Origin of the sequence: Labrys miyagiensis, assembly GCF_030160835.1 — a bacterium.
GTDB classification, from domain to species: Bacteria; Pseudomonadota; Alphaproteobacteria; order Rhizobiales; family Labraceae; genus Labrys; species Labrys miyagiensis.
The window spans coordinates 1-41,133 of record NZ_BSPC01000044.1; the positions used below are offsets into that span (position 1 = coordinate 1).

Here is a 41,133-nt window from a genome sequence, read left to right on the forward strand (position 1 = left end):
CCAAGCTCTCGCCCAGAAGGCACATATAAAACAAAAATTACGACTGTAATGCTAGGCTGCGGTGACAATTTAAGGGCTGGGGGATTCCCAAGCCGGAGCAAATCAGATTCAAAGCTGTCTTTTGGAGGTCAGCTTTGGAAGGCGAAGTTCTACGAGACGATCAATGGGAGCGGATCCGGCCCTTCGTTCCAGGCGGTCGCAAGGGCAAGCGTGGTCCCCGCAGCGATGGCCGCCGTTTCTTCGATGGGCTTTTGTGGCTGGCGCGATCGGGTGGGCGTTGGCGCGATCTGCCGGAGCGGTTTGGTCCGTATCAGACGGCCAAGCGGCGCTATTATCGATGGATAGCGGCAGGTGTTTTCGATCGCTTGTTTGAAGCCGTGGCGGACGATCCTGATCTGGAGTGGGTGGCCATCGACGCCACTGTTATCCGGGCGCAGGCCCAGGCCGCCGGCGCGCGGCGTAAAAGGGGGGACCTGAAGCCCAGCCTCTCGGCCGCTCGCGCGGGAGCTTTGGCACCAAACTCCATGTTGTCGTAGATGCACTGGGTCTGCCTGTGCGCTTGGAGATCGGCCCTGGCCAGCAGAACGACATGGCACCCGCCTGCGACCTCGTCCGAGACCTGCCGGCGACCCAGGTGATCGCCGACCGGGCCTATGATGCCGATCGGCTGCACGACATTATTCTCGATCAGGGCGGCGAGCCTGTCATTCCGCCCCGCCGCCACCGCAAGTACCAGTACCGCTACGACAAGATTGCCTATAAAAACCGCTGGGGCATCGAAGGCTTCTTCGCCAAACTCAAACAATGGCGGCGCATCGCAACCCGATACGACAAACTGGCCGAAAACTTCCTCGGTTTCGTCAAAATCGCCAGCATCATGCTTTGGCTCAAATGATTAAATTGTCACCACAGCCTAGACCCAAAGTGGGCCATTCAGCCATAAGGGCTCCGATCAAAACTCTTGAGCACTTCATGGTTCAATTCGCCGCCACAAGATCGGCACATGCAACAGCTTGACTCAATCCCGTCTTGTGTGAGTAAATTGAACTCAACTGCCAAGACTTAACGCAGTGCAGCAAGAGCTTGGGGGCTCGATTTCAATGAAAAAATCGATGACGTTTTCTGCAATCGCTTTGGCGTTTGTCGTTTCATCTTGCGCGGCCGTTATCGCGGAGAAAGTCGAACAAAAAGAAGCAAATATGTCCGCGGCACAGTTCGTCCGCAACCAGGCCAATACGCCAGCCAAGCTCGCCAAAGCACAGGCTCTGCCTCAGAACAGGATGTTCATCGTCACCAAGGGCAATAAGAATTATTATGTCTACGCTGACGTTGCGGGCTGCCAATGCGTCTATGTCGGCAATGAGGCTGCTTTCCAGCAATACCAGCAAATCAAGATTTCCCAGAACATCGCCCAGGAACAAGTGATGGCTGCCGAACTGAACCAGGATGCCGCCTTCGACATGGGCGTGGTCTGGGGGCCGGGGTTCTATTATTGATCTAATCTTACAGTGTCAGAAAGCGCGCGAGATACAGGAAGAGCTCGATATTCGCTAGTAAAGTTCGGTGTGGCTCTATGTTGCTATCTCCCGATACGGCTCAGTTATCCCAAATTTTTTCCCACGCAGCCGCCCCCGCGTTCCTGCTCGGGGCGGTCGCAGGCTTTACCTCGATTTTGCACGGGCGCCTGGTTTCTCTCCTTGAACGGATTCGCACCCTCAACGATATAGCTGACAGCGAAGACAAACGGCACAAGCTTAAGGCCGATTTACCACGCTTAAGGATAAGGGTGAAATTGCTGAGCGGAGCGATTTATTTGGCACTGTGCGCCGCAATTTGCACGACCCTTCTTCTCGCTGTTTCATTCATCGCGGCATTCTGTGGATTTCGGCACGAACCTGGCGCTGCGGTCATGTTTCTTCTCGCTGTTTTGCTGCTCGCAGCAAGCTTAATTCGCTTTGCTCGGGAGATACATATGGGCGTTAGCGAAGGCGATCACTTCAGATAATTGGGGGTTAAGAACAATACACACTGACAGGCGCTTTTCGTCGTAATCTGATAAAAAGAACCCCGCCGAAGCGGGGTTGATGAGAGGACGAGAGTGCCTCAGAACTTGTAGCTTATGCGAGCAAGAACTTGGTTCACGCTTGGTTGCTGGCTGAAGCCCACAATACCAAGGCTTCGGTTTGCAACGGGATATGTGTAGTTCTCCGAAGAAAACCTCGTATATCGATATTCGAGACCGCCGATCCAATGGTCGGTAAAGGCGTATTCAGCGCCCGCCCCCAAGGTCCAACCCACGCGGGTGCTGTTTCCAAAACCATATGAATATCCGGTACCGGTCACCGTTGAATCTGCCCCCGCAAATGCCACGCCGCCCGTGCCGTATAGCAGCAGTCGGTCAATGGCATAGCCCACCCGGAGACGGGCGGAGCCGAGCCAGGTTGTGTGCGCGGTGATGAAGTCGCCTGTCGCAGCCGTATAGCGTTCCTTGCCCACGATCAGGAAATCGCCGTCGACTTCCGCACCAAGGACAAATTGGTTGATCTGATAATTATAACCGGCGAAAAGCCCTCCCATGACACCATTCTTGGTGATCGTGGGAAGCACGACGACGGTTGTTGCGTTTGCCGTGGCTGCACCGGCTTTATAATCGGTGCTGGTTCCTCCCCAGCCTAACTGGGCGCCAAGATAGAACCCCGTCCATGTAAATGGCGGTATAACAGGAGCAACCGGCTCGACCGGTTGCGGAGCCAGATCAGCGGCCAAGGCAGGGGTTGCAAACGCCAGTGAAGCAAGAAAAGTATATTTCAGAATACGCATGACGTCTGTTCCCATCGATAAATAATCCAGCCGCAAAATATTGGAACTTCTTTACAAGCTGCCCACCGCCTGCTTCACTTTTCTTCCTTGAAGACAACGGCGAGGCCTTCTATGATCTTTTTGTCGCGGTTGGCCTTACAATATACAATCACCTGATGCTCGAGTTCGGCGCTTCGCTTTGCGTTGTAGAAGTGCTTTTTGCCCAGGCCGTTGTACCATCCGCTGTACCAGCGCGTCAGAGCGTCAGCGTCTTCCTGATATGTATCGGCAAGCTGGGCACAGGTTAGCGTTTGCACGTCGAGATACCCCTTGGCGTCGGCATAGTTCGCGAGAGGTGTTGCCGTCTGAGCACCAGCCGCGGTCACGCAAAAACACGCAACTGCCGCCAAGAATGTGGTCTTCATCATCTTAAATCTCCTTCCGTTGAGCAGACGTCAGCGTATTAGTGAAGTTGGGTGTCCTGAGGCAGCGCATTCGGCTGAGCATTGTTACGAAATGTAGCCCTTGCCTGGCCCGAAAAAGCAGTAACCCAAATCTTGAAGTATACCTGTCCGCAATGCGGAAATGCCTTACAACCGCGATGGGCGGCCCTTCGAGCCGCCCGCCACGAAGATGATTTCCGTTAATTGCCAGGGCCTTTTGCAGCCGCTTCGGCCTCTGCCATGTGTTTCTGCATCTCGGCTTTGACGGCGTCGAGATTGAAGCTCGCGCCCCTCTGCATCGGCGGGTAGTCAATGAAGGTCTGGAGTTCTTTGCCGACTATCTGCTGTACGAACACGAAGCGCCAGAATTGGTACTTGAACCAATCGAAATATTGCTGTGCTCCATCTTTCGTCCCGTTATTTGGCCAGCCTGTCCGTTCGAACGGATCAAGGCGCAGGTTGGTGATGTAGGGAACGTCGGGATGGGTCTTTTCGCCGAGCCAGCCGGCCGGCTGGTCGATGAAACGGAACTTGTAGTCGTCGATACGCACCGCGCCGACGGTGCTTTCGCCGAGATAGAAGATTTCATGGCGTGCGGATGGCCCCTTGCCGGTGATGGCGTCCAACTGGTTGTAACCATCCAGATGGTTCTTGTACGTCCGGTCGCCAATCGTCTTGCCCTTCAGCAATTCGTCGGTGATGTTCGGATTGCCGGCAGCCGCTGCAAAAGTCGGCAACCAGTCGAGACCCGAAAATATACCATTCTGAATCGTGTCAGAGGGTACGTGACCGGGCCAGCGAAGAAGCGCAGGCACGCGGAAGCCGCCCTCGAGGACAGTTCCCTTGGACTGGGCGAACGGCGTCTGACCACCATCGGGCCAGGTGAAGACTTCCGTGCCATTGTCTGTGGTGAAGAGGACGATGGTGTTGTCGTCGACGCCCATGTCAGTAAGTTTTTTCATCACGAGGCCAACGTCATCGTCGAGTTGGGCCATGCCGGCCTCTTCTTCGGACCACCCGTTAGTGGAGTTTCGCATCGCTTCATACTTCGGCGAGAGATGCGTGACGATGTGCATACGCGTCGGATTGAGCCAGACGAAGAACGGCTTGTTTTCCTTATGGGCCTTGTCCATGAAATTGAGAGACAGGTCGCGAATTTCGTCGTCTACCGTTTCCATCCGTTTGGGATAGAGTGGGCCTGCATCCTCGATCTTCTGCTTGCCGACCTTGCCCCAGCGGGGCATGTCCGTGGGATCATCGACGTCGGTAGCCCAGCTGTGAACCATATTGCGCGGGCCGACCTTGTCCAGCAGATCCTGGGGATAATTGGGGTGTGCAGGGTCTTCCATCGCATCGAGGTGGTAGAGATAGCCGAAGAACTCGTCGAAGCCGTGTACGGTCGGCAGGAACTCGTTCTTATCGCCGAGATGGTTTTTGCCAAACTGACCAGTCGCATAACCCATCGACTTTAAAACCGTCGCAATGGTCACCGCCTCGGCCGGTAGTCCGACAGACGCTCCGGCCTGGCCAACAGTGGTCATGCCGGTGCGGATGGGCAATTCGCCAGTGATGAAGTTGGCGCGGCCGGCCGTGCAACTGGCTTCAGCGTAGTAGTCCGTGAACAGCTCCCCCTCCTTGGCAAGCTTGTCCAGGTTGGGTGTTCTGCCGGCCATCATACCGCGACTATAGGCACCGATATTCCACATACCGATGTCGTCGCCCATTATGACAACGATGTTTGGCTGTGCGGGGGTCTGTGCCTGTGTGGGAACCAAAGCGGTCGTGGCGAGCATCAAGCCGCCAGCGAACGCGCTACTCATTCGGCATATCTTTGATCGAAAGCTCATGCTGCGCTCCATATTGCCGCTGCTCGCATCCGCGCGTGGACGCACATCTGCAAGATCGCTCTGGGGGAGAGAAAAGGCTATTGGACGAGGGGGCAGGCGAAATTGCCCTTAGGGGCAAGTGTGGCGGCGAGCGGTCCCGTCGATCGGCGGAGATATTGCCCGGCCTGCCACCTGGTCGATCGCGTCAAACAAGTGTCGTCCCGCAAACGGTTTGCTCAGATATGCTAGGCAGCCTGCTTTAATGGCCCGCAAGGGAGTCGCCTCATTGTCGAACGCGGGGCACTGTCAACTTATTCGACAAGCACACCAGTCTGAGTAATTTTCTTTCTAATCCCAGCTTCGACGCGGTCAAAAGAGCCCGAAAAAGGCAAGCCAGGTAAAGGGAAATTGCCGAACTTTTGAATAGTATGGGTTAAGTTGACAATGCCCGCTCATCCCGTCCGGAACGATCGCCATCATCCTGAAAGATGGTGAGGTGCGCGTCGTCTCCGCGGACAAATTGCGGGAGACAATCTAGGAAACCGGCGGTGACAAGGTCGAGGGCCTGACGAGGTCGTCGTCGGATTTCGAGAAGCTGCAAGCAGTTGTTGATCGTCGAAACTCAGAAGACCTCTCCGATGACACCGGGGAAGATCCAGTATGAGCGGATCGCTTCTTATGGCTCCGGGATCTCGCAGATCATCAGGCACTCTTCTGAAACGCCGTCGCTAAGCTTTGCCAAAGCGGATTGTTGCTCTTGTCTTCGAATCGCCGTAACGCTCGGGCGATGGCCTCGGTAGCGATCACAAGTCAGTCCTTAGGAAATCCTCCCATGAAGCGCATCATTCTCGCCTGCGCCATCGCGGCGATCATGAGCACACCTGCTTTCGCCAAGAGCTTCGCCATTCCGTCGGAAAACCCTGTTGCGACAGTGGTGCTGCCCGACGATTGGAACGCCGATGAAATCGATACCGGCGTCGAGGTCACCTCGAAGGACGACGAAGTGTACATGGCTTTCGAGACCGTGAAGGCTTCGAGCGCCGAGGAGGCCCTCAACGAAGGACTGGACTATCTGAAGGCCAAGGGCGTGAAGCTCGACGAAAGCTCGATGAAGCAGCAGGAGATGACCATCAACGGCATGAAGGGGCTCGCCGTTAACTTTACGGGCAAGGACAAGGACGGCGACGCGGAGATTAGCCTGATCCTACTTGGCGCCTCCAAGGACCGGCTCGTCATGCTTACCTACTGGAGCTCACCCGAAGGCGCCAAGGCTAATGACGATGCTTTGAACAAGATCGCCGACAGCATCAAGCCCGTGAACTGACCTCAGCGGCCTCTCTCGGGCGCCGGGCCTTGCGTCGTCACGGCCACGGTCGCGAGACCCCGCGGCTCGCTGGCACAGCGATTGATGAATGAGAACCTTATCGGAGGGGTGGTGTGTGAATCGGCCCCGAAGATTGACCCGGGGCACCTTGAACACAACCAGCTGAAAGAACGGCGAAATTCGATTGTTTTGTGGGGTAACGACTGGCACCGATCGTGACCCCCCTAAAATTCCAAATTTTCGTGCCTTTTCAGCCGACTATGGTGGCGCAGTTAGGGGTCAACCTTTGGCGCCGATCTACAGTCGAGTCCTGCAATTCAAATTTATAAGCGAGCCCAGCATCCCATGCTGACTCGGCGCGAGGCCATGAAGCGGAGATTTCCGGCATTTCAGGCGGCCGAGATAGAATTTGCCAACTCGACAGGCTCCATTCAAACAATTGGCCGCTCTATTGACAGCTTGGCTGCAGGCCAGCAGTGAGTGCCATAGCCGCTCAGTACCACCTCAGGTTTGAAAATCGGCCGCAAAACGTTCGAATCATCTCACTGGCCGCTCGCGCAATGTTGATATTCGGCCATGCTATCAAAGTTCATGCCGATCGAGGCTTGACCGTTGGCGTGCAGCTGAATGATCATGTTCATGAAGCTTTTTTCGTCGGGATTGCTTCGATTGGAGCACGATCCGCGGCCGGAATAGTCAGTGCCGTTGGGGACGGCCCTCTCCACGACGTAATCAACGGCGCAGGCGACCTTTGGCGCCTGAACGGTTTTCTCGTTTATCGTGATACGGGTGCTGTCCGACTGACAAGACTCGGCGTTGGGGGCCCACACACCTTGCAGTCCAGTAGGGAAACTCTCGTGGCGCACATCCGCGTGAGCCACCTGTAGCATCATAGCAGGAAGCAGTGACAACAGGATCCCCTTGTGCATCGCTTTCTCCTCCGCATTGGATACCCTATACCATTAATTGGAGGTCTGTTGCACGACTTACGGGCGCTGACCACAGCAATCCGCCGCTCCGTCCGGTCGGTGCAGCGATCCTTAGTATAGAGCGGCTCGGCATTGTCACGGAAACGTCTGGGCTGAGGTATGATTGGGAATGACATACATTTCCTACGCTCGCCATCGCTTCCCGCCCGCGGTCATTCAGCACGCCGTCTGGTCGTACCTTCGCTTCTCCTTGAGCTAGCGCGACATCGAGGACCTTCTGGCGGAGCGGGGGCTCGACATTTCCTATGAAACCGTCCGTCGCTGGGTCGCCAAGTTCGGGCCGCGATTTGCGCGGGAGTTGCGGGGTCGAAGGCCACGCTCGACCGGTCGCTGGCATCTGGACGAGATGGTCGTGACGATTGCGGGCAGGCGGTTTTGGCTCTGGCGGGCCGTTGACAGCGAGGGTGAGGTTCTGGACTTGCTGGTGCAATCAAGACGGAACACGGCCGCTGCCGTCCGGCTCATGCGCAAACTAGTCAGAAAACAAGGCTTCGCGCCGGAAGTAATCGTCACGGACCGGCTCCGATCCTATGATGCCGCCATCCGTGAGCTAGGACTTTCGGCGCGGCACGACCCAACTCGGCGCCAGAACAACCGCGCTGAGAATTCGCATCAACCGACCCGGCGACGCGAGCGTAAGACGCAGCGGTTCAAGTCGCCGGGATCAGCGCAACGTTTTCTGTCCGCTCATGCAGCCGTCCACAATACCTTCAATATCGAACGCCACCTCGTCTCACGCAGATCCCTGAAGTCATTGCGCGCCGCAGCAATGGATGAGTGGCACCGCGTCACCACTGTGCACGTATGAAATACGGGTGGCGCCACCCATTTGCGAACTTCATTGGGCAACGTGACAAAGCCGGATCGGCAGGTTCTCGACCGGCCCACGGAAGAAGACGACCATGTTACCCCCCACCAACGAGCCGCTTCAGGTGAGGCGAAATTGCGCGATCCTCTTTGAGGCCCGACCGGTAAGTTGCAGAAACGTTCGAATTTGGTTGTGTTAGGTCTGTGCCGGCGATCCAGCGTGGCGCTACATAACGAAGCCGCCTCCGGGCGGCGGGATAAGCTGGGCGTGCCAAACTGCGCTACTCTCAATTTTGACGAGACTTGTAATCCGTGTTCCTCGGCGGCGGCGCGATTCATGTTTCTAGCTTTGCCGATTGTTCTCGAGCACACCTTGTATTCGCAACAATATTGCGAAACTATGTAAAAATAAGTACGATAATAATTCACCCCGATCGGGGGATCGTGGCCGGGGGCACTGGTGCATAGCTCCGCGTTAGACTTCGACGGGATGGGTCATCGGGCAGGCAGAAGGAGGCGGTGGGTCCTGTTCTTCTTCGCCATCGTCGCTCCCACGGCGAGGCGTGGGATCGGAACGTCTGCGTTCATAAGAGGAGCGCTTGGGCTGGTACAGCTCACGCTCGTTATACCACTCGTGGCCTGTTCGGTCGGCCCAAATTTCGTTACCCCGCAGGCATCACTGCAGAATAACTGGAGAGAGGCGGGCAATCCTGCGGTCAAGACGAACCGCGAGGACCAACAGCGCTGGTGGGAGAACTTCCGCGACCCAACGCTGAATCAGCTCGTCAACGTGGCTTATGCACAGAACTTGACCCTGTTGGAAGCAGGAACACGCGTGATCGCGGCCCGCGCGCTGCTCGGCGAGGCGGTCGGCGAACTCTTTCCGCAATCCCAGCAGTTGAACGGAACGGCCACCTATCTCCAGCCGAGTCGCACAGACGCGACCTCCAATCCGAACGAGGCGATCTCCGCCAAACAATTCTGGCGCGTCAACCTTGGAGCGCAGGCCACATGGGAGATCGACCTGTGGGGCAAGTTTCGTCGGGGTGTCGAGCAAGCCGATGCCACATATCTGGCATCGATCGCGACCTATGATGACGTCCTCGTCACGCTCGTTGGCGACGTCTCGTCCAACTACATTCAGTATCGCACGCTTCAGGCGCAAATCGTCATCGCACGCGCCAATGTCGCCAAGCAAAGGCAGGCGCTGGATATCGCTCGCTCCCGCTTCAAGGGCGGCGCTACCTCGGAGCTCGACGTTTACCAAGCACAGAACGTGCTTGCCCAGACACAGTCGACCATCCCGCAGCTTACAGCTCAACTGCGGCAGACGCAGAACGCACTTGGCGTGTTGCTCGGTATGCCGCCGGCATCGATCGATGGGATGCTTGCGACGCCGAGAGGTATTCCCTCGCCGGCCCGCAACGTCGCGGTGGGTATCCCCGCCGACCTCCTGCGCCGCAGGCCGGATATTCGCGCCGCCGAGCTCAAGGCAGCCGCCCAGAGCGCGAAGGTCGGGATTGCCGCCGCCGATCTCTATCCGGCGTTCTCGCTCGGAGGCGCGCTCGGCACGCTTGTCAGCACGACCAATGGCAACAAGCTCAGCGAGCTTTTCACCTCGCCGAGCCTGACCTTTGCGTTCGGTCCCTCGTTCAGCTGGCCGATCCTCAATTACGGCCAGATCACCAATCAAGTGCGTGCCCAAGATGCCGAATTGCAGGCCTTGCTAACCGACTATAAGAATGTGGTTCTGAATGCGCAGCGAGAAGTGGAAAACGGGCTCAGCGGCTTCCTCCAGGGGCGCCAGCAGGTTGCCTATTTGAGGATTAGCGCCACCGCTGCGAGCAATGCGCTGACCGTCGCCATTGCCCAGTACCAGCTCGGCTCGAGGGATTTCACCACGGTGCTGACGGCCGAGCAGAACCTGTACCAGGCCCAGAACGCTCTTGCAGCGGCACAGGGCAACGTTTCGGTGAACCTGACGATGACCTACCGTGCCCTTGGCGGCGGCTGGCAGATCCGGCAGGGAAATGACTTCGTGGACGATGCGACGCGTGCGCAGATGCGCGCTCGCACGAATTATGGCGACATCCTTCCGCCAGCCAGCCAGCGCCAGCCTCCCACCCCCGGCTTGCCGGGACCCTCCGATGCCGGACCAACCGTCCGCTCTCCGCAATGGTGATTTCCGTGAAGAAGAGGACGCCACCACTCCCAGCTTCGACGAAGCTCCGCAAGGGCGCTCGACCCAGGCTTATGATCGGCGCGCTGGCGCTGTGCACCATGGCGCTGTCGACGAATGTCGCTCGAGCCGACAACGAATTCGAGCGTCTGTGGGGCGATGTCTGGGGACATAAGAGCAAGCCTGCGGCTCCTCCTGCCCCTGCCCCTGCCCCTGCTCCCGCTGCTGCCCCTGCCCCTACCCCCGCTCAGCCCAAGCCGGCGGGGAATTCGGCGCCGGTCGTCCCGCCGGCGACCCAGCCGCTCCCGGCCCCCAACCCGGTGCCGGCAAAAACCGCGGCGCCCGCCCCGGTCCCCGCTCCATCACCCGCCGCACCGACGGTCCCGGTCGTCCTGCCGAAGGTGCAGACGGTCAGCGACTCCATGACGCTGACCGGCAACGCCGAGGCGGTCACTCAGGTCAAGCTCGTCGCGCGCGTGCCCGGCTATCTCGAGACGATCCATTTCCAGGATGGCCAGATCGTCAAGAAAGACGATCTCTTGTTCACCGTCCAGCAGGACCAGTACCAGGATCAACTCAAGCAGGCCGAAGCGCAGCTCGAAGCGGCGAAGGTGGCGCGCGACCACGCCCATCTCGAGGTCGCGCGCTTCACCGCTCTTCTGAAAAAAAGCGCGACGTCGCAGGTCGAGGTCGATCATTGGGTCTATGAGGAAAAGACGGCACTAGCCAACATTAAGGCCGCCGAGTCGCAGGTGGCGTTGGCCAAGCTCAATCTCTCCTATACGCAGGTCCAGGCCCCCTTCGATGGCCAGATGGGCCGGCACCTGATCGACCCAGGCAACATGGTCGGCGGCGACGGTCCGCAGGCAACTCTCGCCCAGATCAGCCAGCTTGACCCGATCTACGTCGTCGTCAACATCAGCTCACAGCAGGCCCTGCAGATCAGGCAGAATCTCGACCAGCGAAGGCTGACGCTCGAGGACCTGCACAAGGTCCCGATCGAGGCGGCACTCTCGGACGAAAGCGGTTTCCCTCACCACGGGCTTTTGCAATATGTCGATCCGCAAGTCGATCCGCAGACGGGGACGCTTTACGTGCGCGGCATCCTTGGAAATCCCGACCGCACGCTGTTGCCCGGAATGTTCGTCAATGTCCGCCTGCCCATGGGGAAGGTGACAAAAAGCGCGCTTCTCATCCCTCAGCAAGCGCTCCAGGAAGACCAGGGCGGTCGATACCTGTTCACGATCGACGACGACGACACCGTTCAGAAGCGCTATGTCCAACTTGGCGAGATTTCAGGAAACATGCAGGTCGCGACGAGCGGCGTCGGCCGCAGCGACCGGATCGTCATCGGCGAGCTCTGGCGCATTACGCCGGGTATGAAGGTGACACCGAAGCTGTCCGACTCCGCCGCCGACCAGTAACCGGGAGATGCGTCGATGATCTCGAAGTTCTTCATCGAGCACCCGATCCTTGCCAACGTTCTGGCGATCGTGCTCGTCGTCATTGGCGGCATCTCCCTTTTTCGCCTTCCCATTTCCGAATATCCGAACGTCGTGCCGCCGACTGTGCAGGTGACAGCGAGTTACGCTGGCGCGAGCGCGCAGACCGTCATGAATACGGTCGCTCTGCCCATCGAGAACCAGGTCAACGGCGTCGACAAGATGCTGTACATGGAATCGACGAGCGCGCCTGACGGCACCTATAGCCTCGTCATCACCTTCGAGATCGGTACGGACCCCAATATCGATCAGGTGCTGGTGCAGAACCGAGTGCAGCTCGCGCTCGCCTCGCTTCCTCAGCCGGTTCAGTCGCAAGGCGTCAGCGTTCAGAAGAAGAACACGGCGATTCTTCAGATCGTCACGCTGAATTCGCCGACCGGCAAATACGACAGCCTTTTCATGAGTAATTACGCGACGATCAATCTCGTCGATTCGCTCGCGAGGTTGCCAGGCGTCGGCAGCGTCAAAGTTTTTGGAACCGGCACTTATTCCATGCGGATCTGGATGGATCCGCAGAAACTTCAGTCCTTCGGGCTCGAGCCGAAGGATGTCATCAGCGCAGTTCGCGAGCAAAACCAGAATATCGCAGCCGGCCAGGTCGGCATGCCACCTTCACCGAGCACGACCGAGTTCCAATATACTGTCGATGTAAAATCGCGGCTCGACCAGCCCGAAGAGTTCGGCGGCATCGTTGTGAAGGACCAGACGGCGCAGGGCGGCCGGCTAGTCTATGTGCGCGACGTCGCCCGGATCGAACTCGGCGCGCAGACCTATTCGCAGGACTTCAGGGTCGACGGCAAGCCGGCGGCGGGCATCGGCATCTACCAGACACCGGAATCGAACTCGCTCCAGGTCGGCAAGGAAGTCAAGGACGCGATGGCCGAGATGGCCAAGCGCTTTCCCGAGGGGCTGCAGTACTCGATCCCCTACGACACCACGACCTTCGTCCAGGATTCGATCGCGGAGGTCTATCGCACGCTCTACGAAGCCGGCATCCTGGTTCTGATCGTCATACTGGTCTTCCTACAGAACTTTCGTGCCACCCTCGTGCCGGCGACGACGGTGCCCGTCACCATCATCGGCGCGTTCGCCGCGATGGCGGCGCTCGGCTTCACCATCAATCTGTCAACCCTCTTCGGCATCGTCCTGGCGATCGGCATCGTCGTCGACGACGCCATCGTGATTGTCGAAGGCGTGACCAAATATATCGAACAGCGGCTGTCGGGTCATGACGCCGCAATAAAGGCGATGGACGAACTCTTCGGCCCGATTGTCGGTATTACGCTGGTGCTGATGGCCGTGTTCATCCCGGCTGCGTTCGTGCCGGGTCTCACCGGCAACATGTTCGCGCAGTTTGCCCTGGTAATTGCGGCGACGGCCTTCATCAGCGCCATCAATGCCGCGACCTTGAAGCCGACGCAGTGCTCGCAATGGCTGCGTACGCCTGTACCTCCCGAGCAACGCAATATCCTCTATCGATGGTTCAACCACATCTATGATCCGATGGAGAGGGGCTATTCCAGCTTCATCGGCAGAATGGTGAAACATAGCGGCGTCATGGTCATCGTGGCGCTCCTGGTCTCTGCGGCGGGTATCTGGGGACTGACGCGCATTCCGACCGCCTTCATTCCGATCGACGACCAGGGCTACCTGATGCTCGCGCTTCAATTGCCTGAAGGCGCTTCTCTCGGAAGGACTTCCACTACGCTGGAGCAGGCAACCCAAAAGGCTCTCGAGATCCCAGGTGTCGATCGGGTAATCTCGATTGGTGGCCTCTCCTTACTCGACAACAGCGCCGACCTTTTCAATGCAGGCACGGCCTGGATCATGCTGAAGCCCTTCGATGAGCGACTGAAGGCCAAGGATCAGGATTTGTTATCGATCTACGAACGATTGCAGAAGTCGGTTGCATCTCTCGCCGATGCCAAGCCCTTCGTTCTGCCGCCCCCGGCCATCCAGGGCATCGGCAATGCCGGCGGTTTCCAGATGCAGCTCGAGCTGCTCGGCGGCAGCAACGACTATGAGAAGCTTGGAAACCTGACCAACCAGATCATCACGAACGCGGCCGGTGACCCGGCTCTAAGCCACGTCGCCAGTACATTTACGCTCGATGCGCCCCACGTAACCGTGACGGTCGACCGAGATCGTGCACAGACCCTGAGGGTCAGCGCCGGCGATGTCTTCGCGACTCTCACGGACTATGTCGGGTCCACCTATGTCAATCAGTTCAACAAGTTCGGCCTATCGCTCCAGGTCTACGTCCAAGCCGATTCGAAATTCCGCCAGCATCCCGACGACCTCCTGAACCTTTATGTCCGCAGCCAGGACGGCAATATGGTGCCGCTCGGCTCGGTCGCCCATCTCGGCTCGGCCGTGTCGCCGGCCTTGTTGACCAACTACAACCTCTTCCCCTCCTCGACGATCGTTGGAGCGCCGGCCCGCGGCTACAGCTCCGGACAGGCACTCGCTGCCATGGAGGCGATCGCAAAGAAGGTGCTGCCGAACGATGTTTCTTTCCAGTGGACGGCGATGTCCTACCAGGAGAAGATCACCGGGAATCAGCTCTACTACGTGTTCGGCCTGTCGCTGCTGCTCGTCTATCTCGTGCTCGCCGGGCAGTACGAAAGCTGGATCCTGCCGCTGGCCGTCCTTGCGGCGGTACCGCTGGCTCTGCTGGGCCCCGTGATCGCGCTGACCAGCCTCGGGGTGGCCAACAATCTCTACACCCAGATCGGCCTGATGCTGCTGATCGCGCTCTCGGCCAAGAACGGCATTCTCATCGTCGAGGTCGCGCGCGAGCAGCGTCTGGTGCACGGCAAGTCCATTTGGGAATCGGCGGTCGAGGCGTCGCGCACTCGGTTTCGTCCAATCCTGATGACCTCGTTCGCGTTCCTTCTCGGCGTGATGCCGTTGGTCTTCGCCACCGGCGCCGGAGCGAATGCAAGACGCTCGCTCGGCATCAGCGTGTCCAGCGGCATGCTGGCCTCCACCTGCCTTGCGGTCCTATTCGTCCCATCGTTCTTCGCGGTCCTGCAGGGCTTTGAAGAGTGGCGTAGAAATAAGAAGAAGCCGAATGCAGCACCGCAAACTCCTGCCGGGGCAGTCCACCCGTCCGCGGGGGACGCGCCGCCTGCAGGAGCTTGAGAGCATTGCGCGAGGCGGGTTGGCCAGTTCCCGCTGTACCGATCAAGAAGTCGATAACGCCCGACTTCCTCATTTCTCTCGAGGACGGCAAGAAATACAAATCATTGAAGCGGCATCTGTCGAGCAGCCATGGCATGACGCCCGAGGACTACCGAGCCAAATGGGGCCTTCCGGCTGATTATCCCATGGCCGCACCAAACTATGCCAGGCAGCGTTCCGAACTCGCCAAGACGATGGGACTTGGGCAGGGCCGCAGATCGATTCCTCGACGCAAATAGCCGAGATCCGTTAGCCAGGCCCGATAGTCGGTACGGACGCACATGTCCATGCTTTGTAGGAATGGGCGAGTATGGACCGGCCATAAACTTCGTAATGCGAATTCAGCGTGTAGCTGCAATATAGAGAGGACACCCTCCCGCAAAGTTGGGATGACACCCGCTGACGGTTTGGCATCAGCGGAGTGTGGTTCGAATGGTGCTGTCGATGAGCCGAATGGAGATCGACCGGGTTCATGTGTTGCGGGATTTGCTGGCGGAGCGAATACGAACGCGCGAAGCGGTGCAGTTGATAGGCGTGACGACGCGCCAGGTTTTCGGTTGCTGCGGGCCTATCATGCTGGCGGTCCGGCGGCGCTGATCTCCAAGAAGCGTGGTAGGCCGAGCAACAGGTCCTATCCGCCGGTCGTCAGGACCGAGGCCATCGCGCTGATCAAGGCCCATTACCTCGACTTTGGGTCGACGTTGGCGGCCGAGAAGCCGGTCGAACGCCATGCTTTGCATTTTGGGGGGGAGACGATCCGGCGATGGATGATGGCGGAAGGCATCTGGAGCGATTGTTGTCAGAGGCTCAAGCCTGTGCACCAGCCCCACCGCCGGCGAGAATGCTTTGGCAAGCTGGTTTTGAGCGAGCGCTCCCAGCGGGAATCGCTTATGGATTGAGATGTCAGTCCGTCAACGCATTCGCCATGCGCTCTGTGCTATGTCATAGGTTATAAATACACGCGATGTTCGCGAAAAGAATACCCACTTTTATTTGAACGGTCCACGGGGGGAAACCAGATGATAAATCTTCGAGATGCTGCGTGGATCCTGGTGGCGTCGAGTTTAGAGATCGTTGGGATTTGTTTCGCAGGACCAGTGCGGGCCTCCGACCTGGCAGTTGCGCAACCCGAACCGGCGCCGCCGATCGTGCCACAACTGGGCTGGCAGTTCCAGGCCACTGCCTATGGTTGGGCTTCAGCCCTCAAGGGCGATGCCGGTGTCGGACGGTTGCCGACTGCCTCGCTGGATGCGAGCTTCGGCGACATATTGAAGAACCTGAAGGGCGCCTTCATGGGTTCCTTTATTGCCCGGAACGACACCTTCATTTTCGGCGTTGACTTAATTTGGACACGCATCGGCGCCGACGGCAGGTTCAAGGTCGGAGGCGACGGACCATTCGCCGCCCTGCGGTCGGGAACGTCGGTGTCGTTCCAGCAAGATCAGACGATCGCCACGGCCTTTGCCGGCTATCGCATCCCGATCGGTCCGCCGAACCTCAGTCTCTATGGGACGGTGGGCGTGCGATACCAAAATATCAATGTCGAGCTCGACCTGTCGCACACGACCGTCCTGGGTACGGGCCTGAGGAGGAGTACGAGCGACAGCACCGGATGGGCCGATCCGCTCATCGGATTTGCGGCGACCTATCACTTCAACGATAAGTGGTACCTCAATGCGCTTGGCGATTTCGGTGCCACCAGTTCCTCCAACATGACGGCCCAGGGTCTTGTGTCTGTGGGATATAACTGGACGCAGTCATTCTCAACCGCGCTCGGCTATCGGGTTCTCTATACTGACTACGAGAATGGCAATGATCGTGGCGGCAGCTTCCGATACAAGTCGACGCTCTACGGCCCGTTTGTGAGCATGAGCTATAATTTCTAAGGCCCAGTTGAGTGCCCTTCGAGCCGCGTATTCTGGCACCCTGAACAACCAGTGCTGGCAGTGACGATATTGATGGTGAGATTGAATCGCCTCTAGATCGCATGCGGAAGCCGGGCGGGCAATTAGGCGAGCGCGATAGGAATGCCTTGATGGCAATTGTTTCGTTCGGCGCCCATGGGATTGGCGTGTGCAATCGTGCAATTTAACTGCAGTGATTGAGCCTAGAGCAGAATCGCACAGACTGAAGAATATCCAGCGGCAGTGAAATAGTTTCTGCATTCGTTGGCGAGAAAGCCCGGAAGGCTTGCGGCGATTTCGTCCCACAAGTCGCGGATGGATCGCTTTGCTGCGGCTCGCAGGAGAGCCTTGAATTTGGCAAAGAGCATCTCGACAGGATTGAGATCGGGGGCATAGGGCGGCAGATACAGCAGTTCGGCTCCAACGGCCTCGATGGCCTGGCGTACGCCCGGGGCCTTGTGGCTGCCCAGATTGTCCATGATGACGATATCGCCGTGTTCGAGGGTAGGCGCGAGGATCTGCTCGACATAGGCCTTGAAGCAATCGCCGTTGACGGGACCGTCGAGGACACACGGAGCGGTCAATCCGTCGACGCGCAGAGCCACAATGAAGGTGGTGGTCTTCCAGTGGCCGTGGGGCACATGATCGATCAGGCGCTGTCCGCGCTTACACCGGCCATAGTGGCGCGCCATGGCGGTTGAAGCCCATGTCTCGTCAATGAAGACCAGGCGCGCGAAGGCCTCAGCCAGATTTGGCTGCCGCGCCACTGGCGGCGCGCCGCCGCGACATCGGGGCGCTTTTGTTCGCTGGCATGGATCGTCTTTTTTTATATGTCAGGCCCAGACGTCTGAGCATGTGCCACATCCGAGCATGGCTGATGGCAACCCCCAGTTCTGTCTTGGCCCAGGCCCGCAAGTCCACGATCCGTGCATCAGGATTGGCCTCGAGCTTGGCGCGTAAAGCGTCCTCATGGTCCGCCAGCTTCGGAGGAACGTGATTGCGCTGGGGCCGGGCACACACCTCGCCTGTCTCACGACGGCGAGCCGCCGCCTTGTAAATGTAAGACAGGCTGACTTTGAAGAGCGGCTCCATCACCCGTTGGAGGTGCATTCGACCATGTCGGCGACCAAGCCATTCGAAGAGCGTAATCATAGTGGTCGGTCTTACGGTTACAATCACTGGATGCACTTCCTAAACCCGTCACGAGAGGCATCTGCTGCAGCAGTGCAAACATTGTCTGCCGGCGCTGAAGTCACAAATCTCGGTCGGAAGGTGCTCTCAGCACACGGGCACATTCAGTCCGAGGCGTTGTCTGGCTATATGGCAGCAAGCCTGACGTAATCCGTCTTGGTGTTTGGCGCGACAACGTTGCCTAAGTCGTGCGCTGGTCCACGATGATGGCACTGAGTGCGCAGGCAGTAGAGAAGCCGGAAGATAGGACGGGCGCGGCAGTGCGAGGCTTGCCGATCCGTCCAAGCTGCGGCCGAACTGTGCCAGTGAATGAGAGCGGACTCCGCGCCTCGTTCACACCGCGAGGCGCTGATCGATGTGGCGGTTGCCGCTCTCGCCCAGGCTCGCGACGCGGATGGTGCCGGAGATCAGCAAGGTTGTGAACAGGCGGTCACCGATGTGCGACGGGCGCTCGGTCCCTGGATGCTGTTGCGCTCGCCACCCCAGCCGATGTCTCCATCCAAGGCAACGAATTATCCTTGTGCTGATGCTCACGCCCGAGCATCCTGAACAGCAAGGCGACGATCCATTCGCCTCGGTGATCGAGGGCCACATCGCACCTGCGCCCCAAAAGACAACGAGCGGGATATGAGACCAGCGTGCGCACGTTTCGGTCATTTGGTCACGCCTTTGCTGCTCGCTGCCACGCTTCTTTGCGTCGAAGGCGCACCTGTGAGGGCGCAGTCGAAATCGCCTACGGCCCCGGCCGTGACACAGCAACTGATCGATAATGTCATCGATGCAATCAGCGCCGCTGTGGTGGAGAAGCTCAAGAAAGACGGCACCATTTCGACCAAACCGGCTGAGCCCGCGGCACCTGTCGACGAGCCGGACCCGGCGGCCGACAGAGCGACGGCTTTTGTAGCGCAGGCCGAAGCCATTCTGGGTGGTTATCCGGCCTTGGGGCACAATTTGGTTCGCATCCCGGTGATCCTTGACAAGGGCGATAGTGGCGGGCGCAGTCTTGGGACCTTCCTGATGATGCTCGGCGTGGCCGCTGCGGCAGCGCTCGGGGCCGAAGCCCTGCTGCGCAGAAGCTTTGCCCGTCTGCGGTGTCGGCTCGCGGGTGAGCTGACCCGTACGACTGATTTTTGGCCGCTCCCCGTACTCGCTTGCCTCGATGCGCTAAGCTTGGCTGCTGTCTGGCTCGTCGGCTACGGATTTGTCGGCATCTGGTTCCGGGGCACCGACGAACAGGCCCGGCTCGCGGCGGCGGTCGTTTCCGGAGTCGCCTTTTGGCGGGTCTATATGTTTTCATTGCGAATTTTCCTCCAGCCCGGGCTCTCGGCCGCGCGACTGGTGAAACTCGGCGATGCCGACGCATGGGCCGTGTATTGGCGGCTCTCGGTCGTTGTCGCCTTGGCCATGGCGTTCCGGCTCGTGTTTCGTATTTTGACTGCGATCAAGGCTCCTCCCGAGGCGATCTCGGCTTGGCAGTTCTCGACGAGCTTCATCGCCCTTGGCTTGTTGCTTTGGGCGGCACTCAGTTCGCGGGAACCCATCGCGGCCTGGTTCACTTCCATGGCTGATCCGGCCAAGGCGGGACAGTTCAAGCTTGCAGTTGCTCGGAACTGGCTGGTGTTCGCGGTTCCGCTCTTCATCGTCTTGTTCCTGGCGCAAATTTACGGAGCGGTCACGCAACACTTCGTCGTTGCCGCAGTGCTGCTCCTAACGCTCAATCTCTTGATCGCTCTCCTTCTGTTCGAGACCCTGCTCCAGTTCGTTGCCACCCGGGTTTCCAGACCCGCCGAATTGTCGGCGCGTGCGAAGCCGCGAGCGCGGGACGTTTTCGTGCGCTGCACGAGGGTAGCAGTTTATCTCGTCGTCATTTTCGCAATCGCGGGAACGTGGATCGTCGACGTTCTTGAGCTCGTCGACATAAACCAGTGGAGCTCTGCCACCCACGCCGCGCTCACGGCCGGAGGGACCCTGTTTGTGGCCTATGTTTGCTGGGAGGCCATTCATTTCCTGATGGACGCTTATATCGCGCGCAATTCCCCGTTAGCACCTGGTGCGGTCGCCGACGAAGGAACACCGCCCCCAAGTGCGACCCGGCTCGCGACGATTTTGCCGCTGCTGCGAATTGCGTCGGTCACTCTGATCTTCGTGGTCGCCGCCCTGGTTGCCCTGTCCCAGTTGGGCGTCAACATTACGCCGCTGATCGCAGCCGTCTCGGTCCTTGGTCTGGCCGTGTCGTTCGGCAGCCAGACGCTGGTACGCGACATCGTTTCGGGAATCTTCTATCTGGCCGACGATGCGTTTCGCGTCGGCGAGTACATCGACTGCGTCAAGGCAAAAGGTACCGTCGAGGGGTTTACGCTACGCTCGATCAGGTTGCGCCATCAGAACGGCCAGATCTTTACGGTCCCCTTCGGCCAGCTTGGCCAGATCACCAATTTCAGCCGTGATTGGTGCACCATGAAATTCAACCTGCGCTTCGCCCGCGACACTGACGTCGAGAAGCTCCGGAAGACCGTGAAGAAGGTCGGCCTTGCGATGTTGGAGGACCCGGAATTCAAGGACGAGTTCCTGCAACCGCTGAAGTTGCAGGGCGTGGCTGACGTTGCCGACAACGCCCTCGTCATGCGCTTCAAGTTCACGGCCAGGCCGAATATTCCAACCGTGATCCAGCGCGAAGCAATGAAGCGCCTATTTCCTGCCTTCCAGGAGGCCGGTATCGAATTCGCAAGCGCCACGGTTTCAGTGCAGACGGTCAGTGGCCAGACCGAAAGCCAAACCGCAGCCGGGGCCGCGGCAAGTGCTGCAATTGCCCAACAGATCACCGCGCAGGCGCGAATTTGAGCAGTCCACCGTGCAAGGCGGTCGGCGATCGGCAATTTGGGGGTCGGAACAAGATTTGCTCGCTCGGGCACGCTGAGCGAATAGCGTAAGTATTTCAGACAGTTGGGGGATCACTCGTTCAGATCCATTTGAGTTGCGTTATGAGGTCTGTACTCCGCCTTGATGTCGAATGTCGGGTTTTTTAGGCCTTTTCGCTACCTTGCCCGCGAGCTCGGATCATCTGGTCTGTCAAACGGCTTGCAAAACTGCCCCTGGATCGGCGCCCAAAATATGCACGCCGGTTCACGGTTCAAGCGCTTCACCACAAGAGAGGGCACTTGCGAGATGAATTTATTGCCGGAAAGTGGCCAGATCGCTCAAGTATTCTCCCAGGCCACAGCCCCGGCCTTTTTGCTCGGCGCTGTGGCGGGCCCTGGCCGCCCCTTAATCCCTGCTGGTAGTGTACAGGCGGTCCTTCTCTATCCGCCGTCCTATGTGATCATCGGGCTCGCCGCGGTGCTCGCTTGGGGACTGCTCAACATCCGCACAGCAATCCTGGCAGTGGTCGCACTTGGCTTCTGCCTGGTGATGGACCTTTGGCGACAGTCGATGGAAACCATCGCTCTCGTGCTGGTGGCCGTCGTAATTTCCGTTGTGATCGCGGTCCCGCTGGGCATCCTTGCCGCCCGTCGACCGCGCCTGGAAGCTGCACTTCGGCCGATACTCGACGTCATGCAGACTGTTCCACCCTGGGTGTATCTGATCCCGGCGGTCATCATATTCAGCCTTGGCCAGGTTCCCGCGATCATCGCAACGATCATCTATGGAATCCCACCGATGCTTCGCCTGACCACGCTTGGATTCAAGCAGGTGCCCAACGACCTCCTGGAACTCGGACAGGCAATCGGCGCCCCGCCGCGGGCAATCCTCACGAAGATCGAAGTGCCCTCTTCCATGCCGACGCTCCTAGTCGGTCTCAACCAATGCATTCTGCTGTCGCTGTCCATGGTCGTGCTGGCAGGGCTCGTTGGAGCCGGCGGACTTGGTGCTGAGGTGACGCGCGGGCTCACCCGGATGGAAATGGGTCTTGGTCTGCGTGCCGGGCTGGCGATCGTCGCCGTTGCCATCCTGCTCGACCGTCTGACGCGGGCTGCACTTCAGCGAGAACGTGTACCAGCGAGCGTCGAATGAACGTGTCGGAAGGCCCGAGTTTTTCTCAACACCGCCCATAGGCAGGCCTATGACCCAGTCTATCCGGATCGGCGTCGTGGGGTGAACTCCTCTTGCGCTGTTCTTGTGCCCATAATAGAAATGATCCCTGATAGCTCGTAAAGTCCCAGGGTATATTTCTATTCTTAGGGGATCACATGCAGACGAGTGACCAATTGCGGGCAGCGCGCGCGCTCATGAGGTGGGACCAGAAAGACCTGGCACAAAGGTCGGGTGTCTCAGTCCCGACGATCAAGAGATTGGAGGCTCAATCTGGAATGCTGTCGGCAAATGTGCCGACGCTCGCCGCGATCCGGCGCGCCCTCGAAGCCGCGGGCGTGATCTTCATAGCCGAGAATGGCGAGGGGGCGGGCGTGCGTCTGAGGAAGCAGTCCGCTCAGTCAGCGTCCCCTGAAAACGATCTGGTTGTGGAGTTCGAGCAGACTTCCGGCGAATGCTTCGCCACCTGCGACGGTGTCCGAAAGTTCATGGGCGTCTTTGAAACGCGCGAGCTCGCGGAGACCGCTGCCGAGGAATATCAAAGGGAGCTCGATTGGCACAAGGCGAAGCTCGAACATCCCAAGGGGTAGGGCTGGCTTCAGTCTCGGCCGAAGGCGGCCCGCAAGTGTGCAGCCAACTTGAAGCACCACCTCGCCGGCCCTGGGCGTTTTTGGCGGAGGGTGAAGGAATCGAACACATCACCGTTGCCGGGGCACAGCTTTAAGGCTGTTTGCTCACCATGAGCGCCACCCTCCGAACTTCTCAGTAGATAACATAATAATATTGCTATCGCCAGGCAATATCTACAAAATTCAGATGTAGAAACTTCAAGTTTTAATCGCCAATTCACCCCGGTTGCGTCGCTTCTCTTGTCCACTGCCAGGTGGGTGTTTTCACTAAACTAACCGTTTCAGCGTTGATGCCTTTCAGTTATGCAAGCTAACCGTGATTTACCCGATGAGCGGCCGGGGCGATTATGCGGCAGTCGAACTGCTTAATTCCGGTTGGCGAGCGCAAGACCAAAGAAGCAGAAGTTGCGGTTCGGGATTCTTCCAATCTCGCCCAACGATCTGCGCCCCCAGGGTGTCCATTACCGAGACAATTCTTGGGATAGGAATGTCAAGCTGGTCCGCCTCGAAATCGATGCGGGCTAAAGCAAATGCGTTCAGGCAGGAGCGGATTTCCAAGTCAGCGCATTGGCATCAAAGGCATTCTTGCGACTCCTGGTGATTCGATCTGAAGGCAAGACGCGCTAGCGGCCCATCTTTGCCGAAGACTGCCATCTTCGATGACATCAGGTCTGAGTTCACGCTCACCGAAATATAATCTTTCCATTGAGCCGCCATCTCCTCAAATAATTCAGCCATCTCGGTGGTCATAGACCCGAGAGACGCTTTCTTTCGTACCGAATTCATAGGATAATTCACAACTCGTTGATGATTAAGGTAAAGTCATACTCTAAAAAATCTAAAGTAGTATCGATACATACCTACTTGTCCGGATTTATAGGCGTGCATATCGCCGAACCGACAACTGCAAGATAACGCAGCGTCGCCGCTACCTCCTTTTTAGGCAGGCAACTGCCAGAAAGTTCGAATGGTGCGGCAATCCCGGCCGGCTTATTGCAGCACTACCGGCCGTGATCGGCCAGACTGTCTGTCCCGACCGGGGCGATCTGGTTGGGCCACCGCGCAGAAAAACGAGCGGCCCTGGTAGCAGAAGTAGCGGGAGACAATAGTTGCGTTTCATACGATGGGCGGCACTGGCCGCCGATTTTGACGCCAAGCTTGCTTCAAGCGGATTGGGGCTTCGCGAATTGGCGGCGCAGCTTGAGACGTCGCATTCAAACCTCAGCCGCCTTCGCAGCGGTGGTCACTGTTCCGCCGAATTATTTGTGGTCGTGTGCTTGTGGATGAATAAGGATCCGCGCGTTTATTTGAGCTAAGCGCCCCGCCTTGGCAACTATCAAGCAGGCTCGGCTTCATCCCCCTCAAGATCTTCTTTGCTGTAATCCCCCTAACTCGGCACGAAACGACTTTCCCAGTCAGGCGGGAGAATGACGCCCGTTGGATGCCCGAGGGCTTAACCTGACTTCCCGAAACCGGGCATTGCGCCCGCAATCGCGGCCTTCGCGCCAGAGCGGGAATTAGTCCTGTACCAGGTCGTGGATATTCTCTCCGCCGAACCCGAGACTATTTCAATCTCCGGCTGCAAAGACGAAGAATCCGACAAAAACCGGCCGGGAGGTGAGCCGGAATATCAATTGGAATAATCATTGACAATGACGATATTTTGCAATGATCATTGCCGAAACAATCGTTGGGAGGACTCACGGTGCTTAGAATTGCGGTCTTGGGCTGCGGCCGGATTGGGCAAATGCATGCTTCGAATATCGCGGCACATCCACGGGCCCAACTCGCCGGCGTGTTCGATGTCGTGAGTGAGGCAGCTGCGAAGGTCGGGGCCAAAGAGGGAGCACCGGTCTTTCGAAGCGATGAGGATTTGTTCGCATCGAAAGATGTCGATGCCGTGCTTATCGCGAGCTCGACGAGCACGCATGCCGATTATATCGAGAAGGCTGTCGCCGCTGGCAAGCCGATCCTGTGCGAAAAGCCGATCGATCTCAGCCTGGAGCGAGTGGATCGCTGTGCCAAGACCATCGCCCATACGAACTTGCCGATCATGCTGGGCTTCGTCAGGCGGTTTGACCCCACCCACCGGGCCACGCGCGCCGCCATCCGGAACGGCGACATCGGCGATCTGCACCAGATCGTCATCACCTCCCGCGATCCCGGCATGGCGCCCGCGGCCTATATCGAGGTCTCGGGCGGCATCTTTCGCGACATGACGATCCATGATTTCGACATGGCCCGTTTCCTGCTGGGCGAGGAGCCGGACACGGTGAGCGCTGTCGGAAGCCGGCTGGTGAACACACCGCTTATGGAGCGCTGCAACGACTGGGACACTGTGTCGGTCATCCTCACCACGCCATCAGGGAAGCAATGCCTAATCCTGAACTCGCGGCAGGCGGCCTACGGCTACGACCAGCGCGTCGAAGTGTTCGGCAACAAGGGCATGGCCATTTCGGAGAACCGGCGAACGCATGAGTCCGTGCGTTTCACCGGTGAATTCACGTCCCGCGGGGCGCCCTACCTCAATTTCTTCATCGAGCGATATGCCGAGGCGTTCAATGCCGAAATCGGCGCGTTCGTCGATGCCGTGGAAAACGGCACGCCGCCGGAAGTGGGGTTTGAAGATGGCCGCCTGGCGCTGATGCTGGCCGAGGCGGCCGGCAGGTCCATCCGCGAGGGCCGACCCGTGAAGACCAGCGAGGTTGCATGAGCATGTACCAGAATTTCGGCCTGTTCATTGACGGCCAGTGGCGCGAGGCGTCCGACAAGGCCCGCGCTCCGGTCGTAAGTCCCGTGCACGAGCGGGCGCTGGGCGAGGTGCCCGTCGCCACGCCTTCGGATACGCAAGAGGCGCTCGAAAGCGCCGCGAAGGGGTTCGCGCTCTGGAAATCGAGGACGGCCTTCGAGCGCGCGGACGCCCTGCACCGCATCGCGGACGAGATGCTTCGCCGCAAGGACGAAGCCGTCCGGATGATCTCGAGCGAAACGGGCAAGCCGCTCGTGCAGTCCGAACGCGAATGGGGCCTGGCCACGGATCAGTTCCGCTGGTCCGCCGAAGAGGCCCGCCGCATCTATGGCCGCGTGATCGAGACCAGGGTGCCGGGAGGCCGCTTCGAAGTCCTGCATGAGCCCGTCGGCATCGCTGCCGCCTTCACGGCCTGGAACTTTCCGGCCGCGCTGGTCGCCCGCAAGGTCGCGCCTGCTCTTGCCGCCGGCTGTTCGACGATCGTCCGCCCCTCGAGCCAGACTCCGGGCACCGCCATGGTCATGGTCGATTGCATCAGGGCCGCCGGCATCCCGGCCGGTGTCGTCAGCCTCGTCGTCGGCCCGACCAGCACGACCTACACGCCCATCATGGCCTCCGCCGCGGTGCGCAAGGTGTCCCTGACGGGCTCGACCCGCGTCGGTCAGCAGATGATCAAGGACGCGGCGGAGACGGTGAAGAAAGTCTCGATGGAACTCGGCGGCAATGCACCGCTCATCATCTATGACGACGCCGACCTCGACATGGCGCTCAACCTCTCCGTGCCGACCAAATATGCCAATGCCGGCCAGGTCTGCGTGACGCCCGACCGCTTCTTCGTTCACGAGAGCATGCATGACGCCTTCGTCGAGGGCTTCGTTGCACGCGCCAGCGCCCTCAAGCTCGGGGATGGTCTCGACAGCGCAACGCAGATGGGACCTCTCATCAACAGCAAGCGCCGTGAAGAGATCGAGGCCATCGTCGCTGAAGCCGAAAAGGCCGGGGCGAAGGTGGCGACCGGCGGCCGCGCCCCCTCCTCCTTCAACGCCGGCTTCTTCTTCGAGCCGACCGTGCTCACCCGGGTCGAGGACGGCATGCGGGTCTTCGCCGAGGAGAATTTCGGGCCGATCGCGGCCATAACGCCCTTCTCGACGGATGACGAAGCCATCGCGCGGGCCAATGCCAGCGACATGGGGTTGTCCGCCTATGCCTTCACGAACAGCCCCAAGCGGGCTCGGCGCACCGTCGCCGAGCTGAAGGCGGGCATGGTCGGCATCAACAGCTTTGCGCTGGCGGCGGCGGAGGCTCCCTTCGGCGGCACCAAATATTCCGGGATGGGCAGGGAGGGTGGCACGGAGGGTATTTCCGACTACCTCGACACCAAGCTGGCCCAGATCGTGTTTTGAGGAGGCACCCGTGATCAAGAACAGACTGAAGGAGATCTGGGCGCAGGGACGGCCCACGATCAACGGCTGGCTCTCGATCGGCAACCCGTTCACCGCCGAGATCATGGCCGCGCAGGGCTATGACAGCCTCACCGTGGATGTGCAGCACGGCGCCCTCGACTATTCCATGCTGCTGCCGATGCTCCAGGCCGTGCGGGCCTCCGGTGTCGTTCCGATGGCCCGGGTGCCCTGGCTCGAACCCGGCATCATCATGAAGGCTCTCGACGCCGGCGCCTATGGCATCATCTGCCCGATGGTGAACACGGCCAGGCAGGCGGCCGAGTTCGTGAGCTATGTGCGCTATCCGCCGATCGGGCAGCGCAGCTTCGGGCCGACACGCGCCAATTTCTCCGCGGGCGCGAACTACGCCGCCGAAGCCAATGACGAGATCCTCGGCTTTGCCATGGTCGAGACGGCCGAGGCCATGACGAATCTGGACGCGATCGCCGCCACGCCCGGCCTGGATGGCATCTATGTCGGACCGGCCGACCTGACCTTCAGCCTGCACCAGGGGCGCCTCGCCCCGGCCTTCGATCGTGAGGAGCCGGAGATGATCGAGGCGCTGCAGACGATCGTGGCGGCGTGCAAGAAGTCGGGCAAGATCGCCGCCCTGCATTGTGGAACGCCCGATTATGCCAGGCGCGCCATCGAATGGGGCTTCGACATGACCACGGTGGCAGGCGATTCCAGGCTGCTCGCCGCCGCCGCCGGAGCGAGCGTCGCGCGATTTCGGGAGCTCAACGGCAAGCCGGCCACAGCGCCATCGGCGGCGAAGTCGGCCTATTGAAAGCGAACGGCCGGGGCCCGCCCTTCACTCATAGAGTTTAGGCATCGCCGCCACGGGAATCTCTTCCCGGCGCCCAGACTTCAGCGATTGCAGGCCGGCCTCGGCCACGCGGGTGGCGGCGTAGCCATCCCAGGCGCTTGCGCCGTTGGGCCGGCCCGACCGGATGCCCTCGATCCATCCCTGCGCCTGCAGGCGATAGGCATCCTGGAAGCGCGGGCGCCAATCGACGGGATAGCTCGTCCCCTGCGACAGGGCGTGGTTGACGACACCGTGCACCGGTCTTTGCAGCTCGACCGTGCCCTTCTCGCAAACGAGTTCGCCCTTCACGTCGTAGCCATAGGCGGCGTCGTTGAAGACCTCGATGGTCACGAGGGTGCCGCCGGCGCCGTCCAGCACCAGGAACACCGGCGCGCCGGGCGATTGAGTCGATAGGCCGGCCGGCCGGAACACGGAAATGGCGGTCAGGTCGCCCGAAAGCAGCCAGCGCGCGATGTCGAATTCATGCACGGCGGAATTGGCGATGGCCATGCCGCCGTCGAACCAGGGCGGCGCGGCGACGTTGCGATGAATGCAGTGGAACAGCAGCGGCTTTCCGAGCTGGCCCGCGGCCAGGTGGCTCTTCATCTCCACATAGGACGGATCGAAGCGGCGCATATAACCCACCTGCACGAAGCGGCGGCCCGCCTTCACCTCGGCGTCGATCAGTTCGAGGCATTCCCGCGAGGTTGGAGCCAGTGGCTTCTCGCACAGCACCGGCTTGCGGGCAGCCACGCAGGCGAGTGTCAGGTCCTTGTGCGTGCTATCCGGCGACGCGATCAGGACGGCATCGACCTGTGGATCATCGATGAGGTGCTTCGGATCGCCGGCCACGTCGGCGGCTCCGACCTCGTCGGCGATCTGCCGCGCGCGTTCCCCATTGGCGTCATGGATGCTGCGGATGCTCGCTCCCGCGACCTGCGAGGCGATCGTGCGGGCGTGATCGGTGCCCATGACGCCGACGCCGATAATCCCCAACCTGACAGTCATGCCTTCTCCCCCGACGCCGGCTCTGAACCGGTTCTATGCCAGCCAACACGACGTACAGACGCCGAGCCAGGCCCCCTGCCCTCCGCGCCCTCCGCCGACAAATCCCAGTCTCAGGCGGCGGGTCGGCCGGAGGTAGGACTCATGATGAAATTTACCGTCCATTTTCCATCCCATGTCCCGGCAGATGGTCGATCGACGTGAATCGCGCCCGATTCTTTCGCAACGACTATTGCTGAGATACATCTGTGTCAATTATCATTTCATTAGGCCCGCTTTCGGCCCTTGCCCTCAGGGGGTCATAGCCTCGCAAATGTCATTAGCAATTCGATTGCAATATATGTTGCAAAAATAATAAAAAAGAAATAATCATTGCAAAAGAATTTAAGTCAGTGGCGCTTTGCGGGCCAACGAGGATCGTACTATTCATGATCCTGCGGGACGCTCATGCAACATGGACGAAGTGCATCGATAGTTGCAATCTCCGGTTGATGCGCCATGAATAGACAAACAAGAAAATAATCAGGGGGAACAAGGTATGACATTGCTGCAGCTGAAGTCCGTCTCAAAAAGCTTCGGCGCGATTAAAGCATTGACGGATGTCGAGTTGACTATCGGTAGGGCTGAGATCGTTGGCCTTATGGGAGACAACGGGGCTGGCAAGTCGACCTTGGTCAAACTGATCGCCGGCAATTTCCCGCCGAGCTCGGGCGAGATCGTCCTCGATGATGAGGTCGTGCATTTTCACAAGCCGGTCGAGGCGCGGGCCAAGGGCATCGAGGTCGTCTATCAGGATCTCGCCCTCTGCAACAATCTTTCGGCGGCGGCCAATGTCTTTCTCGGCCGCGAAATCAAGAAACAGGCTGGTCCCTTCCGTTGGCTCGATCACGGCGCGATGATCAAGAAAGCCGGCGAGCTTTTCAGGGAGCTGAAGTCTGAAACGCGCCCGCGTGACCTTGTCCGGCAGATGTCGGGTGGGCAGCGTCAGGCGGTGGCAATCGCCCGCACCCGGCTCTCGAAAGCCAAGATCGTGCTGATGGACGAGCCAACCGCCGCGATCAGCGTCCGGCAGGTCGCCGAAGTCCTCGGCCTGATCCATCGCCTGCGCGATGCGGGCATCAGCGTGGTGCTGATCTCACACCGCATGCCGGACGTTTTCGAAGTGTGCGACCGCGTCATCGTCATGCGCCGTGGCCGCAAGGTCGCCGACAAGCGCATCTCCGACTCCTCCCCCGAAGAAGTGACCGGTCTGATCACCGGCGCCATTCACGCCGCCTGAGGTCGCCATGTCCACGCCTCCCGCCAACAAGCAGAACACGCCCGCCAGTGCTCCGGTGGCCAATGTCTCGATCGAATCCGTGCTCTCGGTGAAGGAGAAGACGCTTTGGCAGACGTTGGTCGCCAGCCAGGCCTTCTGGGTGACCGTCGCGCTCATTATCATCTGCATGATCATGTCGATCCGCGAACCGCGCTTCGCCACGGAAGACAATTTCTATAACATCACCCGCAACTTCGCCTTCATCGGCATCATGGCGCTCGGCGCCACCATCGTGATTATCACAGGCGGCATTGACCTTTCGGTCGGCTCGACCATGGGCCTGGTGGCGGTTGCCTGCGGGCTGGCGCTGGAAGGAGGTTACCCCTGGTATGCGGCTGTCATTGCAGGCCTTGCCGCCGGCGGCGTGGCGGGAGCCATCAATGGCGGCCTCATCGCCTATGTGGGTCTCTCGCCCTTCGTGGTGACCCTCGGCATGCTTTCGGCGGCGCGCTCGGCCGCCGTCGTGCTCTCCGGCAACAGGATGCTCTACAATTTCGGTCCGGGAGGCGCGGCCTTCAAGTGGATCGGCGCCGGTGCGGTCCTTGGCATCGCCAACCCCGTCTGGGTGCTGGCCATCCTCACTCTTACCATGTTCGTGGTGATGCGCATGACGACGTGGGGGCGGCATTTGCTTGCCATCGGCGGCAACGAGCATGCCGCCAACCTCACGGGCGTGCCGGTCAAGCGCATCAAACTGCAGGCCTACATCCTTTCCGGGATAAGCGGCGCCATCGCGGCGATCCTGAGCGTGGGCTGGGCCGGCTCGGCGATCAACTCCCTGGGCACGGGCTACGAGCTTCGCGCCATCGCCTCGACCGTGATCGGCGGCGCGAACCTGATGGGTGGCGAGGGCGGTCCCTTCGGCGCGTTCATCGGTTCGGCTCTGCTCGAAGTGATCCGCAATTCCCTTCTCATGGCCGGCGTCGACTCCAACTGGCAGGGCGTCTTCGTCGGCAGCTTCCTGGTTCTCGCGGTCCTGCTTGAACGCATCCGCGGCAAACGACGCGAATGACCGGCCGAAGCCGGCGTCGTGTGAAACGCCCAAGACGGGGCACAACACCTCTGGAGGAACGATGCTAAAATATCTGCTGACTTCGGCGGCCATCGCCGTAAGCCTTGCCGCGACCGCTGGCGGCGCCAGTGCCGGAGGCAAATATACCTTCGCCCTGGTGCCCAAGAACACCAACAACCCGTTCTTCGATCAGGCCATGGCCGGCTGCAAGAAGGCGGAGAAGGAACTCAATGGCGCCATCGAATGCCTCTATGTCGGCCCCGGCGAGCATGGCGGCGGCGACGAACAGGCCCAGATGGTGCAGGACCTGATCACCAAGGGCGTCGACGGCATCGCTGTTTCCGCTGCGAACGCTCCCGCGATCGCGGCTGCCCTGCAAGGCGCGGCTGGCGCCAAGATCCCGGTTCTGACCTGGGATTCCGATCTGCTGCCCGACGCCAAGGGCGAACGGGCCGCTTACGTCGGCACCCATAATTACGAGATCGGCGTCAACCTCGCCAAGGTCGCCATGAAGATCAAGCCGAAGGGCGGCAAGATCTGCATCCAGTCCGGCGGTGCGGCAGCAGCCAATCACAACGAACGCATGCAGGGCATCCGCGACACGCTGTCGGGCAAGCAAAGCGCCCAGGCGCCCGGCGATCGCCTGACGGGCCAGAATGGCTGGACGGAAGTCGATGGCTGCCCCCTCTATACGGATGACGACTTTCCGAAGTCGGTGCAGCAGCTCGAGGACATTCTCGGAAAGTATAACGATCTCGATGCCTTCATCCCGACGGGCGGCTTCCCCGAATTCCTGCCGGACGCCTATCGGCAGGTCGCCAGCAAGTACAAGGACAAGATCGCTTCAGGCGCGCTTGCCCTCGTGGTTGCCGATACGCTGCCTGTGCAGATCGACCTCCTGAAGGAAGGCCTGGCCTCTGGCAATGTCGGCCAGCGTCCCTTCGAAATGGGCTACAAGGCCATGTATTTCCTGAAGGACATCAAGGACGGCAAGGCTCCTCCGCAGGACCCGACCTATACCGGCCTCGATGTCTGCACGCCCGACAATGTCGCCACCTGCATCGGCGGCACGAACTGACGCAAGGGACCGCCAGAATCCCCACGGGCTTCCCCTGAGACAAACTTCGGCATGCCGCCCAGCTAACATTGCGTGGCATGCCTATGCTAAAGCAAAATGCGACCAGGTAGGAGCGGATTTCCGAGTTTGCACATTAGGATAAAAAGCATTTTGCGATTCTTGGTGATTCGATCTGAAAGTAAAACGCGCTAGAAGCACCATCGGGCGCGGCACTTGTGAGGGCCGTGGACGAATTGGAAAAGGGAATATTCATGGGCGCCGACAGTGTCCCGCAAGACTACGAGGACCTCATTCGGATCATCCACGACAAGTATGACGGGATGAGCAAGGCCTATCAGAATATTGCAGTCTATCTTACGCAGAACCCCAATGATGTGGCGGTGATGTCGCTCAACGCCATTGCCGAGACCTGCGGCATCCACGCGTCGAGCTTCGTGCGCTTCGCCCAGATGCTGGGCTACAAGGGCTTCAAGGAAGTACAGGCGGTTTTCCAGCGGCGGCTCTCGACCGCGGCTCCCGGCTTCCAGGCCCGAATCAAGGTTCTGGAAACCGAACTGAGCGACCGCGAGAATGTCGGCGGCTGGGGCTTCCTGCACGATCTGGTGCTTCGGGATATCGACGCGCTCCAGGAACTGTTGAACCAGACGTCCGGCGAGACCATCGAAAAGGCCGTGGATCTCATGGAGAAGGCGGACACCATCTACCTGGTGGGCCAGCTCCGCTCGGCGCCGATCGTCGATCTCACCCGCTACATCCTGACTATGCTGGGCAAGCGCACCGTCCTCCTCGACGCGAGCGGCGGCCTCGCCACGCACGTTGCCGGCACCATGCGACCCACCGATCTGCTCTTCGCCGTTTCGTTCCGGTTCTACGCGACCGAGGTGGTCAACATCGTGGAACAGGCTGCGGCGCGCGGCCTGCCCATCGTGGCGATCACCGATTCAACCCTTTCGCCGTTGGCAAAGAACGCCACGGTTCTCTTCGCGGTGCCCGAGCACCAATATACGTTCTCGAGATCCCTCGCGGCACCGATGTGCCTGGCGCAATCCCTGACGGTCGCGCTTGCCGCGCGCCTGCAAAAGGCTGCGGTGCCCCGCATCCCGATCGTCACGCAGCCGTAGCGTTTCCATCGATCATGATATCTGCCGCAAAAGTCTCGCTTTAATCGGGACTTTACGATGGACGAGTTGCAAACCGCGCTACTGCCAATGGACATATCATAGTGGGATATGAGCTTCACATTACCCGGAAAGAAAACTGGTTTGACGAAGCCCCAGACATCACACCTGGGGAATGGCTCGCATTTGTAGGTGGCGACTCCGAAATGCGGCATGACGGCTTCGCGGAAGCTCCCGTTGGCGGCGGGAAAATGCTACGAATAGAAAGCGAAGACATCAGTGTCTGGACCGCCTATTCGGGCGGTGCGAGCGGTAGAAACACGGCATGGATCACTTGGAGCAACGGCAACATCGTTGCAAAGAATCCAGATAGAGAAATTCGTCAGAAAATGTGGCGCATTGCACAGTTCTTCGATGCCAAAGTCCAAGGCGACGATGGGGAGTTATACGGCAAAGACGGCGAAACGATCGAAGTGATTAAGCCTACAAGAGTTGAACCTCGATCTGATACACCGGCGGTCAGCCCACGACGCCCTTGGTAGCGTTTTTGGTAGAATGCTTGTCGCAAGGAGCGTCACCAGCCCTGCGGTACTGGCGGCAGCGAGTTGCCGGGTGATCGCGGCACCGAGGCCCTGCGCCGAGCCGTGGGTCCGCGAACAGATCAATCGCCAACACTTCGCCTGGCATCCTCCTCCGCCGGTGACACACGCCGTTGGTGTTCATCGACACAAAAAGAGAACGGATCTTGACTATCGTTCGTTGCCGTGCTTTATTCCCTAACGGAATGAGGCGTCAGCAGCCGGCGCAAGCGCAACCCGGCCCCGAACGCTTCCATCCACCCGATGCCTATCCAGGCGATAGGCGCGCGGCGGTCCTGCTTCTTTCGAAGCCGGCTTCCAGGGGTGACGAGCGGGACAGACGGGATCGGCACCCCATGGAAGTGCCACGCGATCCCGGGACGGAGCGTGAAGGGCTTGAGCCCGGCAACGCCTTCGTCCCATCTCCCGCCGATGCGGTGAAGACGGTTCATGCCACTGTCCGGCCAGGACTGCAGCGCTGAGCCCCTTTACCGAGCCGGCTGGCTCAGGTTCGGATGGTCCGTGCCATCCGCTCCCGGCTCGCCTCTGCCTTCAATAGGCGGAAAAACAGGTGGCCTTGCACGCCTTGTCAGCGTGAAGGGCAGCCGGAACGGGGCGATGGCGGCCTGCACCGACAGTGCGGCCTGCATCTTCCATGATCTTGCTTTCACGGCTGCCCGGCAGCCGCCATCGCCCGGTCTCTTCATCAACCCAGCCCGGGAGGGCGTGGGAACGAGAGCGTTTGGGAATTGCGGTGGCAATGCAGTTGCACGCTTTCCCTGACTTTTGCGAGTGACTTTGGCGGCAGGTTCAGGTTGCGCTCGCGTCTCAGGTGGCGGCCAAAATCCGACCGGCCTTCAAACCGACTCTTCACAAAACACTTTATCCTGCGCTCTCAAATAATTGCAGGACGACAGATATTTCACGTCAATGCCAACGCCTCCGCCGGTACCGGCATCGGCCCGGCAGAGCCGCCCCACACCGTCTGGTCGTAATTGACCACGGCGCCCGTCATCAGGCCGGCGTCGTCGGATACGATGAAGTTGACCGTGCGCGCCGCCTCCTCCGGGTCGACCAGGCGTCCGAAGGGCAGTGCGGCGGTGGCCTTGGCCTCCCAGTCCGGATCGCCGGTGGCCGCGGCCTGCAACTGACGTTCATGATCGGACGACATCCAGCCGACATTGAGCTGATTCACGCGGATGCGGTTCTTCATCACCGAAAAGGCCGTGTTGCGCGTCAGCGTCGCCAGTGCGCCCTTGGAGGCGCAATAGGCGTTGATGAAGGGCTGCCCCGTATGTTCGGAGATCGAGCCGATGTTGCAGATCGATCCGGGGATGCCGTCGCGGATCATCAGCTTGATCGCCTCCTGCATCAGGAAATACGGCCCGCGCACATTGGTGGCGAAGATGAGGTCGAACAATGCGGGGGAAGTATCGAGGATCGTGCCCCGATCCGTGCAGGCGGCGGCGTTCACGAGGACGTCCACCCGGCCGTAGACGCGATCGGCTTCGGCGATGGCATGCCGGCACTCCTCGACGTCGGCAACATCGGCCTTGACGAAGTGAACGGGGACGCCGGTCTCCGACCTGACCTTGTCGGCCACGGCCTGCCCCTTGGCTTCATTGCGACCGAGCGTCACCAGGCCGGCTGTGCCGGCGGCGGCGAGTTGCCGGGCGATCGCGGCACCGAGGCCCTGCGTCGAGCCGGTGACGACGCAGACCCTTCCATCCATGCGATTCATGATGTCAATTCTCCACCGTATAGCCGGCCGCGGCCATCACGCGCAGCAGCTCCTTGTGCCCGATCCCGGCCATCTTGAGCGGCGGGCTCTTGATGGGATCCTGCTCCGCCTCGACGACGAACCAGCCCTCATAGCCATGGGAGGCCAGGCGCTTCACGATGGCCTCGAAATCGAGCGAGCCGTCTCCGGGAACCGTGAAGGCTCCCTTCACCACCGCATCGAGGAAGCTCTCCTTGCTGCGATCGAGCCCATCAACCACTTCAGCCCGGATGTCCTTGGTATGCACATGCGAGATGCGAGCATGGTGCTTGTCGATCACCCGCAGGACATCGCCGCCCGCAAAAGCCATGTGTCCCGCGTCGTAGAGCAGCGGCAAGGCCTCGCCCGAGTGCTTCATCAGGAGATCGAGTTCTTCCTCGGTCTCGATCGGCGCCGCCATGTGATGATGGTAGCTGATCGGCATCCCCTCCCCCGCGCACCATTCGGCGAATTCAGTCATCTTGCGGCCATAGGCCTTGATCTCGTCCTCGCTCAGCCGCCGCTTTGTCGCGAGCGGCGCCGAGCGGTCACCCTGGATGGTGCCGGCGGTCTCGCCATAGACGATGCAGGGAGCGCCGACCGCCTTGAAGAGCGCCATCTGGGTGGCGACGCGGTCCTTCTCCCTGTCGAGGTCGCCGTCGAGCAGCAGGCCCGAGAACCAGCCGCCGCACACGCTCATGCCGTGCTTGTTCAGCACGGGCTTGAGCTCGGCGGGATCCATCGGGAAGCGACGGCCGGTCTCCATCCCCGTGAAGCCGGCCTCGCGGGCCTGGCGCAGGCACTCGTCGAGAGAGACGTCGTCACTGAGCTCCGGCAGGTCGTCGTTCCACCAGGCAATCGGCGCGATTCCAAGTCTCGCTTTCATAAGAGTCTCCAACGTGTAAGTAACGGTTTATCAGCGCGGGGGGAGCGGCGGTTAGACGCCGACCCGCTGGTGCTTGCGGCCGGCGACTTGCGCGTCATGCGCCTCGCGCACTTCCTTCCGCTCGCTCGTGGCGGGAACGCCGACATCCCACCAGGCATCGCCCGGCGTCCATGTGAAGGCATCCGACACGATGGTGATGACGGTGGTGCGGTCGGTCGTCTTCGCCCATTCGACGGCCTGGCCAAGATCGGCGAGGCTTTCCACGCGCCGCGTCAGCGCGCCCATGGCCTCGGCGTGCTTGGCGAAATCGACCGCGAAGGGCTCCTTCACGCGGCAATCCTTGATGAGATTGTTGAAGCCGGGCGTGCCCTTGGCATTCTGCAGCCGGTTGATCACGGCATAGCCGCCATTGTCGCAGACGATCAGAATGATCTTGTGGTCGCTGAGGACCGTCGAATAGACGTCCGAATTCATCATCATGTAGGTGCCGTCGCCGATCATGACGATAGGCGTGCGCGTCGGGTCGGCCATCGCAGCGCCCCAGCCCGCGGAGATCTCATAGCCCATGCAGGAAAAGCCGAATTCGCAATCGAAGGTGTTGGGATCCTTGACGCGCCAGTTCTTCATGACTTCGCCGGGCAACCCGCCGGCGGCGGTGATGAGCAGGTCCCGATCGCCGGCCTTGGCGTTCACCACGCCCACGACCTGGGCATAGGTCGGTATCGGATCGTTGGTGGGTTTCTGGAAGCCGTCCAGCATGTCGTTCCATTTGGCGAATTCGGACACGCCTCTTGCCGTCCAGGCTTCGGGCGCCTTCCAGTCATCGAGCGCGGCTTCCAATTCCTCGACGGTCTCGAGGGCATCGCCCACCACCGCCAGCGCGCGGTGCTTGGTGGCATCCCACCGGCCCGCGTTGATCGAAATGAACTTTGCCGCGGGGGAGAAGGCGGTCCACGAGCCGGTGGTGAAATCCATCAGCCGCGTGCCGACGGCCAGGATCACATCGGCCTCCCCGGCGAGCGCATTGGCGGATGTCGAGCCAACGATGCCGATCGGCCCGACATGGGCGGGATGGTCATGCGTCACCGCTCCCTTGCCGGCAATCGTCTCGGCCAGCGGAATTCCCCGCTTCTGCGCGAAATCAGCCAGGGCCTCTTCCGCGCCCGAATAGCGCACCCCGCCACCGGAAATGATCAGGGGGCGTTTCGCCTGTCTCAGGATATCGACCGCTTCCTTGAGGCGATCGCGATCGGGCCGGGCTCTCGGTATCCGGTGCACGACAGGCTCGAAGAACGCTTCCGGGTAATCCCATGCCATTTCCTGCACGTCCTGGGGAAGTGCGATGAAGGCGGGCCCGCAGTCGGCGGGATCCAGGAGCACGCCGACAGCCTGCGGAAGCGAGGAAATGATCTGCTCGGGATGCACGATGCGATCCCAATAGCGCGTCACCGCCTTGAAGGCGTCGTTGACGTTGATGGTGGGGTCGCCGAAATGCTCCACCTGCTGCATGACGGGATCCGGCCGGCGATTGACGAAAGTATCGCCTGAGAGCAGCAGCACAGGCAGGCGATTGGCATGGGCGACGCCGGCGGCCGTCACCATGTTGAGGGCGCCAGGCCCGATCGAGGTTGACGCAACCATGATCTGGCGCCGACGCTTGGCCTTGGCAAAGCCGACGGCGGCGAGCGCCATCGACTGTTCGTTCTGGCCTCGCCAGGTTGGCAGCGTGTCCTTGACGGCTTCCAGCGCCTCCGAAAGGCAGGTGACGTTTCCATGCCCGAAGATGGCGAAGACACCCGGGAAAAGCGGCACCTTCGCGCCATCCACGACTGTGAACTGGTTGCACAGATAGCGCACCAGGGCCTGGGCCATGGTGAGACGAATGGTGGCGGACATCGTATTCCTCCCTCGCAAATGCGATTTTTATACTGCGTACGAAATGATTATTGACAAAGCAAGATAATTGCAATCACCATTGCATGAGCTGTTCGAAAGGAGCAAGAGCCCGGCTGTCGCCGAGCTGGCGCGGCTCCTTTCAATGACTGGTCATGACACGATCGAGACAGCCAGTCGTTAGAATTGGCCGGAGGAAACGATGCCGCACATACTCGTCGCAGGCAAACTGCATCCGAGCGGGATTGCGCTTTTGCATGCCGCGCCCGGCGTGACGTTCGATTATGTCGAAGACGTCTCGGAAGCCAGCTATGCGCCTCTCATCGCCCCCGCGGACGGCCTCGTCATTCGCACCCAGCCCCTTTCAGCGCCCACGGTGGCGCGTGCAGACAGGCTGCGCATCGTCTCCCGCCACGGCGTCGGCTACGATGCCGTCGATCTCCCGTCGCTGAACAGCAAGGGTATCGCCCTCTCGATCGTGGGCGATGTGAACTCGATATCGGTGGCGGAGCACGCGATGATGCTGCTGCTTGCCTGCGCCAAGCAATTGTTGCGGTCGGACCATTCGATACGAGAGGGCAACTGGAGCTGGCGCAATCGGCTCGAGGCCACCGAACTTTTCGGCAAGCATCTTCTCATCATGGGTTTCGGCAGGACGGGGCGGCGACTGGCCAAGCTTGCCGACGCGTTCGGCATGGAGGTCATGGCTTTTGACCCCTACCTCCAGAAAACCGGCTGGCCGGAAGGCCCGATTGCCCCCGTCAGCGACCTCATGGCCGGTCTCGGTTGGGCGGATGCCGTATCTGTCCACATGCCGAGGGGAGAGCGGCCTGCCATCGGCGCCCAGGAGCTGGCGGCCATGAAGCCATCCGCCATTCTCGTCAACACGGCGCGCGGCGGCATCGTCGACGAAGCCGCGCTGCTCGAGGCGTTGCGCGACGGCACGATCTCGGCTGCCGGCCTCGACGTCTTCGATGACGAGCCCCCGCTCGCCGACCATCCCTTGTTTGGGCTCGACCAGGTCATCCTGACGCCGCATATCGCCGGCCTGACGGCCGAATGCGCCGAACGGATGGCCATTTCCTCCGTGCAGAACGTGCTCGATTTCTTCGCCGGCACGATCGATCCCGCACTCGTCGTCAACAGAGAATATCTCAATGGCAAGCCATAAAGGGCAGCTCAGGATCGGCCTTATCGGCACCGGCTTCATGGGCAAGACCCACGTCTTCGGGTTCGCCGCGGCCCAGCGCGTTTTCGATCTTCCCTATGAACTCGTGCTGCATACGGTTGCCGACCGCACCGACGAGCTCGCCTCAGCGGCGGCGCAGGCGCTGGGTTTCCAGAAAGCCTCCAGCGATTGGAAGAGCCTGGTTGCCGATCCCGATATCGACGTGATCGACATCACCGCGCCAAACGCTTTTCACAAGGAGATGGCGCTGGCCGCACTGGCCGCCGGCAAGCATGTCTATTGCGAAAAGCCGCTGGCGACCACCGCAGCGGACGCCGCCGAGATGACGCGGGCCGCCGAGGCCGCTGGCGTGCGCACCCAGGTCGGCTTCAACTATCTGTGCAATCCGCTGTTTGCGCTGGCGCGCGACATGATCCGCAACGGCGAGCTCGGTGAGATCCGCAGCTATCGCGGCATTCATGCCGAGGACTACATGGCGGACGCCGACAGCCCCTTCACCTTCCGGCACGATCCGGTCGGCGGGGGCGCCCTGGCGGATCTCGGCAGCCATGCACTGGCGACGGCGGAGTATCTGCTCGGTCCCATCGCGAGCGTCCAGGGCGACGCCGTCACGGTCATCGACTCCAGGCCTGACGGCAAGGGCGGGCAGCGGGCTGTCGAGGTCGATGATCTCGGCCGGGCCTTTCTGCGCTTTGCCAATGGCGCCTCCGGCAGCCTCGAGGCGAGCTGGATCGCTACTGGCCGCAAGATGCAGCATGATTTCGAGGTCTACGGCACCAAGGGTGCCCTCGTCTTCACGCAGGAGCGCTTCAACGAGCTGAACTTCTACGACATGGCTGACAAGCAGGGGCGACGCGGCTTCCGGCGCATCGAGGCCGGCCCCGACCATGCGCCCTATGGGCTGTTCTGTGTTGCCCCCGGCCACCAGCTTGGCTTCAACGATCTCAAGGCCATCGAGATCGCCGGCTTCGTCGACGCCATCGCCGGCAAGCGTCCCGAGCCTTTCAGCTTCAGGTCCGGCCAGCGCATCCAGGAACTGGTGGAAGCAATACAGAGATCCGCAGTGGAGAAACGATGGGTGGAGACAACCTGACGATCAACGGGCCGGCTATCGGCTTCGAATGAACGGCTCTGTTGCTGCGCTCCCTCGGGGAGTGCCGCGCCATCTGGGTATGGACGAGGTTTCGCACTGTTTGGTCGCGCCGGGAGCGTCGACCCTAACCGCGCCCACAAGGGCGCAACCATGGAGGGAACTGATGAAGTCTTACAAGGGAATGACGGGTCTTGCCCTGACGAGCTGCGCCACCCTGGCCTGCACGCTGGGCCTCCTGGCCGGGCCGGCGGCGGCGCAGGACAAGCAATACACCATCGCCATGATCACCCACGCCCAGCCCGGCGATACCTTCTGGGACATCATCCGCAAGGGCGCCAACGCCGCGGCCAAGAAGGACAACATCAAGCTGATCTACTTCGCCGACCCGACCGCGACCAAGGAA

At 60.3% G+C, this 41,133-nt stretch carries 32 protein-coding genes and 5 pseudogenes; 27 read left to right on the top strand and 10 right to left on the bottom strand.

Annotation, left to right across the window (positions count from 1 at the left end):
* Nucleotides 1-134: 134 nt before the first annotated feature.
* The 3 genes from QQL24_RS20565 to QQL24_RS20575 all read left to right on the top strand — a co-directional run bounded on the left by QQL24_RS20565 (nucleotide 135) and on the right by QQL24_RS20575 (nucleotide 2,005).
* A protein-coding gene (locus QQL24_RS20565; protein ID WP_284314171.1) for an IS5 family transposase occupies nucleotides 135-895 on the top strand; the annotation gives its coding sequence in 2 pieces (ribosomal slippage) (nucleotides 135-462 and nucleotides 462-895; 762 coding nt in all).
* 217 nt (nucleotides 896-1,112) lie between these two features.
* Nucleotides 1,113-1,496, top strand: coding sequence for a hypothetical protein (locus QQL24_RS20570; RefSeq protein ID WP_284314172.1), 384 nt, complete (start codon nucleotides 1,113-1,115; stop codon nucleotides 1,494-1,496).
* A 77-nt stretch (nucleotides 1,497-1,573) separates the two neighbouring features.
* Entirely contained in the window at nucleotides 1,574-2,005 is a 432-nt protein-coding gene (locus QQL24_RS20575) for a DUF2721 domain-containing protein (protein ID WP_284314173.1), read from the top strand.
* A gap of 98 nt (nucleotides 2,006-2,103) precedes the next feature.
* Here the strand turns inward: QQL24_RS20575 and QQL24_RS20580 are convergent, their stop codons facing one another.
* The 3 genes from QQL24_RS20580 to QQL24_RS20590 form a co-directional block, all read right to left on the bottom strand.
* A complete protein-coding gene (locus QQL24_RS20580; protein ID WP_284314174.1) occupies nucleotides 2,104-2,820 on the bottom strand; it encodes an outer membrane protein in 717 nt (238 codons plus the stop codon).
* A 74-nt stretch (nucleotides 2,821-2,894) separates the two neighbouring features.
* Entirely contained in the window at nucleotides 2,895-3,227 is a 333-nt protein-coding gene (locus QQL24_RS20585) for an HdeA/HdeB family chaperone (protein ID WP_431310725.1), read from the bottom strand.
* A 215-nt stretch (nucleotides 3,228-3,442) separates the two neighbouring features.
* Nucleotides 3,443-5,062, bottom strand: coding sequence for an arylsulfatase (locus tag QQL24_RS20590; protein ID WP_431310726.1), 1,620 nt, complete (start codon nucleotides 5,060-5,062; stop codon nucleotides 3,443-3,445).
* Between the two features lie 838 nt (nucleotides 5,063-5,900).
* On the opposite strand from QQL24_RS20590, the gene QQL24_RS20595 reads away from it, so the two are divergent.
* Nucleotides 5,901-6,392, top strand: a complete 492-nt coding sequence (locus tag QQL24_RS20595; protein WP_284314175.1) for a hypothetical protein — start codon at nucleotides 5,901-5,903, stop codon at nucleotides 6,390-6,392.
* Between the two features lie 542 nt (nucleotides 6,393-6,934).
* On the opposite strand, the gene QQL24_RS20600 is transcribed toward QQL24_RS20595, so the two are convergent.
* Complete coding sequence (locus QQL24_RS20600; protein WP_284314176.1) at nucleotides 6,935-7,321, bottom strand: hypothetical protein; 387 nt, start codon at nucleotides 7,319-7,321, stop codon at nucleotides 6,935-6,937.
* Between the two features lie 169 nt (nucleotides 7,322-7,490).
* Here QQL24_RS20600 and QQL24_RS20605 point away from each other — a divergent pair.
* The 7 genes and pseudogenes from QQL24_RS20605 to QQL24_RS20635 all read left to right on the top strand — a co-directional run bounded on the left by QQL24_RS20605 (nucleotide 7,491) and on the right by QQL24_RS20635 (nucleotide 16,938).
* Nucleotides 7,491-8,189 (top strand): annotated as a pseudogene (locus QQL24_RS20605) (IS6 family transposase).
* Between the two features lie 633 nt (nucleotides 8,190-8,822).
* A complete protein-coding gene (locus QQL24_RS20610) occupies nucleotides 8,823-10,370 on the top strand; it encodes an efflux transporter outer membrane subunit (protein ID WP_284314177.1) in 1,548 nt (515 codons plus the stop codon).
* Between the two features lie 71 nt (nucleotides 10,371-10,441).
* Nucleotides 10,442-11,791, top strand: coding sequence for an efflux RND transporter periplasmic adaptor subunit (locus QQL24_RS20615; protein ID WP_284314178.1), 1,350 nt, complete (start codon nucleotides 10,442-10,444; stop codon nucleotides 11,789-11,791).
* Between the two features lie 15 nt (nucleotides 11,792-11,806).
* Nucleotides 11,807-15,013 carry an efflux RND transporter permease subunit gene (locus QQL24_RS20620; RefSeq protein WP_284314179.1) on the top strand — a complete coding sequence of 1,069 codons (3,207 nt, stop codon included), beginning with the start codon at nucleotides 11,807-11,809 and terminating at the stop codon, nucleotides 15,011-15,013.
* Between the two features lie 29 nt (nucleotides 15,014-15,042).
* Nucleotides 15,043-15,291, top strand: a pseudogene (locus QQL24_RS20625) (Ros/MucR family transcriptional regulator); the annotation flags it as partial.
* A gap of 193 nt (nucleotides 15,292-15,484) precedes the next feature.
* Nucleotides 15,485-15,649 carry a hypothetical protein gene (locus QQL24_RS20630; protein WP_284314180.1) on the top strand — a complete coding sequence of 55 codons (165 nt, stop codon included), beginning with the start codon at nucleotides 15,485-15,487 and terminating at the stop codon, nucleotides 15,647-15,649.
* A gap of 500 nt (nucleotides 15,650-16,149) precedes the next feature.
* Complete coding sequence (locus QQL24_RS20635) at nucleotides 16,150-16,938, top strand: outer membrane protein (protein WP_284314181.1); 789 nt, start codon at nucleotides 16,150-16,152, stop codon at nucleotides 16,936-16,938.
* Nucleotides 16,939-17,159: 221 nt separating this feature from the next.
* Here QQL24_RS20635 and QQL24_RS20640 read toward each other — a convergent pair.
* Nucleotides 17,160-18,108: pseudogene (locus QQL24_RS20640) on the bottom strand (IS630 family transposase).
* A 372-nt stretch (nucleotides 18,109-18,480) separates the two neighbouring features.
* Entirely contained in the window at nucleotides 18,481-18,681 is a 201-nt protein-coding gene (locus tag QQL24_RS20650; RefSeq protein WP_284314182.1) for a hypothetical protein, read from the bottom strand.
* 213 nt (nucleotides 18,682-18,894) lie between these two features.
* On the opposite strand from QQL24_RS20650, the gene QQL24_RS20655 reads away from it, so the two are divergent.
* The 7 genes and pseudogenes from QQL24_RS20655 to QQL24_RS20680 all read left to right on the top strand — a co-directional run bounded on the left by QQL24_RS20655 (nucleotide 18,895) and on the right by QQL24_RS20680 (nucleotide 27,783).
* Nucleotides 18,895-20,988, top strand: coding sequence for a mechanosensitive ion channel family protein (locus tag QQL24_RS20655; RefSeq protein WP_284314183.1), 2,094 nt, complete (start codon nucleotides 18,895-18,897; stop codon nucleotides 20,986-20,988).
* Between the two features lie 159 nt (nucleotides 20,989-21,147).
* The gene (locus QQL24_RS20660; RefSeq protein WP_284314184.1) at nucleotides 21,148-22,158 is read left to right on the top strand and encodes an ABC transporter permease; all 1,011 of its coding nucleotides are present in this window, start codon (nucleotides 21,148-21,150) and stop codon (nucleotides 22,156-22,158) included.
* Between the two features lie 176 nt (nucleotides 22,159-22,334).
* Nucleotides 22,335-22,451: pseudogene (locus QQL24_RS36465) on the top strand (helix-turn-helix domain-containing protein); the annotation flags it as partial.
* A gap of 3 nt (nucleotides 22,452-22,454) precedes the next feature.
* Complete coding sequence (locus QQL24_RS36470; protein WP_348536477.1) at nucleotides 22,455-22,766, top strand: hypothetical protein; 312 nt, start codon at nucleotides 22,455-22,457, stop codon at nucleotides 22,764-22,766.
* A 1,744-nt stretch (nucleotides 22,767-24,510) separates the two neighbouring features.
* Nucleotides 24,511-25,518, top strand: coding sequence for an inositol 2-dehydrogenase (gene iolG, locus QQL24_RS20670; RefSeq protein ID WP_284314185.1), 1,008 nt, complete (start codon nucleotides 24,511-24,513; stop codon nucleotides 25,516-25,518).
* On the top strand, nucleotides 25,515-26,957 hold the full coding sequence (locus tag QQL24_RS20675; RefSeq protein ID WP_284314186.1) for an NAD-dependent succinate-semialdehyde dehydrogenase: 1,443 nt from the start codon (nucleotides 25,515-25,517) through the stop codon (nucleotides 26,955-26,957). Before iolG ends, QQL24_RS20675 begins: the two co-directional genes overlap by 4 nt.
* A 10-nt stretch (nucleotides 26,958-26,967) precedes the next feature.
* Nucleotides 26,968-27,783 (top strand): HpcH/HpaI aldolase family protein, encoded by an 816-nt coding sequence (locus QQL24_RS20680; protein WP_284314187.1) that lies wholly within the window; start codon nucleotides 26,968-26,970, stop codon nucleotides 27,781-27,783.
* A gap of 24 nt (nucleotides 27,784-27,807) precedes the next feature.
* On the opposite strand, the gene QQL24_RS20685 is transcribed toward QQL24_RS20680, so the two are convergent.
* Nucleotides 27,808-28,809, bottom strand: a complete 1,002-nt coding sequence (locus tag QQL24_RS20685; protein ID WP_284314188.1) for a Gfo/Idh/MocA family protein — start codon at nucleotides 28,807-28,809, stop codon at nucleotides 27,808-27,810.
* 535 nt (nucleotides 28,810-29,344) lie between these two features.
* Here QQL24_RS20685 and QQL24_RS20690 point away from each other — a divergent pair.
* The 6 genes from QQL24_RS20690 to QQL24_RS20715 all read left to right on the top strand — a co-directional run bounded on the left by QQL24_RS20690 (nucleotide 29,345) and on the right by QQL24_RS20715 (nucleotide 34,392).
* Nucleotides 29,345-30,085 (top strand): ATP-binding cassette domain-containing protein, encoded by a 741-nt coding sequence (locus QQL24_RS20690; protein WP_284314189.1) that lies wholly within the window; start codon nucleotides 29,345-29,347, stop codon nucleotides 30,083-30,085.
* Nucleotides 30,086-30,092: 7 nt separating this feature from the next.
* Nucleotides 30,093-31,136 carry an ABC transporter permease gene (locus QQL24_RS20695; RefSeq protein WP_284314190.1) on the top strand — a complete coding sequence of 348 codons (1,044 nt, stop codon included), beginning with the start codon at nucleotides 30,093-30,095 and terminating at the stop codon, nucleotides 31,134-31,136.
* Nucleotides 31,137-31,197: 61 nt separating this feature from the next.
* The gene (locus QQL24_RS20700; protein ID WP_284314191.1) at nucleotides 31,198-32,214 is read left to right on the top strand and encodes a substrate-binding domain-containing protein; all 1,017 of its coding nucleotides are present in this window, start codon (nucleotides 31,198-31,200) and stop codon (nucleotides 32,212-32,214) included.
* Nucleotides 32,215-32,465: 251 nt separating this feature from the next.
* Entirely contained in the window at nucleotides 32,466-33,335 is an 870-nt protein-coding gene (locus tag QQL24_RS20705; protein ID WP_284314192.1) for a MurR/RpiR family transcriptional regulator, read from the top strand.
* 101 nt (nucleotides 33,336-33,436) lie between these two features.
* Nucleotides 33,437-33,874 (top strand): hypothetical protein, encoded by a 438-nt coding sequence (locus QQL24_RS20710; RefSeq protein WP_284314193.1) that lies wholly within the window; start codon nucleotides 33,437-33,439, stop codon nucleotides 33,872-33,874.
* A gap of 392 nt (nucleotides 33,875-34,266) precedes the next feature.
* The gene (locus QQL24_RS20715; protein ID WP_284314194.1) at nucleotides 34,267-34,392 is read left to right on the top strand and encodes a hypothetical protein; all 126 of its coding nucleotides are present in this window, start codon (nucleotides 34,267-34,269) and stop codon (nucleotides 34,390-34,392) included.
* A gap of 440 nt (nucleotides 34,393-34,832) precedes the next feature.
* Here the strand turns inward: QQL24_RS20715 and QQL24_RS20720 are convergent, their stop codons facing one another.
* From QQL24_RS20720 to iolD, 3 genes are read right to left on the bottom strand one after another with little or no spacing between them, the layout of a single operon-like run.
* On the bottom strand, nucleotides 34,833-35,651 hold the full coding sequence (locus tag QQL24_RS20720; protein WP_284314195.1) for an SDR family oxidoreductase: 819 nt from the start codon (nucleotides 35,649-35,651) through the stop codon (nucleotides 34,833-34,835).
* Nucleotides 35,652-35,655: 4 nt separating this feature from the next.
* Entirely contained in the window at nucleotides 35,656-36,555 is a 900-nt protein-coding gene (gene iolE, locus QQL24_RS20725) for a myo-inosose-2 dehydratase (protein WP_284314196.1), read from the bottom strand.
* 51 nt (nucleotides 36,556-36,606) lie between these two features.
* The gene (iolD, locus tag QQL24_RS20730; RefSeq protein WP_284314197.1) at nucleotides 36,607-38,451 is read right to left on the bottom strand and encodes a 3D-(3,5/4)-trihydroxycyclohexane-1,2-dione acylhydrolase (decyclizing); all 1,845 of its coding nucleotides are present in this window, start codon (nucleotides 38,449-38,451) and stop codon (nucleotides 36,607-36,609) included.
* A 199-nt stretch (nucleotides 38,452-38,650) separates the two neighbouring features.
* Here iolD and QQL24_RS20735 point away from each other — a divergent pair, with 199 nt between their 5' ends.
* The 3 genes and pseudogenes from QQL24_RS20735 to QQL24_RS20745 all read left to right on the top strand — a co-directional run.
* On the top strand, nucleotides 38,651-39,619 hold the full coding sequence (locus QQL24_RS20735) for a hydroxyacid dehydrogenase (RefSeq protein WP_284314198.1): 969 nt from the start codon (nucleotides 38,651-38,653) through the stop codon (nucleotides 39,617-39,619).
* Nucleotides 39,606-40,730 carry a Gfo/Idh/MocA family protein gene (locus QQL24_RS20740; RefSeq protein ID WP_284314199.1) on the top strand — a complete coding sequence of 375 codons (1,125 nt, stop codon included), beginning with the start codon at nucleotides 39,606-39,608 and terminating at the stop codon, nucleotides 40,728-40,730. The genes QQL24_RS20735 and QQL24_RS20740 overlap by 14 nt, the downstream gene beginning before the upstream one ends.
* 163 nt (nucleotides 40,731-40,893) lie before the next feature.
* Nucleotides 40,894-41,133, top strand: a pseudogene (locus QQL24_RS20745) (hypothetical protein); the annotation flags it as partial.

Bases quoted from the DNA above. Each gene is read 5' to 3' on its own strand.
- QQL24_RS20570 (WP_284314172.1), top strand. From the start codon at position 1,113: ATGACGTTTTCTGCAATCGCTTTGGCGTTTGTCGTTTCATCTTGCGCG.
- QQL24_RS20575 (WP_284314173.1), top strand. From the start codon at position 1,574: ATGTTGCTATCTCCCGATACGGCTCAGTTATCCCAAATTTTTTCCCAC.
- QQL24_RS20580 (WP_284314174.1), bottom strand. From the start codon at position 2,820: ATGCGTATTCTGAAATATACTTTTCTTGCTTCACTGGCGTTTGCAACC.
- QQL24_RS20585 (WP_431310725.1), bottom strand. From the start codon at position 3,227: ATGATGAAGACCACATTCTTGGCGGCAGTTGCGTGTTTTTGCGTGACC.
- QQL24_RS20590 (WP_431310726.1), bottom strand. From the start codon at position 5,062: ATGAGTAGCGCGTTCGCTGGCGGCTTGATGCTCGCCACGACCGCTTTG.
- QQL24_RS20595 (WP_284314175.1), top strand. From the start codon at position 5,901: ATGAAGCGCATCATTCTCGCCTGCGCCATCGCGGCGATCATGAGCACA.
- QQL24_RS20600 (WP_284314176.1), bottom strand. From the start codon at position 7,321: ATGCACAAGGGGATCCTGTTGTCACTGCTTCCTGCTATGATGCTACAG.
- QQL24_RS20615 (WP_284314178.1), top strand. From the start codon at position 10,442: ATGATCGGCGCGCTGGCGCTGTGCACCATGGCGCTGTCGACGAATGTC.
- QQL24_RS20620 (WP_284314179.1), top strand. From the start codon at position 11,807: ATGATCTCGAAGTTCTTCATCGAGCACCCGATCCTTGCCAACGTTCTG.
- QQL24_RS20630 (WP_284314180.1), top strand. From the start codon at position 15,485: ATGGTGCTGTCGATGAGCCGAATGGAGATCGACCGGGTTCATGTGTTG.
- QQL24_RS36470 (WP_348536477.1), top strand. From the start codon at position 22,455: ATGCTGTCGGCAAATGTGCCGACGCTCGCCGCGATCCGGCGCGCCCTC.
- QQL24_RS20675 (WP_284314186.1), top strand. From the start codon at position 25,515: ATGAGCATGTACCAGAATTTCGGCCTGTTCATTGACGGCCAGTGGCGC.
- QQL24_RS20685 (WP_284314188.1), bottom strand. From the start codon at position 28,809: ATGACTGTCAGGTTGGGGATTATCGGCGTCGGCGTCATGGGCACCGAT.
- QQL24_RS20690 (WP_284314189.1), top strand. From the start codon at position 29,345: ATGACATTGCTGCAGCTGAAGTCCGTCTCAAAAAGCTTCGGCGCGATT.
- QQL24_RS20695 (WP_284314190.1), top strand. From the start codon at position 30,093: ATGTCCACGCCTCCCGCCAACAAGCAGAACACGCCCGCCAGTGCTCCG.
- QQL24_RS20700 (WP_284314191.1), top strand. From the start codon at position 31,198: ATGCTAAAATATCTGCTGACTTCGGCGGCCATCGCCGTAAGCCTTGCC.
- QQL24_RS20705 (WP_284314192.1), top strand. From the start codon at position 32,466: ATGGGCGCCGACAGTGTCCCGCAAGACTACGAGGACCTCATTCGGATC.
- QQL24_RS20715 (WP_284314194.1), top strand. From the start codon at position 34,267: ATGGAAGTGCCACGCGATCCCGGGACGGAGCGTGAAGGGCTTGAGCCC.
- QQL24_RS20720 (WP_284314195.1), bottom strand. From the start codon at position 35,651: ATGAATCGCATGGATGGAAGGGTCTGCGTCGTCACCGGCTCGACGCAG.
- iolE (WP_284314196.1), bottom strand. From the start codon at position 36,555: ATGAAAGCGAGACTTGGAATCGCGCCGATTGCCTGGTGGAACGACGAC.
- iolD (WP_284314197.1), bottom strand. From the start codon at position 38,451: ATGTCCGCCACCATTCGTCTCACCATGGCCCAGGCCCTGGTGCGCTAT.
- QQL24_RS20735 (WP_284314198.1), top strand. From the start codon at position 38,651: ATGCCGCACATACTCGTCGCAGGCAAACTGCATCCGAGCGGGATTGCG.
- QQL24_RS20740 (WP_284314199.1), top strand. From the start codon at position 39,606: ATGGCAAGCCATAAAGGGCAGCTCAGGATCGGCCTTATCGGCACCGGC.